47 protein-coding genes and 10 pseudogenes (1 of these 57 running past the window's edge) are annotated in these 57,671 nt (G+C 53.5%); 34 read left to right on the top strand and 23 right to left on the bottom strand.

All coding sequences use genetic code 11. From position 1 onward, the window contains the following. Window positions 1–1,028, bottom strand: the 5' portion of a protein-coding gene (locus HA45_RS17415) for a glycosyltransferase (protein WP_100702016.1). It extends 55 nt beyond the left edge of the window; only the first 1,028 of its 1,083 coding nucleotides appear in the window; its start codon is at window positions 1,026–1,028; its stop codon lies beyond the left edge, outside the window. Window positions 1,029–1,214: 186 nt separating this feature from the next. Here HA45_RS17415 and HA45_RS17410 point away from each other — a divergent pair, with 186 nt between their 5' ends. Then, window positions 1,215–2,186: a polysaccharide deacetylase family protein gene (locus tag HA45_RS17410; protein WP_100702017.1), complete on the top strand. Its 972-nt coding sequence runs from the start codon at window positions 1,215–1,217 to the stop codon at window positions 2,184–2,186. On the opposite strand, the pseudogene HA45_RS17405 reads toward HA45_RS17410, so the two are convergent. Beyond that, window positions 2,161–3,191 (bottom strand): annotated as a pseudogene (locus HA45_RS17405) (glycosyltransferase family 9 protein). The gene HA45_RS17410 and the pseudogene HA45_RS17405 sit on opposite strands and share 26 nt — an antisense overlap. 177 nt (window positions 3,192–3,368) lie before the next feature. Here HA45_RS17405 and HA45_RS17400 point away from each other — a divergent pair. The 6 genes and pseudogenes from HA45_RS17400 to coaD all read left to right on the top strand — a co-directional run bounded on the left by HA45_RS17400 (window position 3,369) and on the right by coaD (window position 9,255). Beyond that, window positions 3,369–4,358, top strand: coding sequence for a glycosyltransferase (locus HA45_RS17400; protein WP_100702019.1), 990 nt, complete (start codon window positions 3,369–3,371; stop codon window positions 4,356–4,358). A gap of 73 nt (window positions 4,359–4,431) precedes the next feature. Next, window positions 4,432–5,496, top strand: a pseudogene (rfaQ, locus tag HA45_RS17395) (putative lipopolysaccharide heptosyltransferase III); the annotation flags it as partial. 3 nt (window positions 5,497–5,499) lie between these two features. Next, complete coding sequence (locus tag HA45_RS17390) at window positions 5,500–6,633, top strand: glycosyltransferase family 4 protein (protein ID WP_100702021.1); 1,134 nt, start codon at window positions 5,500–5,502, stop codon at window positions 6,631–6,633. A gap of 85 nt (window positions 6,634–6,718) precedes the next feature. After that, a complete protein-coding gene (gene waaA, locus HA45_RS17385; RefSeq protein ID WP_100702022.1) occupies window positions 6,719–7,993 on the top strand; it encodes a lipid IV(A) 3-deoxy-D-manno-octulosonic acid transferase in 1,275 nt (424 codons plus the stop codon). A 3-nt stretch (window positions 7,994–7,996) separates the two neighbouring features. Next, window positions 7,997–8,773 (top strand): glycosyltransferase family 2 protein, encoded by a 777-nt coding sequence (locus HA45_RS17380; RefSeq protein ID WP_100702023.1) that lies wholly within the window; start codon window positions 7,997–7,999, stop codon window positions 8,771–8,773. Further along, window positions 8,770–9,255: a pantetheine-phosphate adenylyltransferase gene (gene coaD, locus HA45_RS17375; protein ID WP_100702024.1), complete on the top strand. Its 486-nt coding sequence runs from the start codon at window positions 8,770–8,772 to the stop codon at window positions 9,253–9,255. The genes HA45_RS17380 and coaD overlap by 4 nt, the downstream gene beginning before the upstream one ends. On the opposite strand, the gene mutM is transcribed toward coaD, so the two are convergent. The 4 genes and pseudogenes from mutM to radC all read right to left on the bottom strand — a co-directional run bounded on the left by mutM (window position 9,256) and on the right by radC (window position 11,450). Further along, entirely contained in the window at window positions 9,256–10,065 is an 810-nt protein-coding gene (mutM, locus tag HA45_RS17370) for a bifunctional DNA-formamidopyrimidine glycosylase/DNA-(apurinic or apyrimidinic site) lyase (protein ID WP_100702025.1), read from the bottom strand. Between the two features lie 70 nt (window positions 10,066–10,135). Then, complete coding sequence (gene rpmG, locus HA45_RS17365) at window positions 10,136–10,303, bottom strand: 50S ribosomal protein L33 (protein ID WP_001051798.1); 168 nt, start codon at window positions 10,301–10,303, stop codon at window positions 10,136–10,138. An 11-nt stretch (window positions 10,304–10,314) separates the two neighbouring features. Next, window positions 10,315–10,551, bottom strand: coding sequence for a 50S ribosomal protein L28 (rpmB, locus tag HA45_RS17360; protein ID WP_007885297.1), 237 nt, complete (start codon window positions 10,549–10,551; stop codon window positions 10,315–10,317). A gap of 243 nt (window positions 10,552–10,794) precedes the next feature. Beyond that, window positions 10,795–11,450: pseudogene (radC, locus tag HA45_RS17355) on the bottom strand (RadC family protein). Window positions 11,451–11,647: 197 nt separating this feature from the next. Between radC and coaBC the strand changes: the two are divergent. The 3 genes and pseudogenes from coaBC (at window position 11,648) to slmA (ending at window position 14,006) form a co-directional block, all read left to right on the top strand. Next, window positions 11,648–12,858: pseudogene (coaBC, locus tag HA45_RS17350) on the top strand (bifunctional phosphopantothenoylcysteine decarboxylase/phosphopantothenate--cysteine ligase CoaBC). Continuing rightward, the gene (gene dut / locus HA45_RS17345) at window positions 12,836–13,294 is read left to right on the top strand and encodes a dUTP diphosphatase (protein WP_162288453.1); all 459 of its coding nucleotides are present in this window, start codon (window positions 12,836–12,838) and stop codon (window positions 13,292–13,294) included. Before coaBC ends, dut begins: the two are co-directional and overlap by 23 nt. A gap of 115 nt (window positions 13,295–13,409) precedes the next feature. After that, the gene (slmA, locus tag HA45_RS17340) at window positions 13,410–14,006 is read left to right on the top strand and encodes a nucleoid occlusion factor SlmA (RefSeq protein ID WP_100702029.1); all 597 of its coding nucleotides are present in this window, start codon (window positions 13,410–13,412) and stop codon (window positions 14,004–14,006) included. Window positions 14,007–14,102: 96 nt separating this feature from the next. Here the strand turns inward: slmA and pyrE are convergent, their stop codons facing one another. Beyond that, window positions 14,103–14,744 (bottom strand): orotate phosphoribosyltransferase, encoded by a 642-nt coding sequence (pyrE, locus tag HA45_RS17335; RefSeq protein WP_100702030.1) that lies wholly within the window; start codon window positions 14,742–14,744, stop codon window positions 14,103–14,105. Window positions 14,745–14,793: 49 nt separating this feature from the next. Beyond that, window positions 14,794–15,510: a ribonuclease PH gene (rph, locus tag HA45_RS17330; RefSeq protein ID WP_100702031.1), complete on the bottom strand. Its 717-nt coding sequence runs from the start codon at window positions 15,508–15,510 to the stop codon at window positions 14,794–14,796. A gap of 147 nt (window positions 15,511–15,657) precedes the next feature. Between rph and HA45_RS17325 the strand changes: the two genes are divergently transcribed. Then, a complete protein-coding gene (locus tag HA45_RS17325) occupies window positions 15,658–16,842 on the top strand; it encodes a NupC/NupG family nucleoside CNT transporter (protein ID WP_100702032.1) in 1,185 nt (394 codons plus the stop codon). Window positions 16,843–16,897: 55 nt separating this feature from the next. Here HA45_RS17325 and HA45_RS17320 read toward each other — a convergent pair whose 3' ends face one another. After that, window positions 16,898–17,341: a DUF3574 domain-containing protein gene (locus HA45_RS17320; protein ID WP_100702033.1), complete on the bottom strand. Its 444-nt coding sequence runs from the start codon at window positions 17,339–17,341 to the stop codon at window positions 16,898–16,900. 174 nt (window positions 17,342–17,515) lie between these two features. On the opposite strand from HA45_RS17320, the gene HA45_RS17315 reads away from it, so the two are divergent. From HA45_RS17315 to HA45_RS17280, 8 genes are all read left to right on the top strand, one after another. Then, window positions 17,516–18,379, top strand: a complete 864-nt coding sequence (locus HA45_RS17315; RefSeq protein WP_100702034.1) for a YicC/YloC family endoribonuclease — start codon at window positions 17,516–17,518, stop codon at window positions 18,377–18,379. Window positions 18,380–18,803: 424 nt separating this feature from the next. Continuing rightward, window positions 18,804–19,727, top strand: a complete 924-nt coding sequence (gene lpxP / locus HA45_RS17310) for a kdo(2)-lipid IV(A) palmitoleoyltransferase (RefSeq protein ID WP_100702035.1) — start codon at window positions 18,804–18,806, stop codon at window positions 19,725–19,727. Window positions 19,728–19,865: 138 nt separating this feature from the next. Further along, window positions 19,866–21,308, top strand: a complete 1,443-nt coding sequence (locus HA45_RS17305; RefSeq protein WP_240629215.1) for an efflux transporter outer membrane subunit — start codon at window positions 19,866–19,868, stop codon at window positions 21,306–21,308. A 72-nt stretch (window positions 21,309–21,380) separates the two neighbouring features. Beyond that, on the top strand, window positions 21,381–22,523 hold the full coding sequence (locus HA45_RS17300; protein ID WP_205960950.1) for an alanine racemase: 1,143 nt from the start codon (window positions 21,381–21,383) through the stop codon (window positions 22,521–22,523). 216 nt (window positions 22,524–22,739) lie between these two features. Continuing rightward, complete coding sequence (locus HA45_RS17295; RefSeq protein ID WP_100702036.1) at window positions 22,740–23,135, top strand: polyketide cyclase; 396 nt, start codon at window positions 22,740–22,742, stop codon at window positions 23,133–23,135. A gap of 436 nt (window positions 23,136–23,571) precedes the next feature. Further along, window positions 23,572–23,838, top strand: coding sequence for a hypothetical protein (locus HA45_RS17290; RefSeq protein WP_100702037.1), 267 nt, complete (start codon window positions 23,572–23,574; stop codon window positions 23,836–23,838). A 74-nt stretch (window positions 23,839–23,912) separates the two neighbouring features. Further along, a complete protein-coding gene (locus HA45_RS17285) occupies window positions 23,913–24,557 on the top strand; it encodes an oligosaccharide flippase family protein (protein ID WP_100702068.1) in 645 nt (214 codons plus the stop codon). Window positions 24,558–24,879: 322 nt separating this feature from the next. Next, entirely contained in the window at window positions 24,880–25,497 is a 618-nt protein-coding gene (locus HA45_RS17280) for a trimeric intracellular cation channel family protein (RefSeq protein ID WP_034823853.1), read from the top strand. On the opposite strand, the gene ligB is transcribed toward HA45_RS17280, so the two are convergent. After that, window positions 25,435–27,180, bottom strand: a complete 1,746-nt coding sequence (ligB, locus tag HA45_RS17275; RefSeq protein WP_100702038.1) for an NAD-dependent DNA ligase LigB — start codon at window positions 27,178–27,180, stop codon at window positions 25,435–25,437. The two genes, HA45_RS17280 and ligB, sit on opposite strands and share 63 nt — an antisense overlap. Window positions 27,181–27,419: 239 nt before the next feature. Here ligB and gmk point away from each other — a divergent pair, with 239 nt between their 5' ends. The 6 genes and pseudogenes from gmk to recG all read left to right on the top strand — a co-directional run bounded on the left by gmk (window position 27,420) and on the right by recG (window position 33,277). After that, complete coding sequence (gene gmk / locus HA45_RS17270) at window positions 27,420–28,043, top strand: guanylate kinase (protein WP_100702039.1); 624 nt, start codon at window positions 27,420–27,422, stop codon at window positions 28,041–28,043. Window positions 28,044–28,100: 57 nt separating this feature from the next. Continuing rightward, window positions 28,101–28,376 carry a DNA-directed RNA polymerase subunit omega gene (gene rpoZ / locus HA45_RS17265; RefSeq protein ID WP_100702040.1) on the top strand — a complete coding sequence of 92 codons (276 nt, stop codon included), beginning with the start codon at window positions 28,101–28,103 and terminating at the stop codon, window positions 28,374–28,376. Window positions 28,377–28,396: 20 nt separating this feature from the next. Continuing rightward, a complete protein-coding gene (spoT, locus tag HA45_RS17260) occupies window positions 28,397–30,505 on the top strand; it encodes a bifunctional GTP diphosphokinase/guanosine-3',5'-bis pyrophosphate 3'-pyrophosphohydrolase (RefSeq protein WP_100702041.1) in 2,109 nt (702 codons plus the stop codon). A 3-nt stretch (window positions 30,506–30,508) separates the two neighbouring features. Further along, window positions 30,509–30,924, top strand: a pseudogene (gene trmH / locus HA45_RS29115) (tRNA (guanosine(18)-2'-O)-methyltransferase TrmH); the annotation flags it as partial. A 30-nt stretch (window positions 30,925–30,954) separates the two neighbouring features. Further along, on the top strand, window positions 30,955–31,203 hold the full coding sequence (locus HA45_RS29110; RefSeq protein ID WP_366557351.1) for an RNA methyltransferase: 249 nt from the start codon (window positions 30,955–30,957) through the stop codon (window positions 31,201–31,203). Beyond that, window positions 31,200–33,277 (top strand): annotated as a pseudogene (gene recG, locus HA45_RS17250) (ATP-dependent DNA helicase RecG). Before HA45_RS29110 ends, recG begins: the two are co-directional and overlap by 4 nt. A gap of 62 nt (window positions 33,278–33,339) precedes the next feature. Here the strand turns inward: recG and HA45_RS17245 are convergent. Next, complete coding sequence (locus HA45_RS17245; protein ID WP_100702044.1) at window positions 33,340–33,816, bottom strand: MarR family winged helix-turn-helix transcriptional regulator; 477 nt, start codon at window positions 33,814–33,816, stop codon at window positions 33,340–33,342. Window positions 33,817–33,886: 70 nt separating this feature from the next. Between HA45_RS17245 and HA45_RS17240 the strand changes: the two genes are divergently transcribed. From HA45_RS17240 to HA45_RS17230, 3 genes are all read left to right on the top strand, one after another. Beyond that, the gene (locus HA45_RS17240) at window positions 33,887–34,822 is read left to right on the top strand and encodes a quinone oxidoreductase family protein (protein WP_100702045.1); all 936 of its coding nucleotides are present in this window, start codon (window positions 33,887–33,889) and stop codon (window positions 34,820–34,822) included. A gap of 92 nt (window positions 34,823–34,914) precedes the next feature. Continuing rightward, the gene (locus HA45_RS17235; protein WP_100702046.1) at window positions 34,915–36,291 is read left to right on the top strand and encodes a nucleobase:cation symporter-2 family protein; all 1,377 of its coding nucleotides are present in this window, start codon (window positions 34,915–34,917) and stop codon (window positions 36,289–36,291) included. A 122-nt stretch (window positions 36,292–36,413) separates the two neighbouring features. Then, window positions 36,414–38,093 (top strand): AsmA family protein, encoded by a 1,680-nt coding sequence (locus HA45_RS17230; RefSeq protein WP_100702069.1) that lies wholly within the window; start codon window positions 36,414–36,416, stop codon window positions 38,091–38,093. An 87-nt stretch (window positions 38,094–38,180) separates the two neighbouring features. Here HA45_RS17230 and fabY read toward each other — a convergent pair whose 3' ends face one another. The 5 genes from fabY to typA all read right to left on the bottom strand — a co-directional run bounded on the left by fabY (window position 38,181) and on the right by typA (window position 43,095). After that, entirely contained in the window at window positions 38,181–39,128 is a 948-nt protein-coding gene (gene fabY, locus HA45_RS17225) for a fatty acid biosynthesis protein FabY (protein ID WP_100702047.1), read from the bottom strand. 59 nt (window positions 39,129–39,187) lie between these two features. Further along, complete coding sequence (gene dtd / locus HA45_RS17220) at window positions 39,188–39,625, bottom strand: D-aminoacyl-tRNA deacylase (protein WP_100702048.1); 438 nt, start codon at window positions 39,623–39,625, stop codon at window positions 39,188–39,190. After that, window positions 39,622–40,491, bottom strand: coding sequence for a virulence factor BrkB family protein (locus HA45_RS17215; RefSeq protein ID WP_420849060.1), 870 nt, complete (start codon window positions 40,489–40,491; stop codon window positions 39,622–39,624). Before HA45_RS17215 ends, dtd begins: the two co-directional genes overlap by 4 nt. 3 nt (window positions 40,492–40,494) lie before the next feature. Beyond that, on the bottom strand, window positions 40,495–41,091 hold the full coding sequence (yihX, locus tag HA45_RS17210; protein WP_100702050.1) for a glucose-1-phosphatase: 597 nt from the start codon (window positions 41,089–41,091) through the stop codon (window positions 40,495–40,497). Window positions 41,092–41,274: 183 nt separating this feature from the next. Next, window positions 41,275–43,095, bottom strand: a complete 1,821-nt coding sequence (gene typA / locus HA45_RS17205; RefSeq protein ID WP_100702051.1) for a ribosome-dependent GTPase TypA — start codon at window positions 43,093–43,095, stop codon at window positions 41,275–41,277. A 438-nt stretch (window positions 43,096–43,533) separates the two neighbouring features. Between typA and glnA the strand changes: the two are divergent. The 3 genes and pseudogenes from glnA to glnG all read left to right on the top strand — a co-directional run. Beyond that, a pseudogene (gene glnA, locus HA45_RS17200) lies at window positions 43,534–44,870 on the top strand (glutamate--ammonia ligase); the annotation flags it as partial. Window positions 44,871–45,128: 258 nt separating this feature from the next. Continuing rightward, window positions 45,129–46,178 (top strand): nitrogen regulation protein NR(II), encoded by a 1,050-nt coding sequence (glnL, locus tag HA45_RS17195; protein ID WP_100702054.1) that lies wholly within the window; start codon window positions 45,129–45,131, stop codon window positions 46,176–46,178. 7 nt (window positions 46,179–46,185) lie between these two features. After that, window positions 46,186–47,594: pseudogene (gene glnG / locus HA45_RS17190) on the top strand (nitrogen regulation protein NR(I)). Window positions 47,595–47,628: 34 nt separating this feature from the next. On the opposite strand, the gene hemN reads toward glnG, so the two are convergent. Further along, complete coding sequence (hemN, locus tag HA45_RS17185) at window positions 47,629–49,002, bottom strand: oxygen-independent coproporphyrinogen III oxidase (protein WP_100702056.1); 1,374 nt, start codon at window positions 49,000–49,002, stop codon at window positions 47,629–47,631. A gap of 236 nt (window positions 49,003–49,238) precedes the next feature. Then, the gene (gene yihI / locus HA45_RS17180; RefSeq protein ID WP_100702057.1) at window positions 49,239–49,757 is read right to left on the bottom strand and encodes a Der GTPase-activating protein YihI; all 519 of its coding nucleotides are present in this window, start codon (window positions 49,755–49,757) and stop codon (window positions 49,239–49,241) included. Between the two features lie 549 nt (window positions 49,758–50,306). Here yihI and yihA point away from each other — a divergent pair. After that, a complete protein-coding gene (yihA, locus tag HA45_RS17175) occupies window positions 50,307–50,948 on the top strand; it encodes a ribosome biogenesis GTP-binding protein YihA/YsxC (protein ID WP_100702059.1) in 642 nt (213 codons plus the stop codon). Window positions 50,949–51,033: 85 nt separating this feature from the next. Here the strand turns inward: yihA and spfP are convergent, their stop codons facing one another. From spfP to HA45_RS17155, 5 genes and pseudogenes are all read right to left on the bottom strand, one after another. Beyond that, window positions 51,034–51,081: a small protein SpfP gene (spfP, locus tag HA45_RS29430; protein ID WP_071892919.1), complete on the bottom strand. Its 48-nt coding sequence runs from the start codon at window positions 51,079–51,081 to the stop codon at window positions 51,034–51,036. Between the two features lie 275 nt (window positions 51,082–51,356). After that, window positions 51,357–54,146 (bottom strand): DNA polymerase I, encoded by a 2,790-nt coding sequence (gene polA / locus HA45_RS17170; protein WP_100702060.1) that lies wholly within the window; start codon window positions 54,144–54,146, stop codon window positions 51,357–51,359. A gap of 367 nt (window positions 54,147–54,513) precedes the next feature. Then, a complete protein-coding gene (gene dsbA, locus HA45_RS17165; RefSeq protein ID WP_100702061.1) occupies window positions 54,514–55,143 on the bottom strand; it encodes a thiol:disulfide interchange protein DsbA in 630 nt (209 codons plus the stop codon). Between the two features lie 26 nt (window positions 55,144–55,169). Further along, a pseudogene (locus tag HA45_RS17160) lies at window positions 55,170–56,157 on the bottom strand (serine/threonine protein kinase). Window positions 56,158–56,203: 46 nt separating this feature from the next. After that, complete coding sequence (locus tag HA45_RS17155) at window positions 56,204–56,479, bottom strand: YihD family protein (protein ID WP_100702063.1); 276 nt, start codon at window positions 56,477–56,479, stop codon at window positions 56,204–56,206. 70 nt (window positions 56,480–56,549) lie between these two features. On the opposite strand from HA45_RS17155, the gene mobA reads away from it, so the two are divergent. Continuing rightward, window positions 56,550–57,122, top strand: coding sequence for a molybdenum cofactor guanylyltransferase MobA (gene mobA / locus HA45_RS17150; RefSeq protein ID WP_100702064.1), 573 nt, complete (start codon window positions 56,550–56,552; stop codon window positions 57,120–57,122). Next, a pseudogene (mobB, locus tag HA45_RS17145) lies at window positions 57,122–57,621 on the top strand (molybdopterin-guanine dinucleotide biosynthesis protein MobB). The gene mobA and the pseudogene mobB overlap by 1 nt, the downstream one beginning before the upstream one ends. Window positions 57,622–57,671 lie beyond the last annotated feature (50 nt).

The raw sequence follows: 57,671 nt of genomic DNA, 5'->3' as shown, positions 1-57,671 counted from the left end.
AAGGCATCCGCGGCTAACAGCGGCGGGTGCTGATAGATGTCACACATTGTCTTTGCCAGCGATTCAGGATTGAGATCCGCCAGGCCGCGCGCTAAATCACCTTGCAACAGCCACTCCGGGCCTCCCGGACAACGCGTACTGACAACAGGCGTGCCACACAACACCGCTTCAATCAGCACATTACCAAAACCTTCGCTATCCGAACTAACGATCAGCATCGTTGCCCGGCTTATCCACGCATAGGGGTTAAGCGTAAAGCCCTGAAAAATCACCCGTTCGGCGATACCTAACGCTTGTGCCTGGGCTTCTAATGCGGCTTTCCGCTGTGCCGAACCCTGGCCCAATAACACCAGCGGCTGCTGAATATTGCTTAATGCGTAAGCCTTTAACAGGCGATCATGCCGTTTAGTTTCGTGGAAGCGCCCCACGTGCACCAAAAAGCCAGATTCCGGCACTTCGGCGGGTTCGGCTGCCAACTGCCGAATCAACGCAATATCGAACGGATTGCCAATCACCGCTTCGCGTGCGGGCTTCACAGCAAAGGCCACTTTCAAATCATCCAGCACAGCGGGTGAAACGCCGACCACGTTACGCCCCTGATAAACCTGCTGGATTTTACGCGCCTTTAACCAGCGTGATAATCCGGTGCGATGCCCAAGATAGGAGGCTGAAAAAACGCCATGCAGGCAAAACCAGGTTTTCTTCGCAGCCAGCGCACGGCTTCGACGCACAATACGGTCAGTTTTGTGCAGGTGAGACACAACAAGATCGAATTCACCCGCCGTTTTCTCCGCCTGCTGTACCGCAACGTCCAGCAAACGGGCTCGCCGACTCAGCTCAGTAATTTTGCGCCAGGGGCGACGATTGGTGTCTTCGATGACCTGATAATCCACCCCCTGCGGCAAGGGGTACTCACACACTTTTCGCAGGGAAAACAGCGACACGTGGTGCCCCTGGGCGAGCATACCGGTGACCAACGTCAGGACCACTTTTTCAGCGCCGCCGCCCGGCAAACCATCTATCACCATAAGTATGCGTTTTGACAAAATACCCTACCTGTCTGAATGAAATAACGTGTGAGTGACTGCAGTGCTGGCCTGGATATTAGCGCAGATCCGTCATGTTTTTCGCCTGTTTCATGCCCGGGCAAATAGTTTTGCGTCGCTGAATGGCTCAGCGTAACATTGCGATTTTATTGGCTTCAGGCGGCGAACATGACCCGGCACGCGTTCCTTATCACCATTGACACTGAAGGCGACAACCTTTGGCGCAATCATCGTTCAATCACCACCGAAAACACCGGCTATCTGCCACGTTTTCAGAACCTGTGCGAGCGTTATGGTTTTAAACCCACCTGGCTGACCAACTATGAAATGGCGATGGATCCTGCTTTTGTGGAATTCGGTAAAGATGTCATCGCACGCAAACAAGGTGAGATTGGCATGCATCTTCATGCATGGAACAGTCCGCCTGAAGCCCCGCTCACCGATGACGACTGGCGTTGGCAGCCTTTCCTGGTTGAATATCCAGATACCGTGCTGCGCGATAAAGTCGTTTATATGACTGATCTGCTGGAAGAAAAGTTCCAGACCAAAATGCTCAGCCATCGTGCAGGTCGTTGGGCATTTGATGAACGCTACGCCGCCGTTCTCACCGAATTGGGATATCAGGTGGATTGTTCCGTTACTCCACGCGTGAATTGGTCCTACACGCGCGGTGCACCGCAGGGAAAAGGCGGAACCAACTATACTGATTTCCCGTTCAAACCTTACTTCATCGATCCGCAGGATATCTCACGCAGCGGCGACTCTTCACTGCTCGAAATCCCTATGAGTATTCAATACAAATACTCGCCGTTGATGAATACCTTCAAACAGAGCATGTATCGACTGCGCGGCAAGCAAAAAAGCCCTGCAGTACATTGGTTGCGTCCGTCTGGCGGTAACCTTGCGGACATGCAGCGCGTGGTGGAGATGTCGCTGGCAGAAGGGAACAATTACACTGAGTTTATGCTGCACAGTTCTGAGTTCATGCCAGACGGCAGCCCAACCTTTAAAAACGAACGCGATATCGAACAGCTTTATGCGGATTTAGAGGCGCTCTTCAGTTGGTTAGCGCCCCGTTTCGTTGGTCAGACCCTTTCGGAATATCACGACAGTTTTAAGCTACAGCAGTCCGCACGTTAAGTTTCTGCCAGGCCTGCCAGACCGTTTCCAGTGCGATATCACTGCATTCACCGGAATCGGTCTGCATAATCTGATACTCACCCGACCATGGATGCCACACCGTGGCATTGGTATCGCCAAAGAACACCACCTGATTTTTATGCAGCCCGGCGGCAAGATGCATTTGCCCACCATCGCTACACAAAATTTGCTCGCAGCAATCAAAACCAGCAATGACTTCTCTCACCGATGCTGTTGGATAGCGCGCCACGCGCGATGAATTGACCAACTGCATTAATTCATCAGCACGGGCCGCATCGCCTTTATCATGCGGATCCAGCGTGCCCTGCGGTGACCAAAACACCAGAACACGCGCCTGCTCATCTTCAAGCAGCTTATTGATGAAAGCCGCATAACTGGCTATCGGCCAGCGACGTTTGGGGCTGCGGCTGCTGATGTGCACGCCATAGACTCGCCCCGGCGTGGCGAAGCTTTGTGCGACACGTGCTTTAGCCGCTTCACGCTCTGCATCTGCGAGATAAAGGTTCACGGACGGCACTGCAGGCAAGCTATCAGTCAATGCTGAGAGGTAAGAAAGGTGTGTTCGACCTGATGGCTGCCCTGAAAATCGTTTTTACTGAAGGGATGGTCGAGCTGAACATCGGGCAAAGCAGCACCAATAATATTGTGCGCGCCGGCCATTTTCGCCAACCGTAAACTGTATTTGCACGGCACCGGATTGGCCAAAATCGTGGCATCAAAGCGCGTTTTACGCAGTGCCAACATGATTTTTACGCGCTGCCAGTAAACACCGAGCGTGGTTTCGTTCTTACCGCGATGTTTGGCTTTTTTGTAAACATACAGACGGTCAACGTGAGGATTATGGCTCACCACATCCTGAGCGATCTTATTAACCAGCAGAGTAATTTTTGCGTCAGGAAACGTGCGTTTCAAACCTTCCAGCAGAGGAGTAGTACACACCATATCGCCAATGTTATCGCGTCGGATAACAAGGATGTTTTTCATACTGATGCCCAGAGTAAAAAGGATTGATGCCAAACATTCCGGCCAGAACCGTTCCTAAAAGCGCAAAAATGCTAGCGAGCTAACTAGTTTTGACCATTAATGTCCAAAAAGTTCTGAATTTCTTAGCAATAATTAACGTTAGAAAATCGTAAATAATTCATAAAATCATAAATAACAATGTCGCTTGATAATCCCGCACTCTCCATCATTACCCCCATGTTCAACGCTGGCGCGATGTTCGAGACGTTTATGCAGTCTCTTTTAGCGCAATCGCTGACAGACCTTGAAATCATCATTGTCGATGATGGTTCCACCGATGGTTCAGGCGAACGCGCTGAGGCTTATGCGCAGCAGCATCCGCACGTACAGGTTATTCACCAGGCTAACGGAGGCGTCTCACGTGCACGCAATGCAGGTTTAGCGGTAGCACGGGGAAAATACGTCACTTTCCCGGATGCGGACGACACCATGAGTCCAGCCATGTACCAAACGCTGGTTGAAATGGCTGAGCGTGACAATCTGGATGCCGCACAGTGCAATGCGGAATGGTTTTTCAAAGCCAGCCAGAAAACCAAACCGTTGATTCCCCTGGATCGCTTGACCAGCACTGGAATATTAAGCGGTCCAGAATGGCTGAACACCGCGCTGCAGACGCATCGATACATGCACGTGGTGTGGCTGGGTATTTATCGTCGTGAACTGATTGAGCAAAACAATCTCACTTTCGAGCCGGGACTGCATCATCAGGATATTCCGTGGACCACGGAGTTCATGTTCAACGCCAAACGCGTGCGCTACACCGATCAAATGCTTTATCGCTATTACCTGCACGATGCTTCCATCAGTAATCGCAAGCGCACCGGTCAGCGCAATGTGGAGTATCAGCGTCACTACCTGAAAATCGCTCAGATGCTGGAAGAGATCAATGCACGCTATCGCGATAAAGTTAGAATCTATCCCGCATTCCATTATCAAATCACGCGTGAAGCGCTCAGCGTCTGTCATTCCATTCGCCGTGAACCGGAAGAGATCGCGCGGCAGGCGATGATTGCGGATCTGTTTGCAACGCAAACCCCTAAGCGAATGCTGCGCAATGCACGTGGCGCGCGGCAGTGGTATCAACTGCTGCTGTGGCTAAGCCGGATTTATCGCTGGCGTAACAAATAAGCGCCGCGGCTGGCTTTCGCCCCTTAGGGGTTTGCCCTACAATCAGCTCACTGAAATTTGAGATCATTTGAGTATGGCAAGCCCGATTCCAGCCCAATTTGCACCGAAAAATATTATGCTGATCAAGCTGCGCCATCACGGCGATATGCTGCTGACCACGCCCGCCATCAATGCGCTCCGCCAGCGCTATCCGCAGGCCAACATTGACGTCCTGTTGTATAAAGAGACGCGGCCGATGCTGGAAGCACACCCCGCCATTCGCCAGTTGCACATCATTGACCGCAACTGGAAAAAAGAGGGCGGATGGGAGAAATTCCGTCACGAGATGGCCCTGCTTTCGGCTGTGCGCGCCTGTCATTATGACGTGGTGATTAACCTCGCCGACCAGTGGCGTAGTGCCATTATCACGCGTTTTTCAGCTGCTCCGGTGCGCATAGGTTTTGCCTTCGCTAAACGTGATCACGCCCTGTGGCGCTGGTGCCATAACCATCTGGTTTCGACTAAAAATCATAATCAGCTCCATACCGTCGAGCAGAATATGGCGGCGCTGGAACCGCTGGGTATCAGCGCGCAAGGTGCCAAAGCCTCGATGCACTTCAGTGCGGCAGATAAACAGAAAGTGCAGGATGCATTGGCTCAGCAAAAGGTAAGCGGGCCGTTTATCGTGCTGCAACCAACATCACGTTGGGTGTTCAAATGCTGGGACGATGAGAAAGTTGCGCAGCTGATTGATACGCTCGCCGCCGATGGCCACACCATCGTGCTGACCGCCGCGCCCGACCAGCATGAGCAAGCGATGATTGCCCACATTCAGTCGCTGTGCCGCAGCGCCAATGTGATTTCACTCGCCGGGCAGCTTTCATTGCCGCAGCTGGCGGCGCTTATCGATGCGGCGCAGCTGTTTATTGGCGTAGATTCTGCGCCTATGCACATGGCCGCCGCACTCGATACGCCCTGTCTGGCGCTGTTTGGCCCTACTAAACTGCAACACTGGCGTCCATGGGGCGAAAACAATCGCGTGATCTGGGCCGGTGATTATGCACCGCTGCCTTCGCCAGACGACATCGATACCAAAACAGAACAACGCTATCTCTCGGCCATTCCGGTGGATGATGTGGTGGCCGCCGCAAGGAGTTTTTGCATGACTAAGTTACGCCTGGCGATTGTCCGGCAGAAATATCGCCCGGATGGTGGCGCTGAGCGTTTCATCTCACGGGCGCTGGAAGCGCTCGACAGCGAGCAACTCGATCTGAATATCATCACGCGTAGCTGGCAGGGCACACCGAATCCAGCCTGGCATCTGCACATCTGTAATCCCACTAAATTTGGGCGCGTATCGCGTGAGCGCGGCTTTGCCCGTGCGGCTCGTGAATGCTGGGAGCGCGAAAAATTCGATATCGTGCAGAGTCATGAACGCATTGCAGGCTGCGATATTTTTCGCGCTGGCGATGGCGTCCATCGCGTGTGGCTGGAGCAACGTGCGCGTATCGTTTCACCCTGGCAGCGTTTGAGCGCCAGCCTGAGCCCCTACCATCGCTATGTTCTGAACGCTGAAGCAGAGATGTTTAATGCAGCATCATTGAAAGCGGTGATCTGTAACTCAGAGATGGTAAAGCAAGATATTTTGCGTCATTTCACGCTAGATGCCGGCAAGATCCACGTGATTCACAACGCCATCGACAGCCAGCGTTTCCAGCCAGCCACAGAAGCTCAGCGTCATACCATGCGCCAGCAATTAACGCTGCCGCAAGATGCCACGGTCATGATCTACGTGGGTTCTGGCTTTGAGCGTAAAGGATTAAAAGCCGCCATTGAAGCGCTCGCCAACAGCGATCGTTATCTGGTTGTGGTCGGCCAGGACAAGCAACTTTCACGCTATCAACAATTGGCCAATCAGCTAAACTGCCTCGATCGCCTGCGCTTTGTCGGTGTGCAGCAGGATGTGCAGCCCTATTATCACGCCGCTGACGCTTTGCTGCTGCCCACGCTTTATGATCCTTTTCCGAATGTGGTGCTGGAAGCGATGGCCTGCGGTTTGGCCGTGATCACCAGCACCGGCTGCGGCGGCGCAGAATTTATCCGTGCTGGTCAGGAAGGCTTCGTCTGTGATGCATTAGATATCAAGGCGTTAAATGACGCCATCATCGCCACACCTGCACTTTTGCAGAATTCTGCCATGGGTGAAGCCGCACGTCGCAGAATCGAACCTTTTGGTCCGCAGCGACTGGCGCAGTCGTTGACCTCACTCTATCAGCATGTGCTGAAGAGCGACTGACGAAGTGGTATGAGCAGGCGGCTAGTTTCTGATAACATGCCGCCTTTCATCTGTTTTTTGACGCGAATCTGTCGTAACGATAACTATGACAACTTTATACACAGCCCTGCTCTATTTGATACAGCCACTGATCTGGCTGCGCCTGTGGCTGCGCGGTCGAAAAGCACCGGCATACCGTAAACGCTGGGCGGAACGCTACGGATACTGCGCGGGCAAAGTTGAACCGCACGGCATTGTGCTGCATTCGGTTTCTGTGGGTGAAACACTGGCCGCCGTGCCGTTAGTGCGCGCGTTGCGCCATCGCTATCCGATGTTACCGATCACCGTCACGACCATGACGCCAACCGGTTCTGAACGCGCCCAGTCAGCATTTGGCAAAGATGTGCATCATGTGTATCTGCCCTATGACTTACCCGGCTCGATTAACCGTTTCCTCGATACCGTTGATCCTCGTCTGGTGATCATCATGGAAACCGAGTTGTGGCCGAACATCATCCGTATTCTGCACCAGCGCCAAATCCCACTGGTGATCGCCAATGCGCGTCTGTCAGAGCGTTCGGCAAAAGGTTATAAGAAGCTCGGTGGCTTTATGCGTGATTTGCTGCAACGCATTACGCTGATTGCCGCGCAGAACAACGAGGATGCCGAGCGTTTCCTGAGTCTCGGCCTCAAGCGTTCGCATCTCGCCGTTACCGGTAGCCTGAAGTTTGATATCTCGGTCACGCCGGAACTGGCGGCCAGGGCGATCACGTTGCGCAGACAGTGGGCATCGCGCCGCCCGGTGTGGATCGCCACCAGCACGCATGAAGGTGAAGAGACCATCATCCTCGATGCGCATCGTCGCCTGCTGCAACAGTTCCCCGATCTGTTGCTGATTCTGGTGCCACGCCATCCTGAACGTTTTAAAGATGCCTGCGAGCTGACTCAAAAGCGCGGCTTCAGTTTCACTCTGCGCAGTAGCGGTGAAATTCCGTCTGGCGCAACGCAGGTGGTGATTGGCGACACCATGGGTGAATTGATGCTGCTGTACGGTATTGCTGATATCGCCTTTGTCGGCGGAAGCCTGGTAGAACGCGGTGGCCATAATCCGCTGGAACCGGCTGCACACGCCATTCCGGTATTGATGGGACCGCATATCTGGAACTTCAAAGATATCTGCGCAAAATTACAGCAAGCCGAAGGTCTGATCACCGTTACCGACGTGATCTCGCTGGAGAAGCAGATCGCTAATCTGCTGCAAGATGATGATTATCGTCGCTACTATGGCCGCCATGCGGTTGAAGTGCTGCATCAAAATCAGGGCGCCTTGCAGCGTCTGCTACAGTTACTCGAACCGCATTTACCGCCACGAGCTCATTAACTCATGCCCCAACGCCAACGTCTCTCTGTGGTGATGATCGCCAAAAACGAAGCTGAACTGCTGCCGGAGGCGCTGGCCTCAGTGAGCTGGGCAGATGAGATTGTGCTGCTGGATTCCGGCAGCCAGGATAACACCACAGAAGTCGCCCGTACGCAGGGCGCACAGGTATATCCGTCTGAAGGCTGGGCGGGCTTTGGCAAGCAGCGTCAGCGTGCACAAGCCCATGCAAGTGGCGATATGATTTTGATGCTGGATGCCGATGAGCGTGTCACCCCAGAATTGCGTCGTGCAATTGAAAACGTGCTTGAGCAGCCGCCTTCCAACACCGTGTACAGCCTTGGCCGCAGTAATTTGTTTCTCGGCCGCTTTATGCGTCACAGTGGCTGGTATCCCGACCGCGTGATGCGGCTTTATCCGCGCGCACTCAATTACAACGACAACCTGGTTCATGAATCGCTGGAAACCCAGGGCGCACCGGTGATAACGCTACCGGGCGATTTACAGCACCTTACCTGCCGCGATCTGATCGCTTTTCAACGTAAGCAGATGAATTATGCCGAAGCCTGGGCGCAAGAGCGTTTTCAGCGTGGCAAACGTTGCGGCCTCTTTTCCATCTTCAGCCATACGCTGGGCGCGTTCCTCAAAACGCTACTGCTGCGTGCCGGATTCCTCGACGGTAAGCAGGGCTGGATTCTGGCGGTGGTGAACGCGCAATACACTTTCAACAAATACTCGGCGCTCTGGGCGCTGCATCACACCTCAACACAAGGCCGCGTATGAGCACTAAAGCGATTTATCCCGGCACGTTTGATCCCATTACGCTGGGCCATGTGGATATTGTGGCGCGAGCGGCGCAGATGTTTGACCACATCGTGGTTGCCATTGCAGCCAGCCCAGGCAAAAAGCCGCTTTTCACCCTCGATGAACGTGTCGATTTGGCGCGGCAGTCAACGGCGCATTTATCCAATGTGGAAGTGGTCGGCTTTAGCGATCTGATGGCGAACTTCGCCAAAGCGCAAAACGCGAATGTGCTGGTGCGGGGATTGCGAGCGGTATCTGACTTCGAATATGAACTGCAGCTGGCACAGATGAATCGCCACTTGCTGCCTACGCTGGAAAGCGTGTTTCTGATGCCGTCCGAGGGGTTCTCGTTCGTGTCATCGTCGCTGGTGAAGGAAGTTGCACGTCATCACGGTGATGTGCAGGCATTTCTGCCTGCCGTGGTGCACCGGGCTCTGCTGGCGAAGCTGGCGCAACCCTGATTAATGCTGGCAGCGTGGACACCAGAAGGTGCTGCGCTGGCCGTGTTTACCACTGACGATTGGCGTACCGCAAGCACGACAAGGTTCGCCCGTACGACCGTACACCTGCAATTCCTGAGCAAAGTAGCCGGGTTTTCCATCGGTTTGCAGGAAATCACGCAGCGTGGTGCCGCCCTGCTCAATCGAACGCAGCAACACGGCCTTGATAGTCGCGACCATCAACTCCGCCTCATCACGACTCAAACTCATCGCAGGTCGATCGGGTAAGATCCCGGCGGTAAACAGTGATTCACTGGCATAAATGTTGCCGACGCCGACCACCACTTTGTTATCCATCAGCCACTGCTTGATTACCGTGCGTTTGCCGCGCGACTTCTCAAACAGATAAGCACCATCGAATTCGTTGCTAAGCGGCTCTGGGCCGAGATGAGCCAGTACGCTGCTGCCTTCCAGGTCAGAGGTCCACAACCATGCGCCAAAGCGACGTGGATCGGTGTAACGCAGCACTTTGCCGTTGCTCATCACTAAATCGACGTGGTCGTGTTTCGCGGCGGGCTGTTCGCCCGGCAAGATACGTAAACTACCAGACATGCCGAGATGAATGATAATCCAGCCGTGTGGCAGCTCCAGCAGCAGGTATTTAGCGCGGCGTTGTACGCTCAACACCGGCTGATCGCTTAGCGCATGGATTTCGTGCGAGACCGGCCAGCGCAGGCGCGAGTTACGCACAATCGCATGCATGATGGTCGCGCCTACCATGTGCGGCTCAATGCCACGTCGGCTGGTTTCTACCTCAGGTAATTCAGGCATGTCATCTCCTCAACAAACCGCAGAAACAAAAAACCCGGCCGAAGCCGGGTTTTTCGCAAGAACACTAAAATTACTTAATTTTAGCTTCTTTGTAGATCACGTGCTGACGTACAACCGGATCGAACTTTTTCAGTTCCAGTTTCTCTGGTTTAGTACGTTTGTTCTTCGTGGTGGTATAGAAGTGACCTGTACCAGCAGAGGAAACCAGCTTGATCTTCTCACGAATACCTTTAGCCATGATTCAGTTCCTTAGTACTTCTCACCACGGGCGCGGATTTCGGTCAAAACCGTATCAATGCCCTTTTTATCAATAACACGCATACCTTTAGCAGATACACGAAGAGTAACGAAGCGCTTTTCGCTCTCAACCCAGAAACGGTGAGAGTGCAGGTTCGGCAGGAAACGGCGTTTCGTCGCGTTCATTGCGTGGGAACGGTTGTTACCCGTTACCGGACGCTTTCCAGTTACCTGGCAGACTCGTGACATTTCTATTCTCCAAAAATCAAATCAGCTCGAGCTTTAAAAACTAGGTTTTGGCCGCCTCGTCAGGCCTTAGCCCGCCCAAGCGAGTTCAATGTGAACCCGCTAAGCTGGCCCAAACGCCAAACCCGAGATTCTCAAAGGTGGCGTAGTATACGCCGCTCAGACCGAGTGCTCAAGTCCCGAACAGATAAAGATCCCTATGGATCGCGTAAAAATGCATCATTTCTGCGCAATCGGGTGGATGTTTTACAGCCATCCGCGCTCTGCGAAAGAGGTAAACTCGCCGTGACCGATCACCAAATGGTCAAGTAAGCGAATATTCAGCAGTGCACAAGCCTGACCGACTTTGCCGGTAATATCACGATCGGCACGGCTGGGTTCGGCTATGCCGGAGGGGTGATTATGCGCCAGAATCACGGCGGCGGCGTTAAGTTTTAACGCTTCACGCACAATTTCGCGTGGATGCACTTCAACACTGGCAATACTGCCAGTGAACATCTTTTGCGCCTGTAACACCCGATGCTGATTATCAAGAAACAGCGCCATAAAAACCTCGCGCTCCTGATGTGCCAGCACACTTTGCAGGTAATGCCGTGTCACCTGCGGATTTTCCATCACGTTTTCCCGCGCCAGCTGGCTGGCAAAAAACGTCGCCCCAGTTCAGCAATGGCGTGCAGTTGCGTAATTTTGGCGGTTCCTACGCCTTTAATCACACTCAGTTCTTCTTCACTCGCAGTCATAATGCGATAGAGCGAGCCAAACTCATTGAGCATCTGTCGTGCCAGCATCATCACGGTGGTGCCGTGGCTGCCGGTGCGCAGAAAAATCGCCAGAAGTTCGGCATCGCTCAATGATTCCGCGCCCATGATGGACAGTTTTTCCCTTGGAGCCAGTTCTGTCATAACATTTTTCTCCCTGCGTTGTGGCGATAGTGCGCGTTTGCCAGATTGCGCACCAGCAGGCCGATTGCGATTTCAGAGCCGGCTCGCAAAGGCCGCAGGCAGTGAAAAGGCGGTCTGTGGATTTTGTGATAAAGTTGCCTGCATCTGCCGCATCACAGCGGCAATCCGTTTTGAGTTGAGGCAAAGAACATGACGGGATTAGCCGGAAAAAAATACTGCTTGGCGTCAGCGGCGGCATTGCTGCTTATAAAACACCAGAGCTGGTCAGACGGCTGCGCGATCGCGGCGCAGACGTGCGTGTCATGATGACTGACGCGGCCAAAGCGTTTATCACCCCGCTCAGCTTACAAGCCGTTTCCGGCTATCCGGTGCTGGATGATTTGCTCGATCCCGCGGCCGAAGCGGCAATGGGTCATATCGAGCTGGCGAAGTGGGCTGACCTAATTGTGCTGGCCCCGGCCACCGCGGATCTGATTGCACGCATCACTGCTGGCATGGCAAACGATTTGGTCACCACCGCTTGTCTCGCCAGCGCAGCGCCTCTGGCCATCGTGCCGGCCATGAACCAGCAAATGTATCGCGCGGCAATCACCCAGGAGAATCTCCAGCGCCTTGATCAGCGTGGCGTCATGATTTGGGGACCGGATAGCGGCAGCCAGCCTGCGGCGATATTGGCCCCGGCCGCATGCTTGATCCGCTGGCGATTGTCGCGCATGCGCTGGAGTGGGCGGCGCCCGTCAACGATCTGCAACATCTCAACATTATGATCACCGCCGGTCCCACTCGTGAAGCTTTGGACCCGGTTCGCTACATCAGTAATCACAGCTCCGGAAAAATGGGATTTGCCATTGCGGCAGCGGCGGCAAAACGCGGTGCAAAGGTCACAGTGGTTGCTGGCCCGGTCACGCTAGCTACACCCGCTGGCGTGACGCGTGTCGATGTGAGTAGTGCCCTGGAAATGGAAGCGGCGGTGATGGCGCAAATCAACCAACAACATATTTTCATTGCCAGCGCTGCCGTGGCAGACTACCGGGCGGCAAACATTGCCGCAGAGAAAATCAAAAAACAGGGTGGCGATGATAACGTCACACTGCAGTTGGTGAAGAACCCGGATATTGTCGCAGGCGTAGCGGCATTGCAGAAACATCGCCCTTATGTGGTGGGATTTGCTGCCGAAACCCAGAATGTGGAAGAATACGCGCGGCAAAAACGGGTGCGAAAAAACCTCGACCTGATTTGCGCGAACGATGTGGCGCAGGCAGGACAGGGATTCAATAGCGACACCAATGCTCTTCACCTTTTTTGGCAGGAAGGAGAGAAAATCTTACCACTCAGTGATAAGACGCTCCTTGGCCAACAATTATTAGACGAGATTGTCAGCCGTTATGATGAAAAAAATCGACGTTAAAATTCTTGATGCGCGTGTGGGTAACGAATTCCCATTACCAACTTACGCAACCTCTGGTTCTGCGGGCCTCGATCTTCGCGCCTGCCTTGATGGCGCACTGGAGATTACCCCGGGCATGACCACGCTGGTGCCAACCGGTCTGGCGATTCACATTGCTGACCCTTCACTGGCCGCCGTGATTTTGCCGCGTTCAGGTCTCGGCCATAAGCACGGTATCGTGCTGGGCAACCTGGTGGGCTTAATCGATTCCGATTATCAGGGTCAACTGATGGTTTCCGTCTGGAACCGTGGTCAGGATAGCTTTACGCTGCAGCCTGGCGATCGTTTGGCACAATTGGTCTTTGTTCCGGTGGTACAAGCCGAATTCAACCTGGTGGAAGATTTTGACACCAGCGATCGCGGCGCGGGCGGCTTCGGCCACTCTGGTCGTCAGTAACACGCGACACCTTTCGCAAGCCATCTTTTTACATCTCGTCGCCACGGGACAAACCGCTTGTGGCTGACGAGGCAGTATTGCCTGTTTTTGGTGAATTTCAGGGGTCTTGAAGGTCATGGCAGAAAAAAAAGCCGCGAAACGGAACCGTCGCGAAGAAATTTTGCAGGCGCTAGCGCAAATGCTGGAGTCGGGCGATGGCAGTCAGCGTATCACCACCGCCAAGCTGGCAGCCAATGTAGGCGTTTCGGAAGCGGCACTCTATCGCCACTTTCCCAGCAAAACGCGGATGTTCGACAGCCTGATCGAGTTTATTGAAGACAGTCTGATTACCCGCATCAATCTAATCCTGAAAGACGAGAAAGAAACGCTCGCGCGACTGCGTTTAATCGTGCAGCTGATTCTGGGATTTGGTGAGCGTAATCCGGGGCTGACGCGTATTTTGACCGGCCACGCGCTGATGTTTGAACAGGATCGCCTGCAAGGGCGTATCAATCAGTTGTTCGAACGCATCGAAGTGCAGCTGCGTCAGGTGATGCGTGAGAAGAAAATGCGGGATGGTGAAGGCTTCCAGACCGATGAAACGCTGCTGGCGAGCCAGTTGCTGGCGTTCTGCGAAGGGCTACTTTCCCGCTATGTGCGCTCTGAATTTCGCTATCGTCCAACAGCTGATTTTGACATCCGCTGGCCGCTGATCGCCGCACAGCTGGTGTAGCGATTTATCAGGTGCGCGCATTCACGGGTGCCCGATAAAACGCAGTGGTTTATTACACGGTCGCCAGCGATGGCGACCGTCATAAAACCCGCGGTGTTAAATACCGTACTCTTTACGATACGCCCGCACTTTCGCCAGATGGTCAGCCATCTCTGGCTTCTCTTCCAGGTAATCAATCAGTTCCGCCAGCGTAATGATCGCCGTGACCTTACACTGGTAATCACGCTCCACTTCCTGAATCGCGGAGATATCACTGCGGCCGCGCTCCTGGCGATCCAGCGAAATCATCACACCCGCCAGCGTGGCATTGTGCGCGCTGATAATGTCCATGGATTCACGAATGGCGGTACCGGCGGTGATCACATCATCCACTAGCATCACTTTGCCCTGCAGCGGGCTACCCACCAACAAGCCGCCTTCACCGTGGTCTTTGGCTTCTTTACGATTGAAGCAATAAGGCACATCGCGGTCATGATGATCGGCCAGCGCGACGGCTGTGGTGGTCGCAATCGGAATGCCTTTATAAGCCGGGCCAAACAGCAGATCGAAATCAACGCCGCCATCCACCAGCGCCTGTGCATAGAAACGTCCCAGTAGCGCTAAATCACGTCCGGTGTTGAACAAACCAGCATTAAAGAAGTACGGGCTTTTACGACCCGATTTCAGGGTGAACTCACCAAACTTCAGCACCCCTTTGTTCAGGGCGAATTCAATAAACTGACGCTGCCAGGCTTTCATTTCTCACTCCTCAAATAAAGAAAAGGCGACTCTATGGTCGCCTGTTATATCAATTTGTTAGCGCTGCTTTTTGCGCCTGAATCAACTGCTCAATGCCGCCTCGCGCTATCGCCAGCAGCTGCAGCAATTCCTCGTGGCTGAACGGTTCACCTTCAGCGGTGCCCTGCACTTCAATCATGCGGCCATCTTCGGTCATCACCACGTTCATATCGGTATCCGCGGCGGAATCTTCCACGTATTCCAGATCGCACAGTGCTTCACCGCCCACGATGCCGACCGAAATCGCCGCCACCATGCCTTTTAACGGGCTGGCTTTTAATTTACCCGCAGCAACCAGCGCATTCAGCGCATCAGCTAACGCGACGCAAGCACCGGTAATCGACGCGGTACGCGTGCCACCATCGGCCTGAATCACGTCGCAGTCCAGCGTAATGGTGAACTCGCCCAGCGCGTCTAAATCGACGGCTGCACGCAGCGAGCGAGCAATCAGACGTTGAATCTCCAGCGTACGACCACCTTGTTTGCCTTTGGCCGCTTCACGCGCCATACGACTATGGGTGGAACGAGGCAGCATGCCATATTCAGCGGTGATCCAGCCCTGGCCTTTACCTTTGAGGAAACGAGGCACACCTTCTTCAACGGTGGCGGTGCACAGCACTTTGGTTTCACCGAACTCAACCAGCACAGAACCTTCTGCATGTTTGGTGTAGTGACGAGTGAGGGTGACGGGACGCACTTCAGATGCGTTACGGCCTGCTGGACGCATGGTTTCTCTCCGGCTTGCTTAGGTTTGGCTGCGCATTATACGGACTTCGTGCGCGGCTGTCCTGCCTACATGCGGCACTTTTCCCGGATGAAATTTAGCCTCAGCTGTGGCTAAATGCGCCCTTTCCTCCAAATAAAAAGACAAATGATGACAGCGATACTCCATTTCCTGCTGGCGCTGGTGGTGATCTTCGCCCTTGCGCTGTTGGTCAGCCATGACCGCAAACTGATTCGTCCGCGTTTTATTATTCAAATGTTGGTTGTCGAGGCTGCTCTGGGTTGGTTCTTCCTGCATTCAGCGGGCGGCCAATCAGTCGTGACCGCTGTCGGCGGCTTTTTTGAGACCTTATTGACCTTCGCTGCCCAGGGCACCGATTTTGTGTTCGGCAATATGGCGAAACAGGGACTGGCGTTTATTTTCCTCGGCGTGCTCTGTCCGATTGTGTTCATTTCCGCCCTGATCGGCATCTTGCAGCACTGGCGTATTCTGCCGCTGTTGATTCGTCTGGTGGGCACCTTGCTGTCGAAGGTGAACGGGATGGGCAAACTTGAATCGTTCAACGCCGTCAGCACGCTGATTCTGGGTCAGTCGGAGAACTTCATCGCCTATAAAGGCATCCTCGGCGAGATCTCTGCACCGCGCATGTACACCATGGCCGCGACCGCGATGTCGACGGTGTCACTGTCGATTGTCGGTGCCTATATGTCGATGATTGATGCGAAGTATGTGGTTGCCGCGCTGCTGCTGAATATGTTCAGTACCTTCATCATCCTGTCGATCATCAATCCGACACGCCCGGAAAATGAAGAACACATCGCACTGGATAAGCTGCACGAAGATCAAAGCTTCTTTGAGATGTTAGGCGAATACATCCTTGCCGGTTTTAAGGTGGCGATGATTATTCTGGCGATGCTGATTGGTTTTATCGCCCTGATTGCTGCCATCAATGCCCTGTTCGCCGCGGTGTTTGGCTATAGCTTCCAACAGCTTCTCGGCTATGTGTTCTATCCGTTTGCGTGGCTGATTGGCATTCCAACTGCAGATGCCCTGCAGGCGGCAAGCATTATGGCCACTAAGCTGGTCGCGAATGAGTTTGTCGCCATGATTGAACTGAAGAAAGTCGCTGCCGAAATGTCGCCGCGCGGTCTTGGTATTCTGTCGGTATTCCTGGTGTCGTTTGCTAACTTTGCTTCAATTGGCATCGTGGCGGGTGCCATCAAAGGGCTGAATGAGCGCCAGGGTAATGTGGTTTCGCGCTTTGGCTGGAAGTTAGTTTACGGCTCGACGCTGGTCAGCCTGCTGTCTGCCGCGTTTGCGGGGTTATTTATTTAGCATCCACAAGGGCGGCCTCAACTCGGCCGCCCCCACACTGAGGCTGTTTTCGCGCTTAAAACGACACGCACACCAGCGCATCAACGCGCATCACCGACTCCTGATCGAAGCGCTTTTTATAAACATCGCGCAGCGCATTGATGCTGTCAGAACTGCTTCGGTCCGGCTGGTGAATGAGCATCAGCGCTTTACTGTTTTCCCGCGCCAGCTTGCCCCCCTCTCCCAGCCATTGTCCTTTACCGTCATACACTGAGAGGCCATCTTTAAATCGCGGTGTGACATCATTATCAACGAATTGCTGCCACTCGCTGCTGCTCACCGTGCCGCCTTTCGGCTTGTTCATCCCAAACCACAGTGTGGTTTGCATCATAATGTCTCCCGCGCCGCAGACTGCAACGGGAGCGGTATTGGGTGGGATCTGTTCTCGAGGGGCAGCAGGTGTCTGGCATCCGGCCAGAAAGAAGACGAGCACTAACGGCATCGCCAATTTATTCAGCATCATAGCCTCAGATTGTTTAGGTATCACACAGGACATCATAGGGGGTGAATGGCGGAAACGTCACCCTTTTCACTGAAAGTTGCGCGCTGCGTTAGCTCATTGCGCTTATGCCTATCATGGTTTGGCTGCCGTCACTATAATGCGAGGAACATTCCTGAAAATGAGTACAAGCTTATGATCCGCAGCATGACCGCTTACGCCCGCCGCGAAGCAAAAGGCCACTGGGGCAGCGCCGCCTGGGAACTTCGCTCGGTAAACCAGCGCTATCTGGAAACCTACATCCGTCTGCCGGAACAATTTCGTAGCCTGGAACCGATGATTCGCGAGCGCATCCGCAATCGCCTGACGCGCGGTAAAATAGAGTGCAACCTGCGCTTTGATGCCGATCCCAGCGCGCAAGGTGAGCTGCAACTGAATGAAGCCCTGGCGAAACAGCTGGTGCGATCCGCCAACTGGGTGAAAATGCAGACCGATGAAGGTGCAATCAACCCACTGGATATTCTGCGCTGGCCGGGCGTGATGTCGGCACAAGAACAAGATCTTGATGCGATTAACACTGAGTTAATGGCCGCTTTGGATGGCGCGCTTGATGACTTCATCATTGCACGTGAAAGCGAAGGTACTGCGCTCAAGTCTCTGATTGAGCAACGCCTGGAAGGCGTGTCGCTCGAAGTGAGCAAAGTCCGTGCGCAAATGCCGGAAGTGGTGAAATGGCAGCGTGAGCGTTTAGTCAGCAAGCTGGAAGAAGCCGAAGTGCAGCTGGAAAACACGCGCCTTGAGCAGGAATTGGTGATGATGGCGCAGCGTATTGATGTGGCGGAAGAGCTGGACCGCCTGGATGCGCACGTTAAAGAAACCTACAACATCCTGAAGAAGAAAGAAGCGGTCGGCCGCCGTCTCGACTTTATGATGCAAGAGTTCAATCGTGAGTCGAACACGCTGGCCTCTAAGTCGATAAACGCCGATATCACTGCATCAGCCATTGAGCTGAAGGTGCTGATTGAGCAGATGCGCGAGCAGATTCAGAACATCGAGTAAATCTTCAATTTTGCCTTTCATGATAAGGTCCGATAACTCGGGCCTTATAGTCTGCACTGGCGTGACATAGCGTTTCGCTTATGCACTAGCCCAATTCACTGCCTTTTCAATGTAAAGATTGTGAAAGCTTTGATGATTATGCGTGTCAATTACTGACCAAACCTGACTCTGCATAAACCGTATGGCCTTTCACTATTGGCAAGTAGTTCATTGTTTATAAAGTATAATTTTCAACGAAGTCGGTATGTTTTTTCGGGAAATAACTGCTTTTAATGAAACCTCTCAATCTCAAGGATTGCAGAGATTACGTTTCTTTGAGGGCACTATTTGCTAATCTACTGGTCGTAATTAACACAGTCGTACCGCCAGGAATTCATGGACACCCTTCTTTGCGCGATACATTTATTCTCTCCCTGAAGGCGTTATGAAGAAAAACGGGCAGTTCAATTCCAAACTTTTACACCCCCGCTACTGGTTCACCTGGTTTGGACTCGGTGTGCTGTGGCTGCTGGTGCAACTCCCTTATCCTATCTTGATCCGGCTGGGCGCATCTGCTGGCAAGCTGTCACGTCACTTCCTGAAGCGTCGTGAGCGTATCACCCGCCGCAATATCGAACTCTGCTTCCCGAATATTAAAGAGGAAGAAACAGAGGTGTTGATCGCCGGTAACTTTGAATCACTGGGCATGGCGCTGGCGGAAACCGGCATTGCCTGGTTCTGGTCTGATGCACGCGTGCGTCGTTATTTCCAGGTTGAAGGCCTGCACAATCTGCAAAATGCACAAAAAAACCATCGCGGCGTGATGGCGATTGGTGTGCACTTTATGTCACTGGAACTCGGTGGCCGCATTACCGGGCTGTGTCAGCCAATGATGGCGATGTATCGCCCGCATAATAATCAGGCAATGGAATGGGCGCAGACGAAAGGTCGTATGCGATCGAACAAGGCAATGATTGATCGTCGCGATCTGCGCGGTATGGTGCAGGCGCTGAAACAGGGCGAAGCAGTATGGTTCGCACCGGATCAGGATTACGGCCCGAAAGGCAGCGTGTTCGCACCGCTGTTTGCCGTAGAAAAAGCCGCCACCACCAACGGCACCTTTGTGTTATCACGTCTGGCTAAGCCGGCCATGCTGACCATTGTGCTGATTCGTAATGCCGATAAAAGCGGCTATCAGCTGATCATCCAGCCGGAGTTAGAAAACTATCCGTATGAAGATGAGGCAGCTGCTGCGGCTTATATGAATAAAGTGATTGAGAAAGAGATCCTGCGCGCGCCAGAGCAGTACCTTTGGCTGCATCGCCGCTTTAAAACCCGTCCACCGGGTGAAGCCTCGCTTTACATTTAATCTGATCATGCAGCAGGTGCTCGCCTGCTGCTCCTCTCTGCCGCTCACATTTACCAACCATTCTTAACGAAAAACAGGTTTGTCAAAATTTGCACAGACTCATGTAATGGTCGGCTCTCTCCTCTTCTGACCGAAAACATGACTTTGCTATTTACGACCAAACCGCGCGCCATGCTCGCGCTTGCTGTTGCCAGCGCCCTGCTGGCCGGGTGTGCCAATCCGCACGGCTTACATCCTCATAACTCACTGCTCGATGCTAACTCTCTTCAAGCCAATGAATCGCTGAAAGGCGCGCACTTCAGCGCAGCGAACTGGCCAAAAACAGAATGGTGGCAGAGTTTTAATGATGCACAGCTCAACCGGCTGATTGCCGATGCCATGACATCCAGTCCGGATTTACAGGTGGTGAACGCGCAGGCGGACAAAGCTAACGCACAAGCCATCGCCGCCGATGCTGAACGCTATCCCGATGTGGATCTCAATGCCGGCATCACGCGTTCGCGAGTGGCAAAAGTCGACGACCCACTTCTGCAAGGTAAAACTTACAGCACGCTGCGCACTGCCAATATCGGTATGAGCTACACCTTTGATTTATGGGGCGGTAAGAAAGATGCGGCTGAAGCGGCGCTGGGCCAGGCACGCGCCAGTGAGTTAGACCGCCAGGCCAGCCAACTGACGCTGGCCGTCAACGTGACACGTGCGTGGAACAGCCTGAATCTGGCCTGGTCGAACGCTGAACTGGCAAAACAGAATGCCGATCGTTCCAATGGCATCGCCAAAATTCAGCAGCAGTATGTTAGCGCCGGACTGACGTCAGACTATCAATATAAGCAGGCGCTGTCACAGCAGAAAACTGCTGAAGCGACCCTGACCGAAGCCAAACAGAATGTCACCGATGCGGGCATTCAACTCTCCACGCTGATTGGTAAAGGGCCGGATTACTGGCGCCAACTGAAGCCGGCGAAAATGGATGTCCCGATTGCCGCCACACTGCCAGGTAACATTCCGGCAGAACTGCTGGGCCGCCGTCCGGATGTGGTGGCGGCGCGCTGGCGCGTGGAAGCGGCATCAAAACAAATTGCCGCAACCAAAACCGAGTTCTACCCCAACATCAACCTGGTGGCGGAAGCCGGTACGCGCTCGCTGCTCGGCGATGCGTTCTTTGGCGCACCCAGCCAGTTCTTTAACGTTGGCCCAAGCCTGTCCCTGCCGATCTTTGATGCCGGTAAACGCCGCGCTGATTTAGCAGAAAGTGACGCTAACTATGATTTGGCCGTGGCGCAGTACAACAAGCTGCTGATTGGTTCGCTGGGCAATATCAGCGACACCATCACCCAGCTGCAGTCGATTCAAAATCAGCTGGCGCAGCAGCAGAGCGCAAATCAGTTAATTCACAGCGCGTGGGATGATTTAAACCGCGAATACACCGCAGGATTGCGTCCGTATCTTGATGTACTCACCATTCAGAATCAGCTCATCGAGTCCGATCAAAAACTGGTGGCGTTGCAAGCACAGCAAATCAATCTGGCAGTGGTGCTGATTGAAGATTTGGGCGGCGGATTCCAAAACGCCAAGGGATAAGCTTACGGCTGGCATTCTGCCACTCATTGATGAATGATGGTCCGCACCTTGAATAACCTGCGGACTATCATGATGGAACACAATGCCAAAGCAGGCTGGTTACGGCCTCTCATCGCTGACCGACTGACCCCTTATCTCGAAATTGATGCGGCGCGCCTGCAACGCAATCTGCAACACATGCAGCAAAAAGCCGATACCGCTGGCGTCACACTGCGTCCGCACATCAAAACCCATAAAAGCGTCTGGATTGCACAGCAGCAACGCCAGTTAGGTGCGCGCGGTATCACCGTCTCCAAACCCAGTGAGGGCGTGGCTTTCGTGCTGGGCGGCGAGCGTGACTTGCTGCTGGCTTATCCGGTTGTGCACGCCGATACGCTGACGGAATTACTGACCGTAGCGCAGCAATATCAGGCGCGTATAACCTGCATTGCCGACTGCGATCTCGGTGTTGCGGCCATTGCTCAAGCCCATCAACAGCACTCTGGCTGTGCATTGTCGATCGCCATTAAAGTGGATGTGGGATTGCATCGGGTGGGTATCGATCCACACAGCGACGCCGCCGTGGCATTGGCACAGCAGATTAAACAGGCGGGATTACCTTTTGCCGGTCTGGTCTCTCATGCCGGCCATGCTTATGGCGCGGGCAATGCAGCCGCCATCGCTGATGTTGCGCAGCAAGAAATCATCTTAATGCGCGAAGTTCAGCAGCGGCTGCTTGCGGCGGGCTTTACGCCTTGCCCGATTTCCGTGGGGTCAACGCCTACCGCATTAGCCGCGCCCGTGGCTGAGGGCAGTGAAGAAATTCGTCCGGGGAACTATGCGCTGCTGGATCTCACTGCATGGCGTCTGGGTTTATGCACGCCTGATGCGCTGGCACTTAGCGTGGTCACACGTGTGGTGGCGGTGAATCCACATTTCGCGATTATTGATGCCGGCTCCAAGATGCTCAGTTCTGATAAAGGTCCACACGGCACTAACGCCAGCGGCTTTGGTATTGCCGTTGATGAACAGGGCAACCATTACGATGTGCTGAAGCTATCGGAGGAGCATGGTTTCCTTCAATACGGTGAACATACGCCAGCGCTGGGTGCTCTGCTGCGCATCTTCCCGAATCACAGCTGTGCGGTAGTGGCGCAATCTGATCACTTTGTTTTACGTCATCAGGACGGGACTGCAGAAAACATGGATGTTCAGGGGCGCGGCAAGTTTATCTGATAGCAGGTTTTCACGGGAAACCTCTGTTGCTGCACACTTCCGCGACCGTGACGTTTGCAGCAGAATGCCCATCAGTTAAGGTATTCTTTGCTGTAGGCAGTCTTATTATTCTGTAGGGTGCGGCCTTCAGGCCGCCCGTATTTGATCGCGGCCATCATGTATCTTTGAATCCACCGCTACAGATTTCCTGCCATTCATTCGCTTAACGGAGGTTCCATGCTGCCATCTCAGACAGTTACGCTGACCATTCCTCGCAACTGGTTAGATTTATATGAAACCATCTGGAAACCTGAATGCTTCGCCAAGTGGGCAAGTGGACTGAGCGCCAGCACCCTCACGCAGGAGGGCAACTATTGGAAAGCCAAGGGGCCAGAAGGATCGGTAAAAATCCGCTTCACGCCGCACAACCCTTTTGGCGTGATGGATCACTGGATTGATACTGGCACCGGCAAAGAGATTTATATGCCGATGCGCGTGATCGCCAATGAGCAGGGAGCGGAGGTTGTCATGGTGGTTTATCGCCAACCCCTGATGTCTGATGAGAAATTTGCGCAGGATGTTGCATGGGTAAAACGCGACCTCGATCAACTCCTTCACCTGTTAACCCATTAGAATCAATGCATTATAAATATGTTATTGCTTTAACTTGCGTTGGAAGTAATCGATAAAAAAGTCATCTTTTTCCACGTAATAGCGTTTAACTGTTTCACGATAACCGTTAGCGATTTTCGTGTTAATCACCAGTCTGGCTAAAGTCTCTTCACCAGGAAAATTCCTGGTGAAGATGCAGCCGAGCAAGCTTAGTCCCTCTGATTTATCGGTGTTTTTTTGTTCTTATTCTCACATCGCGTTTACGCTGCGCTCAAAATGTCGAACAGCACTTATAAATAGTCAATCAGCTGCCTTATCTATTCTGATGCATAGTCTGAAACCATTTATTCCTGAAGTTAATTTATAGGAGTTTTCTTATGGTGTTAATTTAATTAAAACACGGTATAACTCATTCACACACAGCAATACCCGATAATAACAACAGCAGGGAAATAACATGGATCGCTCAACCTATCCTTTGTTGTCTGAAAAAGAATTTGTTGAGATTGCCAGGAGGATACTGGCCGGGGAATATAATAACTCAAAGGGATTTTATAATGATCTTGCGGATTTCCTCCTAACAGGAGGAGATACCGCGAAGACAACCAAAACATTATGCGCCAGGGGCATCTTTATACATTCAGAACATCATTTAATTGAATGCATCTTTACGTGGAAAACCCTGAAAGGTATTTCAGGGTTGCGCCAGGAAACGTTGCATTGATGTGCTCTGTACTCTGGGCTTGCGCCCGGGTGAACCCTTAATTGCATTGGTACATGTACCATAACGAGCAGAACATGGCGATAAGAGAAAAAAATTTGGCCAGCGCCAAATGGTCAATTTTGTCATCTATAAAAATCGTCGGCATTGGTGTTTTACAGCTTTCACTTCTGGCACAAATACTTCAGGCAAACGAGTTAGATCTTCTCGCCATTGCTATCGTGATATTATTGATTATTGACACCCTGGCCGATCGTGGATTTGGCAATGCCGTTATTAGAAATAAAAATCTCAATAACAGCGAACTCTCCATTTTATACTGGGGAAATGTACTTAGCGGCATGATGATATTTGCCGTGCTATTTATCGGCAGCGATGTTTACAGCCGTATAATGAATCAGCCTGAAATGGCGATTATGATGGAAATGATCTCGGTGATATTCATTATTATCCCGCAGGGACAACATTATCGCGCCATATTACAGCGTGAGAAACAATTCTCGCGCATCGCCTTCACAGAAACCTCATCGGTGCTGGTTGGCCTGGGTGTCACACTGTTTACGGTATGGCTGACCCCTTCAGTGCTTTGCGCTATCTGGGGCTACCTTGCCATGGTATCCATCAGAATGCTGGTCTACTGCTACTACGGTCGTTCCTGGTTCCAGCCAGAATACCGTTTTAGCCTGAAAAGTTTCGCTAACGTGCGAGCAAGAAACGGATAATAAAAACAAGTCTGTATGGTGGGCTCTGGGCATCTGTAAAGATGCGTTCGCGTGCTGGTCGCCAGCACGCTTTTTTCTTTTGTGTTTTGTCCTACCCTCATCTCTTCCCGCTTCCATAATCTTTCAAGCAAGAACTCTGGATATCGTCACATCACATTTTTTTATGCGAATCCCTAACGCACTCCCGATTTATCAAGCGGATTAAGCCTGTTAGCATGTTCGGCATCAAAACGGCTAATCCGATGGCGCCTGTCATAGAAAATCTCAGTGGTGATCAATCTGGGAAATCTCTAGGCTGCCCGCCAATCTTTTGGAGTGCTCTATGTTATTAACCGTTCTCTACATTATTGGTATTACCGCCGAAGCCATGACCGGTGCGCTGGCTGCGGGTCGTCGCAAGATGGACCTGTTTGGCGTGATCATTATCGCTTCTGTTACCGCGATTGGCGGCGGTTCGGTGCGCGACATCCTGCTGGGGCATTATCCGTTGAGTTGGGTAAAGAACCCGGAATACATCATGATCGTGGCTGCCGCTGCAGTGGTAACGACTTTTGTTGCTCCGCTGATGAATCATTTGCGCAAAGTATTTCTGGTGCTCGATGCGCTCGGCCTGGTGGTGTTCTCAATCATTGGCGCACAGGTCGCACTGGATTCAGGCCATGCGTCAATTATCGCCGCGATTGCCGCCGTGATCACCGGCGTATTTGGTGGCGTGCTGCGTGATATGTTCTGCAACCGCATCCCGCTGGTGTTTCAAAAAGAACTTTACGCCGGTATCGCGTTTGCTGCGGGTTGGCTCTACATCCTGTTGCTTAAGACGCCGCTTCCACATGAAGCCGTGGTGATCATTACGCTGCTGGCCGGTTTCTTTGGCCGTTTATTGGCGCTGCGCTTCCGCCTTGGCCTGCCGATCTTCAATTATCCCCACCCCGAGCATTGAAGATGCAGCAGGGATCTCCTGCTGCTGCAAATAGCGGATAAGCTCAAGCAATTCATCATCCTGCAGCATGTTGACAATCCGCTCAGCCAGCGTACGCCCGACACCGGGCAACTGCTGCCACTCCTCTGCTGAGCGAGCCAGCAACGTTGCCCAGTCATTATCCGGCAAGGCTTGTAATGCGGCTCGGGGTAACGGCAAACCTAATGCGCTCACCCAACGCCGAAAGGGTTGCTGGCGTGTCAGATGGAAGCGCTGCCAGATTTCCTGCGCCCGCGCGGATGACATCCCGCTGGTCTGTGCGATCTCTTCAGGTGTCAACGTCAGCCAGGAGAACAGATGGGTGATCGCGCCACGGTTAACTAGCCGCTGCCAGCCGCTACGCTGCACGCCAGGAATATCCAATACCGCTTTCTGACTGAGCCAGCTTAAGCGTGATAAAAATTGCAGTCGGCAATCATGGCTGAAGTGTAAACAAGACAGCGGGTTAAATTCGCCCTGCTGCGGTGCGGCTGGATAATCACGCCCTGTCACTCGCCAGAGCACGCGTTCTAAGCGGGGAATTCCCTGACCGGCTAACGCCACTATCACCTGATCGCCTGCGATGACATCCAGCTCCCGCCAACGCCTTAGCGAACCGAGATTCACTCTGCGCACGGTTTTATCATCCAGCTGAACGGGAATGAGGTTCAGTACCACAGCAATTTTTCCGGTGCGCCCGATGTTAAAATCCACAGACAACACTTCACTGCTAACCTCAACCGGCTGATATTTCCACGCGGCCGACCAATGTCCCTGGCCAGGCTGCCAGTCTCGCCCGGCGCTGACGGGTGATTGATGGATGACCACACCATCGGTGACGAAAGGCAACGTTTCACGGAACCAGCGATCGCGCCACACTTCGGCCTCCTCTTCATTGTCGATCTGGCGACTCCAGTCCTGTGCCAGACCAAATCCCCATCGCGATAGCTGCGCCAGTCGCGCGGGCATCTGCGTTGGGCCATCTGGCCATGCCCAGATAAAAATGCCGATTTCGGCCAGCAGTGGGGAAGCTTCATGCCGCCTCATTGCGCCCGCAACCTGCGCCCTGGCGTTCCGTCCCCCGTCACGTGCTTGTTGATGATCGGTCATAAGCAGGAACAACTCCCCCTGCAATACCACCTCTTCACGATCGGTATTAATACGCGATGGGATCGCCGAAATATGCCCGGCTTTCGCCAGCCACTCTTCCCCACGCAGACCATCACCGCGACTCACCAGTGAAACCAATTGTCCGCGCCGATACAGCAGCGTCACCGCCACGCCATCCACTTTCGGTTGTATCCACAGTGAGGATTTATCTTGCATCCAGTAAGCCACTGCCAGCTTATCGCGCAGTTTCCGCACTCCGGTGTGTGCCACCGGATGGCGAGTGCTGCCGTCCGTGGTGAGCTGTGATTCATCCCGCTGGCGAGAGGGCGTAAAGCAGCGCTGCCACTGACCCAAGCGATGTTGCAGGCTGTCATAATCCGCATCGCTGATCAGGCTTGTACCCTGCCGATAGTAAGCATCGTCCCAGTGGCGCAACTGGCTTTGCAGTTGCAGGATCTCTTGTTCAGCGCGGTTCGGTGACCAGTTGGGACATAGCGCCTCAGCCCCGCAAGCCGCCGTCATTAGCCAGCAGCAGAGAAACGACCATCCTTTCATTGTTGCTCTCCTTTTTGTCTATTGGAGAGTACGGCAGAGAAGATGACCAGTGTTGCAGGTGAAAAAGCGCAAGCGGATTCCAGACTTTTGATGGCGTTTGCAGCGGCTTACTGCGATGTCTGGCGCGGGTTCACGGAAAAAGAATTACCTTAGCCCAACGGCAAACGCTGCGTGGCGCCGCTAAGCCGTGTATACTGTGCAGGAAATCGACTCCGCTCTTTACTCAATTCAAGATAACCATGGCTCAAGGCACGCTTTATATTGTTTCCGCCCCCAGCGGCGCGGGTAAATCCAGTCTGATTCAGGCTTTATTGAAGACACAGCCACTGTACGATACGCAGGTGTCTGTTTCCCATACCACCCGCGGCGTGCGTCCCGGTGAAGTCCATGGTGAACACTACTTTTTTGTCTCTAAACCTGATTTCGAGACCATGATTGCCGCTGACGACTTCCTCGAACATGCGGAAGTGTTTGGCAATTACTACGGTACCTCGCGCGCCGCGATTGAGCGCGTGCTGGCCACCGGCGTCGATGTATTTCTGGATATCGACTGGCAAGGTGCACAGCAAATTCGTCAGAAAATGCCCGCAGCACGCAGCATTTTTGTGTTGCCGCCGTCGACTGAAGAGTTAGATCGTCGCCTGCGTGGCCGTGGTCAGGATAGCGAAGAGGTTATCGCCCGCCGTATGGCTCAGGCCGTGGCGGAAATGAGTCACTACGCTGAATACGATTATCTGATCGTGAATGATGATTTCGACCTGGCTTTGACCGACCTGAAACACATTATTCGCGCAGAACGTCTGCGTATGAGTCGCCAAAAATCGCGACATGATGCTTTAATCAGCAAACTATTGGCAGTCTGAAGTCACTTTCAGTATTATGCCCAGTCATTTCTTCATCATCTGTGGAGTAGCACACCTATGGCACGCGTAACCGTTCAGGACGCAGTAGAGAAAATTGGTAACCGTTTTGACCTGGTGTTGGTCGCTGCACGTCGTGCACGTCAGATGCAGGTAGGCGGCAAAGATCCGCTGGTTCCAGAAGAGAACGATAAAGCCACCGTTATCGCCCTGCGCGAAATCGAAGAAGGCCTGATCACTAACAAGATTCTGGATGTTCGTGATCGTCAGGAGCAGCAAGAGCAGGAAGCCGCTGAGTTACAAGCCGTTACCGCTATCGCTGAAGGTCGTCGTTAACAGCACTTCGCAGGTCAACCTTGTATCTGTTTGAAAGCCTCAATCAACTGATTGAAAAATACTTGCCTGAGGAGCAGATTAAGCGCCTCAAGCAAGCTTATCTAGTCGCGCGTGATGCCCACGAGGGTCAAACACGCTCCAGCGGTGAACCTTACATCACCCATCCTGTTGCCGTTGCCTGCATTCTGGCCGAGATGAAACTCGACCATGAAACGCTGATGGCGGCGCTGCTGCATGACGTGATCGAAGATACACCCGCCACCTACCAGGATATGGAACAGCTGTTTGGCAAAAGCGTGGCCGAACTGGTGGAAGGCGTGTCGAAACTCGACAAGCTGAAGTTCCGCGACAAGAAAGAAGCCCAGGCTGAAAACTTCCGCAAAATGATCATGGCGATGGTGCAGGATATCCGCGTCATTCTGATCAAACTGGCTGACCGCACGCATAATATGCGCACGCTCGGTGCCTTACGACCGGATAAGAAGCGTCGTATCGCACTGGAAACGCTGGAGATTTACAGTCCTCTGGCGCACCGCCTCGGTATTCATCACCTGAAAACAGAGTTGGAAGAACTCGGCTTTGAAGCCCTGTATCCAAATCGTTTCCGCGTGATTAAAGAGGTGGTGAAAGCGGCGCGCGGTAACCGTAAAGAGATGATTCAGAAGATTCTTTCTGAAATCGATGGGCGCTTACAGGAAGCAGGCATTCCCTGCCGTGTCAGTGGCCGTGAGAAGCATCTCTATTCGATCTACCGCAAAATGCACCTGAAAGAGCAGCGATTCCACTCGATCATGGATATTTATGCCTTTCGCGTTATCGTGAAAGACCTGGATACCTGTTATCGCGTGCTCGGTCAGATGCATAGCCTGTACAAACCGCGTCCCGGACGCGTTAAAGATTACATCGCTATTCCCAAGGCCAACGGCTATCAATCCCTGCACACTTCGATGATTGGCCCGCACGGCGTGCCGGTAGAAGTGCAGATCCGTACCGAAGATATGGATCAGATGGCGGAAATGGGGGTCGCGGCACACTGGGCTTATAAAGAAGCCGGTGAAAACGGTACGACCGCACAGATTCGCGCCCAGCGCTGGCTGCAAAGCCTGCTGGAGTTGCAGCAAAGCGCCGGTAGTTCGTTTGAATTTATTGAAAGCGTGAAATCCGATCTCTTCCCGGATGAGATCTACGTGTTTACGCCTGAAGGCCGCATCGTCGAACTGCCTGCTGGCGCCACGCCAGTGGACTTCGCTTACGCTGTGCATACCGATATCGGCCATGCCTGCGTGGGTGCCCGCGTCGATCGTCAGCCTTATCCGCTGTCACAATCATTGACCAGCGGTCAAACCATCGAAATCATCACTGCGCCAGGCGCACGTCCTAATGCGGCGTGGCTTAACTTTGTCGTCAGCTCAAAAGCACGCGCCAAGATTCGCCAACTGCTGAAAAATCTGAAGCGCGAAGACTCCGTCAACCTTGGCCGTCGCCTGTTGAGCCATGCGCTCGGCGGCAGCAAGAAGCTGGCAGAGATCCCGCCGGAAAATATTCAGCACGAGCTGGAGCGCATGAAGCTGGCCGGCATCGAAGATTTGCTGGCGGAAATCGGACTTGGCAATGCCATGAGCGTGGTGGTGGCGAAGAACCTGCTGCAAGCCGGCAACGAAGAGCCGCAAAGTAACAGCAAACGTAAGAAGCTGCCGATTAAAGGCGCTGATGGCGTGCTGATTACCTTTGCCAAGTGCTGCCGCCCGATTCCTGGCGATCCGATTGTCGCGCACGTCAGCCCTGGTAAAGGGCTGGTGGTGCATCACGAATCCTGTCGAAACATCCGCGGCTATCAGAAAGAGCCAGAGAAGTTCATGCCGGTTGAGTGGGATAAGGTTATCGACCAGGAGTTCGTCGCGGAAATTAAGGTGGATATGTTCAACCATCAGGGCGCGCTGGCGAACCTGACGGCGGCGATCAACACGGCGGGCTCCAATATTCAAAGTCTTAACACGGAAGAGCGCGATGGTCGTGTTTACAGCGCCTTTATCCGCCTCACCGCGAACGATCGCGTCCATCTGGCCAACATTATGCGTAAAATCCGCGTAATGCCGGATGTGATTAAAGTTCACCGTAACCGTAATTAGTGCATGAACGCTCAACGTTTTGCTCGTATCCAGGAAATGCTGGCCATGCGCCAGCACGATCTCACCGTCTGCATGGAGCAGGTCCATAAACCGCATAATGTCTCGGCGGTGATTCGTACCGCTGACGCAGTCGGTATTCACGAAGTTCACGCCGTCTGGCCTAGCGTGCGCATGCGCACCATGGTGTCCGCTTCGGCGGGCAGCAACAGCTGGGTGAAAGTGCAGACGCATCGTCATATCGCCGAAGCCGTACGCCATCTGAAAGATCAAGGGATGCAGGTGCTGGCCACCAACCTGTCGGCGAACGCGGTGGATTTTCGCGAGATCGATTACACCAAACCGACCTGCATTCTGATGGGTCAGGAAAAACCGGGATTACCGCAGAAGCGCTGGCGCTCGCCGATCGGGACATCATTGTGCCGATGGTCGGCATGGTGCAGTCGCTCAACGTGTCCGTCGCCTCCGCACTGATTCTGTATGAAGCGCAGCGCCAACGGCAAAATGCCGGCATGTACAAACGTCAGCACAGCTTGCTGGATGCTGATGAACAGCAGCGTTTACTGTTTGAAGGTGGTTATCCGGTGCTTGCGCGCGTGGCGAAGCAAAAAGGTCTGCCTTATCCGCATATCAACGCCCAGGGCGAGGTGGAAGCCGATGCCAATTGGTGGGCCACCATGCAATCCACAGGTAAAAAATGAAAGGCCGTCTGCTGGATGCCATACCGCTCAGTACCCTGACCGGCGTCGGCGCCAGTCAGGCGGGCAAACTGGCTAAACTTAGCCTGTTCACCATTCAGGATTTGCTGCTGCATCTGCCGCTGCGCTACGAAGATCGCACCCAACTTTACAAGATTAATGACCTGCTGCCGGGCGTCTGGTCCACGGTGGAAGGTGAAGTGCTGCACAGTGAGATCACGTTTGGCCGCCGCCGCATGCTGGTGTGCCAGATCAGCGATGGCAGCGGTGTGCTGACCATGCGCTTCTTCAATTTCAATGCCGGGATGAAAAACAGTCTGGCGCCTGGTCGTCGCGTTACCGCCTATGGCGAAATCAAACGCGGCCAGCGCGGCGCTGAAATCATCCATCCCGAGTATCGCGTGCAGGGCGAACAGGGCGGCGTCGAGCTGCAGGAAACCCTGACACCGGTCTATCCCACTACCGAAGGTATTCGTCAGGCAACGCTGCGCAATCTTACCGATCAAGCGCTGACATTGCTGGAGAGCTGCCCGATTGCCGAGCTGCTGCCGTCAGAACTGAGCGGCGGTTGATGAGTTTGCCGGATGCATTGCGCACGCTGCATCGCCCGCCGCCCGATTTACGTCTCAGCGAGCTGGAAACCGGTCGCCATCCCGCTCAAAAGCGTTTAATTCTCGAAGAGCTGCTGGCACACAATCTCAGTATGTTGGCCGTTCGCGCTGGTGCACAGCGTCATCATGCGTTGCCGATGTCTGCAAAGCATAATCTGGTGGATCAATTGCTGGCCGCGCTCCCCTTCTCGCCTACCGGCGCGCAAAAGCGTGTGGTTGAGGAGATTGAGCGCGACTTAGCCAATGACTTCCCGATGATGCGTCTGGTGCAGGGTGATGTTGGATCGGGCAAAACGTTGGTCGCGGCGCTCGCGGCGTTGAACGTCATTGCGCATGGCAAACAGGTGGCGCTGATGGCACCGACCGAACTGCTGGCCGAGCAGCATGCCAACAATTTCCGCCAGTGGTTTGCGCCACTGGGCATTGAAGTGGGTTGGCTGGCTGGCAAGCAGAAAGGCAAAGCGCGTGAAGCCCAGCAGGAAGCGATTGCCAGCGGACAGGTGGCGATGGTGGTCGGCACTCATGCCCTGTTCCAGGAGCAGGTTAAATTCAACGGCATGGCGCTGGTGATCATCGATGAACAGCATCGTTTTGGCGTGCATCAACGACTCGCGCTGTGGGAAAAAGGCGAAGAGCAGGGTTTCCATCCGCATCAGCTGATCATGACCGCCACACCGATTCCGCGCACGCTGGCGATGACCGCCTATGCCGATCTCGATACCTCCACCATCGATGAATTACCGCCCGGCCGCACACCGGTCACCACGGTGGCCATTCCTGATACCCGCCGTGGCGATATCATTGAGCGGGTGAAAAATGCCTGCCACGAAGGCCGCCAGGCTTACTGGGTCTGCACGCTGATTGAAGAGTCCGACGTATTGGAAGCGCAGGCGGCGGAAGCCACCTGGGAAGAGCTAAAAGTGGCGCTACCCGGCTTGCAGGTTGGACTGGTACACGGCCGCATGAAGCCAGCAGAAAAACAGGCGGTGATGGCGGCATTCAAAGCCAATGAAATCCAGCTGCTGATCGCCACCACCGTGATTGAAGTCGGAGTTGATGTGCCCAACGCCAGCCTGATGATCATCGAAAACCCGGAACGATTGGGTTTAGCACAGCTGCATCAGCTACGTGGCCGCGTCGGGCGTGGCGCAGTGGCCTCACATTGCGTGTTGCTGTACAAAGCGCCGCTCAGCAAAACCGCGCAGAAGCGCTTGCAGGTGCTGCGTGACAGCAATGATGGTTTTGTCATCGCTCAGCACGATCTGGAAATTCGTGGTCCGGGTGAAATGCTCGGTACGCGCCAGACCGGTAATGCCGAGTTTAAGGTCGCAGACTTATTACGCGATCAGGGCATGATTCCGGAAGTGCAACGCGTGGCGCGCCATATCCACCAGCACTATCCGGAACAAGCGCAGGCGTTAATTGAACGCTGGCTGCCGGAGACTGAGCGTTACAGCAACGCTTAAAGGTGGGCTCCGCTAACCGTGTTCAGGCGTGAGAAATAACGCGCGCCCTCCCGCGTTTAGCCTTACTCGTTACGATCTATCGCCATAAAGTCCCCAACAAACTTCTGCAACAGGCGCGCCAACTCGGTGCGCTCGCTATCCTGCCAGTTCTCAAACAGATGCTGATAAATCTGCGCCCGTGCGGCATCGATTTTATCGGTCATCGCCTTGCCAGTGGCGGTAATGACCGCTTCATTTACGCGTTTGTCTTTGGCATTTTTCTGCCGTTGCGCCAGCCCCAGATCTTCCAGCTTCGCCACCTGACGACTCACCGTGGTGTAATCGCGCCCGGCACGCTCTGCCAGTTCTACCACGCCAATCGGTCCAAAGCGGCCAATCTGGATCAGCAGCGGAAACAACGCGCGATCGAGCTGAATGTTGGATTCTTTTATTAATAATTCATCACGTTGCGGGCGATTGAAGGTACCCACAATCATCAGCAGCGCGTTGTGCAAGTCATCAAACTTCGCACTATTATGTGTATTTTGCACACTTTTCATTGACGTTATCCCGAGGCAGAACTAATGTGTGCATATTACACATAGTTTCCGATTATCTGAAGGAGAAAGCATGAAAGCAGCTATCGTTTCCGCAGCAGGCGAACAGCCAGTGTACGGTGATTTCCCCGAACCGCACGCTGATGAACAGCATGTGATCGTCAGCGTTAAAGCGGCTGCCGTCAGTCAACTGGCGAAGGCTCGCGCTTCCGGCAAGCACTACAGCGCCACCACTCAGTATCCTTTTATCACCGGGATTGATGGCACCGGCACGCTCAGCAACGGCGATCCGGTCTATTTCGTCGCCTTTGATGCGCCCTGGGGCAGCATGGCGGAGAGAACCGTGGTGCCCGCGGTTGCTGTCGTGCCTCTGCCCGCTTCGCTCGATCCGGTGCTGGCCGCCGCCATTGCCAATCCGGGTATGTCGTCCTGGGCAGCGTTGACGCGCCGGGCGCAGTTGCAGCCCGGTGAAACCGTGTTGATCAATGGTGCCACCGGCACTTCCGGTGGATTAGCGGTGCGTATTGCACAGCACCTCGGCGCGGGCAAAATCATCGCCACCGGTCGCAATCGTGATGTGCTAGACCAGCTGCGCGCGCAAGGTGCAGATATCACCCTGACGCTGGATGAATTGCCGGGTGCACTGCCCGCACTGATGAGAGAAGGCATTGATATCGTGCTGGATTACCTGTGGGGCCAGAGTGCACTCGATATCATGCAGGCAGCCGTCGCGGGCGAGGAGAAAGTGGTGCGCTTCGTACAAATCGGCTCGCTGAGTGGCCAGGAAATTACGCTGCACAGCAAGCTGCTGCGCTCATCCGGCCTGACATTAATGGGCAGCGGATTAGGCAGCGTGTCCAATGCGGATTTAATCGCCTGCATCAGCGAAATGCTGAACGCTGCAGCGGAGAGTGATTTTTCCATCGCTTTCCAGATGCGCCCGTTGAGTGAAGTAGCGCAGGCCTGGCAGGAAGATGATAGCCGCAGCCGTACCGTGTTTACGCTTTAAATCAATGCATGTGAAAAGGGGCATTGCAAACGATTGCTTTCACAACGCAACCGTTTAAAATCGCCCCTTTGTTGTCATTGAGAACGCGCACCATGTCCGTCAATACCGCTGAATCTCATCAGTCAGCCCGTCCAAAGAGTGAACTGATTTACCGCCTCGAAGACCGTCCACCGTTGCCACAAACGCTGTTTGCTGCCTGTCAGCACCTGCTGGCCATGTTTGTTGCCGTGATTACCCCTGCGCTGCTGATCTGCCAGGCGCTGGGCTTACCGGCGCAGGACACCCAGCACATCATCAGCATGTCGCTGTTTGCTTCGGGCGTTGCCTCGATCCTGCAAATCAAAACCTGGGGACCGGTCGGCTCGGGCCTGTTGTCGATTCAGGGCACCAGCTTTAACTTTGTGACACCGCTGATTATGGGCGGTATGGCGCTGAAAAATGGCGGTGCCGATGTGCCGACCATGATGGCCGCGCTGTTTGGCACGCTGATGGTGGCGTCCTGTACCGAAATGGTGCTGTCACGCGTCCTGCATCTGGCGCGTCGCATTATTACCCCGCTGGTATCCGGCATTGTGGTGATGATTATTGGCCTGTCACTGATTCAGGTTGGCCTGACCTCGATTGGCGGCGGCTTCGCGGCGATGAGCGATCATACCTTCGGCGCGCCAAAGAACCTGCTGCTGGCCGGCGCGGTATTGGTGGTGATTATTCTGCTTAATCGCCAGCGTAATGCCTATCTGCGCGTTGCCTCACTGGTGATTGCCATGGCAGTAGGTTATGCACTGGCCTGGGCGCTGGATATGTTACCTGCCACCAGCGCTCCGCTTGATCAACCGCTGGTCGCAGTGCCGACACCGCTGTATTACGGCCTCGGTTTTGACTGGAACCTGCTGATCCCGCTGATGCTGGTGTTTATGGTGACCTCACTGGAAACCATTGGCGATATCACCGCCACCTCGGATGTATCAGAGCAACCGGTCAGTGGCCCGCTGTACATGAAGCGCCTTAAAGGCGGCGTACTGGCGAATGGACTGAACTCATTTGTATCCGCATTGTTCAATACGTTTCCGAACTCCTGCTTTGGGCAGAACAATGGCGTGATTCAACTGACCGGCGTCGCCAGCCGTTACGTCGGTTTTGTGGTGGCCCTGCTGTTGATCGTGCTTGGCCTGTTCCCGGCGGTAAGCGGTTTTGTACAGCATATTCCTGAGCCGGTGCTGGGTGGTGCGACAATTGTGATGTTTGGCACCATCGCAGCTTCCGGTGTACGTATCGTTTCGCGTGAGCCGCTGAACCGTCGCGCCATCATGATTATCGCGCTGTCGCTGGCGGTGGGCTTGGGTGTTTCGCAGCAACCGCTGATTCTGCAATTTGCCCCTGACTGGCTGAAAACCCTGCTGTCGTCAGGCATTGCAGCCGGTGGTATCACTGCAATCGTGCTTAACCTCGTCTTTCCACAGGAAAAGTAACCCATACGGCAGGCTACGGCCTGCCTGTTATTTATCCGCTTTTACATCCAGGCTGTTGAGCTGTAACGGTAATTCAGGCATAACAACCTCTTACCGGATAAATATCGGGATGGATGGATGTGATGAAATTTTTAGGCAAGTTTTTCCTTACCTTACTGCTGCTGATTCTGCTGGGGCTGGTTGTCCTGTATGTCTTGCTGCAGACACAGTGGGGCGCGGGTTGGTTTAGCCGTTGGGTGAGCGATAAGACTGCCTGGCATCTTTCCCTCAGCAAGATTGAGCACAACTTCACCTCCCCCTCACATATCATCCTGGATGATTTCAGCTTCGGCCATGATGGTCAGCCCGCGGTGTTGGTGGCCAAACGCGTCGACCTTGGACTGGCACTGGTGCAATTCAGTGACTGGCTGCATTTCGATAGCATTGAGGTGCGCGATGGCGAGATTAATCTCGCGAATCAGACGCCCGATACCACGCTGCCGATTCAGGCCAATCGCCTGCAACTGAATAACGTGCGCATTGATAGCCCGCACAGCACGTTACCGATGGCAGCTCAGCGCGTTAACGGTGGCATTATCCCGTGGAAACCGACGCCGACAGATATGCTGGGCAGCGATGCACAGTTTCAGATGAGCGCCGGTGCGTTAACGCTGAATGGCGTGCCGGGCAATAATGTGCTGCTGCAGGGTAGCGTTAAACAGCGTCGGCTGGTGCTGACGAACATCGGGGCCGATTTGGCGCGCGGTTCCATGACCGGCAACGCCGAGCGCGATGCGCAAGGCAACTGGATGATTGATCAATTACGTCTTAACGACATTCGCCTGCAGACTCATCAAAACCTAAGTGATTTCCTCAACCCACTGCGGAATGTGCCGTCGGTGAGCATTAATCGTCTGGATATGACCGATGCGCGCCTGCAAGGGCCGGATTGGGCCGTAACCGACCTCGATTTAACCCTGAAGAACATTACGCTGCGTGGTGATGACTGGCAGAGCGATGATGGCTCACTGTCGATGAATGCCGGCAACTTCATCAATGGCGGCTTTGAGCTTAACGATCCGATCGTGAATGCCAACTTCTCGGCGCAGGGAGTTGAGCTAGCCCAGTTCAGTTCACGCTGGGCCAATGGCGTGATCCGTGCCAGCGGTAACTGGACGCGCAGTGATAAACGCCTGACGCTTGATGACTTGGCGATTGCCGGTCTGGAATATACTCTGCCGCAAAACTGGCGCGACCGCTGGCAGCAGGCGCTGCCGGAGTGGCTGGACAGTGTGATGCTCAAACACGGGACGGCAAATCGCAATCTGGTGATCGACATCAATCCTGCCTTCCCATTCCAGATGACCGCGCTGGATGGCAGTGCCGATAACCTGCTGCTGGCGCGTCAGCATCAGTGGGGAGTTTGGGCGGGTAAAGCGAGTTTTAACGCGGCGGAAGCGACGTTTAATCGCACCGATTTACGTCATCCATCGATCGCCTTTAACGCTAACGATCAGCAAGTTCAGATAACAGAGCTGAGCGCCTTTAACGGCAACGGTTTGCTGGAAGGCACCGCGAGTGTAGGACAGGATGCGCAGCGCCCATTGACGCTCAGTCTTAAAGGGCAGGCTGTGCCGGCCAATGTGTTACAAAACTGGGGTTGGCCCGCCTTGCCACTCAGCGGTAACAGCAATCTGCTGCTGCAATTGAAAGGCTCATTACGTGCTGATGCGCCGCTGCGCCCGAGTGCCGAAGGGAATTTATCAGTAACCACCGATGCGCAATCAGTGCAGCAGACAATGCATGCGGGGCAGGTTCAGTAGGTTTTCAGCAACCGGTAGCGGTGCGTAGCAATACAACGCGCCGCTACCGCTTGAGGTTCAACAGGTATACAACGTTGTCTACCAGAACTAATTAATACGTGCGCCGGAACCGCCCTCTTCCAGCGGACCTTCTGAATCCGCGGGCAGTACGATGTATACGCCCTCAAACACCGCGCCCAACTCATCATCACCAAACAGTTCGACTTCCATCTGCACTCGCGCCTTACGCCCTCGCGCCAGACGATCAAGATCGCCGCTCAGTGAGCCGAGATCGGCAATCGCGCCAGGACGCCCGCTGATTGGCTTGCTGTAACGAATATGCGCATCGGCAAGGATGATGGTGCCACCCAGATGCCGCTCGCGCAGTAACAGCCAAATCAGCCCCCAGCCGGTGAGCGTGGCCAGTGAGAACAGGCTGCCAGCAAAGAGGGTGTGATGCGGGTTCTGGTTGCCGGTTTCAGGCATGGTGGTGACGAACTTTTGCCCAGTATATTGCAGAATACGCACGCCCATTTTCTCGCTCAGCGGAATATGTTCGTACCAGGCTTGCTGCAGCTGACCACACCAGTCAGCACGATGCAGGATGTCATCCAGCGTCACTACCGGTTTGATCATCAGGAAATGGCGTACCGGCGTGGTTTGTGGCGCGGTGATTTCACCCTGGTTGACGTAACCCAGCTTGGCGAAGAACTCCACGGCATCTTCACGGGCGCTACAGGTGACGCGTTTCGCCCCTTCCTGACGCGCGACGGATTCCAGCGTCATCGCCACCAGCGTGCCGAGGCCTTTACCCTGCACCGAAGGGTGCACGGCGAGGAAGCGGATGGCGGCTTCGTTTTCCGCATTGATATACAGGCGACCTATCGCAACAGGATCGCCCTGCTCATCGACCACCATCTGATGATGCGCCAAAGCGTCCCAGGCGTCTCGCTCGGAGCCCTGCGGCTGGCGCAGCGGTTTACGTAACATTTCCCAGCGAAACTGGTAATAGGTATCCAGTTCTTCCGCTGTTTGCGGCACACGAAGATGATACATAAAGTGATTCTCTCGTTCGGAGCTTGCGTGGCTGATCCCTTGCCGCTCGGCTAAAGACCTCACACCTGCAACCAAAAGGTTACCGGGCCATCGTTAACCAGCGAGACTTGCATATCGGCGGCAAAACGCCCGTTTGCCGTGGTTACGCCCTGCGCCTGGCAGCATTCGCTGAAATAGTGGTAGAGGCGTTCGGCCTCCGCCGGTTGCGCGCCACCGGAGAAGGAAGGTCGCATGCCTTTATTGGTATCAGCGGCGAGCGTGAACTGTGACACCACCAGCACGCTGCCGCCCGCCTGCTGTACGTTCAGGTTCATTTTGTCGTTCTCATCACCGAAGATGCGGTAACCCAGCACGCGCTCGGATAAGCGCTGTGCTTTTTGCTCGTCATCGCCCTTCTCCACCCCTAATAACACCAGCAAACCGGCACCAATTTCGCCCACTGTCGCGTCATCGACCACGACACTGGCGCGACTGACGCGCTGAATCAAAGCAATCATGTTTCCTCTCGTTCTTTTTCGCGTTCCTGCTGTTTTAGCTGGCGATAGTCATCAAGGGTGACGGTGATTTCCGCGCCTAACAACACAATACACCAGGTCCAGTAAACCCATAAAAACAGGATCGGGATGACTGCCAGTACGCCGTAAATTAATTGATACGAAGGGAACATCGTAACATAGAGCGCAAACCCCTTTTTGCCCAACTCGAACAGTAATCCCGCAACGATCGCCCCAATCAGCGCATCCCGCGTCGGCACTCGGCGTGTCGGGACGATGCTGTAGAGCAACCAGAAGGCGAGGATGGCGAGCACCAAAGGGAAGATACGTAACACCTGATCGACAAGGCTGGTTACGCCGGTGACATTCACCCAGCGCAGCGATAACAAGTAAGAGCTGATGGCCAGACTGGCACCGGCAAGTATCGGGCCCAGCGTCAGGATCATCCAGTAGACGGCAAAGGAGTACACCATCGGCCGTGGTTTATCACTGCGCCAGATCGCGTTGAGCGCACTGTCCACCGAGTGCATCAGCAGCAGCGCGGTAACGATCAATCCGACGATACCCACCGCCGTCATCTTATTCACGTTGGCCACAAACTGGTCGAGATAACGCTGAATGATGTCACCGGCTGCCGGCATAAAGTTGCTGAAGATGAAGTGCTTAAGCTGGACGCTGATGTCAGAAAACATCGGAAAAGCGGCGAAAAGGGCAAATACCACGGCAATCAGCGGAACCAAAGCCAGCAATGAGACGTAGGCCAGATTCCCGGCCTGCGTCGTCATGTTGTCTTCATCAACGCGGCGCCACAGCAGTTTGACCCACAGGAAAAACGCGTGCGCCGAATGGCGCAAATGGTTACGTGTCACCACTCAGCGACGGCTCGCAAACCAGTCCGGCACGGTTTTCGCGTCTTCCACCAGCACGCTCTCAATCCCTAAAGCGCGGGCCGCGTCGATGTTGGCGCGATTATCATCAAAAAACACGGCCTGATCGGCGGTATAGCCTTCGTGCTCAAGCACATATTGATAGATGCGGGCTTCCGGTTTGCGCATGCCAATGTCTTGCGACATGTAGACGTGGTCAGCCGCTTGCTGTACGTCAGGATATTGTGTCGGCCAAAATTCAAAATGCAGCTGGTTGGTGTTAGAGAGGATAACCACCCGTTCACCTTTCGCGCGTAGAGCGTTCATGATGGCCAGCGTTTCCGGACGAACATCCACGAACACCGCTTGCCAGCCCGCCGTGAATTGCGGATAGCTCAGTGCGATATCCAGTTGATCACAAATGCGCGCCGCAAATTCAGGATCGCTGATTTCACCGCGTTCATGTTTCTCGAACGCCTCATCCATCTGGAAGCGACTTTGTAAGGTCGCCAGCGGCACACGTCCCAGGTCACTCCAGACGCCGAGCACTCGATTAAAATCGATATCAACAATCACATTGCCTAAATCAAAGATGTACAGCATGACGCCTCTCCTTCTATTCCCTGGATCATTCACTCTAGCGGCAAAAAGCGGTGCTGAACAGGTACGAGGGGGTGTAAATCAGGATTTTGGAAGCGAGGGCAATATTCAGAAAGCGAGTGTTTCAGCGGGTTTCAGGCGTAAAAAAGCCCCGCAGTGCGGGGCTTAAATATCAGACTGTTTCGCTTAGTCTTTGCTGCCGCGAGAAGAACGCTTACGGTCGTTCTCGGTCAGGTGACGTTTACGAATACGGACTGACTGCGGAGTCACTTCTACCAGTTCGTCATCATCGATGAACTCGATAGCCTGCTCCAGCGTCATTTTCTGCGGTGGAACCAGAGTGGTCGCTTCGTCAGTACCTGATGCACGCATGTTGGTCAGTTTCTTACCGGTCAGGCAGTTAACTGTCAGGTCGTTAGAACGGCTGTGAATACCGATGATCTGGCCTTCATACACTTCCGCACCGTGACCCAGGAACAACTTGCCGCGATCCTGCAGGCTGAACAGGGCGAACGCTACCGCTTTACCCTGGCCGTTAGAGATCAGCACGCCGTTCTGACGCTGGCCCACTTCGCCCGGACGAACGTCGTCGTAATGGCTAAAGGTGGAGTACAGCAGACCCGTACCAGAAGTCATGGTCATGAATTCGTTACGGAAACCGATCAGACCACGGCTTGGGATCATGTAGTCGAGACGTACACGGCCTTTGCCATCTGGATCCATGTTTTTCAGGTCGCCTTTACGCTCGCCCATCGCTTGCATCACAGAACCCTGATGGGTTTCTTCGATGTCGAGGGTCACGTTTTCGAATGGCTCTTGCTTACGGCCTTCGAATTCACGGAAGATAACTTTCGGACGGGATACCGCCAGTTCGAAACCTTCACGACGCATGTTTTCGATCAACACTGACAAGTGCAGCTCGCCACGGCCAGACACGCGGAATGCATCCGAGTCTTCTGTTTCTTCAACGCGCAGAGCCACGTTGTGAACCAGTTCTTTGTTCAGACGCTCCAGGATCTGGCGCGAGGTCACGAACTTACCTTCTTTACCGCAGAAAGGTGAAGTGTTGACGTTGAAGAACATGGTTACGGTTGGTTCATCGACGCTCAGGGCTGGCAGCGCTTCCACTTTCTGCGTGTCGCAGATGGTGTCAGAGATGTTCAGCTCGCCCAGACCGGTGATAGCAATGATATCGCCTGCTTCCGCCAGGGTGCTTTCGATACGCTCCAGACCGAGGTGGCCCAGTACTTTACCGACTTTACCGTTACGGGTTTTGCCTTCGCTATCAATGATAGTGACCTGCTGGTTCGGCTTAACCGTACCGCGCTTGATGCGGCCGATACCGATAACACCCAGGTAGTTGTTGTAGTCCAGCTGCGAGATCTGCATCTGCAGTGGTGCTTCAACTTCAACCTGTGGTGGAGACACATGATCAACAATCGCCTGGTACAGCGGGGTCATGTCGTCAGCCATGTCGGTATGTTCCAGACCGGCGATACCATTCAACGCTGAAGCGAAGATGATAGGGAAGTCCAGCTGCTCGTCAGTCGCGTCCAGGTTAACGAACAGGTCGAATACCTGATCAACAACCCAATCAGGGCGCGCGCCCGGACGGTCAACTTTGTTGATAACTACAATCGGCTTCAAACCATGAGCAAACGCTTTCTTGGTTACGAAGCGGGTTTGCGGCATAGGGCCATCCATCGCATCTACAACCAGCAGCACCGAGTCCACCATGGACATAACACGTTCCACTTCACCACCGAAGTCGGCGTGTCCTGGGGTATCAACGATGTTGATACGGTAGTCGTTCCATTTGATGGCGGTGTTTTTTGCGAGGATGGTAATCCCACGCTCTTTCTCCAAATCGTTGGAGTCCATTACGCGCTCAGTCGCTTCGGTACGAGCATCAAAAGTACCGGACTGTTGCAGCAGCTTGTCAACCAGGGTGGTCTTACCATGGTCAACGTGCGCGATGATGGCGATGTTACGCAAATTTTCGATCACAGCTTTGCCTCAGGCATTATAGAAATAACGCGGTATTGTACACGGATTAAGCGAAAGACTGAACATGATCACAGTATTCCCTTAAAGTTTCTCGTAGTGCTGTTTTTTAACACCAATAACGGTGCATTAATCTGCACTGAGATGGTGTTTTGCACCTTTTTAGGGCGCAATTTCATCGATGAAGCACCAAACTGGTGCGCGTCATCCATACTGGTGCAGTGGCCGACTCACTTAAGAGCGCGCCACAGCGCCATTTTCACCATTGTAATAAAGTTGGCACAGAATTCGCTTTAACTATTTTAAGCGAAAACGACAGTTATGAAACGGTTGAAAGAGCTTGCCGAGATCTTGGTTAGGGGTGGTCAGTAGGCGTGACACATTCCAGGCAACGAAGTTCTCTCACCATGACGATTATGACCATTCCAGGAGAGTTTAAGTATGTCCGCTGAACACGTCCTCTCGATGATGAACGAGCACGAAGTTAAGTTTGTTGACCTGCGTTTTACCGATACCAAAGGTAAAGAACAGCACGTTACTATTCCTGCTCACCAGGTTAACGCTGACTTCTTCGAAGAAGGCAAAATGTTCGATGGCTCTTCCATCGGTGGCTGGAAAGGCATTAACGAATCAGACATGGTGCTGATGCCGGATGCTACCACTGCGGTTATGGATCCGTTCTTCGAAGATTCTACGCTGATCATCCGCTGTGACATCCTCGAGCCAGGTACACTGCAAGGTTACGATCGTGACCCACGCTCCATTGCTAAGCGTGCAGAAGAGTTCCTGCGTTCTTCCGGCATCGCGGATACCGTGCTGTTTGGACCAGAGCCAGAGTTCTTCCTGTTCGATGACATCCGTTTCGGTTCTTCTACCTCAGGTTCACACGTTGCTATCGACGATATCGAAGCAGCATGGAACACCGGTAAAGCGTACGAAGGCGGTAACAAAGGTCACCGTCCAGGTCTGAAAGGCGGTTACTTCCCAGTGCCACCGGTTGATTCAGGACAGGACATCCGTTCTGCCATGTGTCTGACCATGGAGCAGATGGGTCTGGTGGTTGAAGCCCATCACCACGAAGTCGCAACTGCTGGTCAGAACGAAGTGGCAACCCGCTTCAATACCATGACCAAAAAAGCTGACGAAATTCAGATCTACAAATACGTGGTGCACAACGTTGCTCACGCGTACAACAAAACCGCGACCTTCATGCCTAAGCCAATGTTCGGCGATAACGGTTCTGGTATGCACTGCCACATGTCCCTGTCAAAAGGCGGCGTGAACCTGTTCTCTGGCGACAAATACGGCGGCCTGTCTGAAGCTGCGCTGTTCTACATTGGTGGTGTTATCAAGCACGCTAAAGCGATCAACGCCCTGGCGAACCCAACCACCAACTCTTACAAGCGTCTGGTCCCAGGCTACGAAGCACCGGTCATGCTGGCTTACTCAGCACGTAACCGTTCAGCGTCTATTCGTATCCCAGTGGTTGCGAGCCCGAAAGCACGTCGTATCGAAGCGCGCTTCCCGGATCCAGCGGCTAACCCATACCTGGCATTCACCGCGCTGCTGATGGCCGGTCTTGATGGCATCATCAACAAGATCCACCCTGGCGATGCGATGGACAAAACCTGTATGACCTGCCACCGGAAGAAGAAGCTGAGATTCCAAAAGTTGCAGGCTCTCTGGAAGAAGCCCTGAACGCACTGAACGAAGACCGCGAGTTCCTGACCCGTGGCGGCGTGTTCACTGATGACGCTATCGACGCGTACATCGAGCTGCTTAAGCCAGATGTTGACCGCGTGCGCATGACTCCGCACCCAGTTGAGTTTGAACTGTACTACAGCGTTTAATTTAAAAAATTTCAGCGCATTTCACGCTGCTGATTGGCGGCGTGAATAACCTGAACGTTTTTTTGTTGCCGTGGAAACTTTAGCCCATCTCCGGATGGGCTTTTTTCACCGCGAATTCATCGTTCGAATGATAGTTTTCAGTCCCAAAAGGCTATAATGCACTAACTTAGTGCAGAGGAACGCTGTATGGCAACTGGCACACTGCCCGACGCGGGGCAGATTCTTAACTCTCTAATCAACAGTATTTTGCTGGTCGATAACGATCTGGTTATCCATTACGCCAACCCGGCGGCACAGCAATTACTGGCGCAAAGCTCACGCAAATTGTTCGGCACGCCATTACCGGAATTAACCGGCTATTTTTCGCTGAATATTGAGGTGATGAGCGAGAGTCTTGGAGCGGGCCAGGGCTTTACCGACAGCGAAGTCACCTTAGTGGTCGACGGCCGCGCGCACATTATGTCGCTGACCGCGCAGCGCTTACCCGAAGGCCTTATTCTGCTGGAAATGGCGCCGATGGATAATCAACGTCGCCTGAGCCAGGAACAGTTGCAACATGCACAGCAGGTTGCCGCCCGTGATTTAGTGCGCGGACTGGCACATGAAATTAAAAACCCGTTAGGGGGATTACGTGGCGCAGCGCAGTTATTAACGCGTGCCCTGCCCGATCCGTCGCTGCATGAATACACCCGAATTATTATCGAACAGGCAGACCGCCTGCGTAATCTGGTTGATCGCTTACTTGGGCCACAACAGCCGGGTATGCACGTGACACAAAGCATTCATCAGGTGGCTGAACGCGTGGTGAATCTGGTCTCGATGGAGTTGCCGGACAATGTCTCGCTAGTGCGTGATTACGACCCAAGCCTGCCCGAGCTGCCACACGATCCCGATCAGATAGAACAGGTGCTGCTTAACGTGGTGCGTAATGCGTTGCAGGCGCTGGGTGACGAGGGCGGCACTATCGTGATCCGCACGCGCACCGCGTTTCAGCTGACGCTGCACGGCACGCGTTATCGCCTGGTAGCACGTATTGATATTGAAGATGATGGCCCTGGCATTCCTGCTCAGCTACAGGACACGCTGTTCTATCCGATGGTCAGCGGACGCGAAGGAGGCACCGGTTTAGGTCTCTCCATCGCCCGCAGTCTGATCGATCAGCATTCAGGAAAAATAGAATTTAACAGTTGGCCAGGACACACCGAATTCTCGGTCTACCTGCCTATTCGCCAGTGAGGTTTCTATGCAACGAGGGATAGTCTGGATCGTCGATGACGATAGCTCCATCCGCTGGGTGCTCGAACGTGCGCTCACTGGAGCCGGTTTAAGCTGCGCCACCTTTGACAGCGCCAGCGAGGTGCTGGATGCGCTCTCGACCAAAACCCCAGATGTATTGTTATCGGATATTCGCATGCCGGGCATGGATGGACTGGCGCTGCTGAAACAGATTAAACAGCGCCATCCGATGTTGCCGGTGATCATTATGACCGCGCATTCGGATCTGGATGCTGCGGTGAGCGCTTACCAGCAAGGTGCGTTCGATTACCTGCCCAAGCCGTTTGATATTGACGAAGCCGTCGCGCTGGTTGAGCGTGCGATCAGCCACTATCAGGAACAGCAGCAGCCGCGTAATCAGCCGGTCAGCGGCCCGACAACCGACATCATTGGCGAAGCGCCAGCGATGCAGGATGTGTTTCGTATTATTGGCCGTTTGTCGCGCTCATCCATTAGCGTATTGATTAACGGCGAATCCGGTACCGGTAAAGAGTTGGTGGCGCACGCGCTGCATCGTCATAGCCCGCGCGCCAAATCACCGTTTATCGCGCTGAATATGGCAGCAATCCCGAAAGACCTGATCGAATCCGAACTGTTCGGTCACGAGAAAGGGGCGTTTACCGGAGCGAACCAGATTCGTCAGGGCCGTTTTGAGCAGGCTGATGGTGGCACGCTGTTCCTCGATGAGATCGGTGATATGCCGCTCGATGTGCAAACCCGCTTGCTGCGCGTGTTGGCCGATGGCCAGTTCTATCGCGTGGGCGGCTATGCACCGGTGAAAGTGGATGTGCGTATTATCGCGGCAACCCACCAAAACCTTGAGCTGCGCGTGCAGGAAGGCAAGTTCCGTGAGGATCTGTTCCATCGCCTGAACGTGATTCGCGTGCACTTACCGCCGCTGCGCGAGCGTCGCGAAGATATTCCACGTTTGGCGCGCTACTTCCTGCAAGTCGCCGCGCGTGAGCTGGGCGTCGAAGCGAAGATTCTGCATCCGGAAACTGAAACCGCGCTGACGCGTCTGCATTGGTCCGGTAACGTGCGCCAGCTGGAAAACACCTGCCGCTGGTTAACCGTGATGGCAGCGGGCCAGGAAGTGTTGATTCAGGATCTGCCGCCGGAACTGTTTGAGTCGAGCACGCCGGATAACCCGGTGCAGTCTCTGCCGGACAGCTGGGCCACCCTGCTGGCACAATGGGCGGACCGCGCGCTGCGTTCCGGTCATCAAACCTGCTCTCTGAAGCGCAGCCGGAGATGGAGCGCACCCTGCTCACCACCGCCCTGCGTCACACTCAGGGACATAAGCAGGAAGCCGCACGTTTGCTCGGTTGGGGTCGTAATACTCTGACGCGTAAACTGAAAGAGCTGGGAATGGAATAGGTGGGAATCAGGGGAGCGACATGCTCCCCTGTTTTTATATCACCCGCGAGAATTGCTGCATCCGTGCCTTTTGGCGCAGATAGCGGTCAAAGCACATACAGATATTACGAATCAATAAACGTCCAATCCCCGTGACCTGCAGACTGCGCCCGCGCCGTTCCAGCAAACCATCCGCCATCAAAGGCGCCAGTAACGCTAAATCGTCCGCAAAATACGTTTCGAAGGTGATCGGCCACTGCGCTTCTATCGCCGCAAAATCTATTGAGAAATTACAGATCAGCGTTTTGATGACATCACGGCGTAGGCCGTCATCATCGCTCAAGGTCAAACCACGCCACAGCGCGTTCCCGCTGTGCTCCACGCTGGCGTAGTAAGCCTTCAGCTCTTTTTGGTTCTGCGCGTAACTGTCTCCCAGCATACTGATCGCCGAGACACCAAATCCAACCAGCTCGGTCTCGCCTTGCGTGGTGTAACCCTGAAAATTGCGGTGCAGTTCACCCGCACGCTGCGCGATCGCCAGCTCGTCATCAGGTTTGGCAAAGTGATCCATACCGATGAACTGATAACCCGCTTCAGTTAAGGCAGTAATGGTTTGCTGCAGAATTTGCAGTTTTTGTTCCGCGCCAGGTAACTCATCATCTTTGATTTTGCGTTGTGCAGCGAACAAGGCAGGCATGTGCGCGTAGTTGAATACGCTGAGACGGTCGGGATTCAGCGCAATCACCCGCTGTAAAGTGAAGGCAAAACTTTCTGGGGTTTGCAGAGGCAGGCCGTAAATCAGATCCAGGCTCACTGAGCGGAATCCTCGCGCACGTGCACGCTCGACCAGCCCAAAGATAGTCTCTTCATCCTGCACGCGATTGACGCGCGCCTGCACCGCTTTATTGAAGTCCTGCACACCCATACTCAGGCGGTTAAAACCTTCGGCGCGCAGATGATCGATCATCTCCAGCTCAATTTCGCGTGGATCGACCTCAATCGACATCTCAACGTCATCTGCGAGAGCAAAATGACCACGCAGCAGTGCCACCAGCCGGCTGACCTGAGCCTGATTGAGGAAGGTTGGCGTGCCGCCGCCCCAGTGCAACTGCGTGACGCGGCGTCCGGCAAACAGCGGCGCACGCTGGCGGATCTCCTGTTCAAGCACATCAAGATAACGGTCAGCCTTGTGCAGCTGGCGCGTCACAATCTTATTACAGCCGCAGAAGTAGCAAAGGCGATGGCAGAACGGGATATGGACATACAGCGACAGAGAGCGTTCAGGGTAACGTTCAACCGCAGACTGGAAGTTTGCTTCGCCAAAGTGCTCATTGAACTCCAGCGCAGTGGGATAGGAGGTGTAACGCGGACCCGCGTAATTGTATTTTTCAATCAGCCGCTGGTCCCATTCAATCTGCTGCGATGACATGCTCACTCCTTACGGTGACGTCGTCTGAGAGAGGGTCGCGTGGCAGAAGAGGAGAGATAGCGGTGAGCCGAACGCCGGCGTAAACGCGACTTCAGACGCGACAGGCGACGAAGTTTAAACAATAACCACAGGAGATAACATGTCAGTAGCAGCGCTAAAATTGATCCAGGCCAAAGCATCAGCGAATACCTGTTTAGCGCGGCATGCGCAAAAGCACATGCCGATCAAAATATGCCTTAGTTGCCCTTCAGCAAGCGCATCATATCCACTTCGGCCTGCTCATCTTCAGCGCCGTCATCCAGGGCGATGCCAAGGGCTTCCATCAGCTCGTCAATGCGATCCAGCGTCTGATCGAGCCATGCCTGATCTTCAGCGCTGAGTGTCTCACCACTTTCCAGACGATCCAGCAAGGTGTCCAGACGCTCGTCATTTTCCAGTTTTGCTAATTCTTCTTCTGGTGTCAGACGGACCTTTTCGGCTTTTGGCTTCACTGTAGCCGCAGGTTTTTTCTCCGGCTGCGTTTTTCCATCGGCCACCAGCGCAACCGGTTTTTTACTGCCGGTACGTGGGTCCGCATTTTTCTGGCCCTGGCCTTTGCCAGCACCTTTCGTTTCCGGGTTAGCACGGTTGCCCGCTTTGAGGCCGCTGTGCTTTTTATCGCGTTTGCGATCGCGCGCTTCCTGGTTCAGTTCTTCACGCGATTTGCGTTTAGCTTTAGCAGGTTTGCCACGCTGGGCTGGTGCAGGTTGCTTCATGATGTCCGGTCTCGGTGATTTTTCTTCAGTATAGAATTGCGGCGAAATCTAGCAGAAAGAAGACAAAGAAAAAAGGCGATAGCCTATGCTATCGCCTTATTTCGCACCTTCTACCGAAGGAATAACGGTATAAATCCTTTACGGCTCACAACGTCCCGGTTGTTCCCTCGCCACATCGCTCCTGCGAGTAATCCTTTTCCCTGTTCGACTCTTGCCTGAATCACGTCCTGCCAAGCTCCTGGTCATCCCCGACACTCCTGAGCGCATCTTCCTGATGGGTGCTGCCGTGCACTGACACCAAATGTAGACCAATCAGTAAAATGAACAAGTGAGGTGTGAGGGTAATTTGAAGACATAATTCATGTCGCAAATATAACCAATTGAAAATAATCAACTTAATAACTTATGAAGATTCTATTAAACGGTAATGGCTGGCAGTAACAATCCTATATCTCTTACAAAATGGCGCGTTAAGACGCCATCGGGCACTTTTGCGCCATAACAGGTATAATCAGCCCAATTGCCGAATCACTCTGCTGGAGTTTTACTTTGTCTGCTTTGAATTATCACATGACCCATTTCGTGCTTAGCGCCCCGGATATTCGCCATTTACCGGCGGATGTGGGCATTGAGGTCGCCTTTGCCGGACGCTCTAATGCAGGCAAATCCAGCGCGTTAAATACCATCACCAACCAGAAAGGCCTGGCGCGAACCAGTAAAACGCCGGGGCGTACTCAGCTCATTAACCTGTTTCAGGTGGTCGAGGGGAAAACCCTGGTCGATTTACCGGGCTATGGCTACGCCGAAGTTCCGGAAGAGATGAAGCGCAAATGGCAGCGCGCGCTGTCTGAATATTTGCAGAAGCGTCAGGCTCTGAAAGGCCTGGTGGTCCTGATGGATATCCGCCATCCCCTTAAAGACCTCGATCAAAACATGATTGAGTGGGCACTGCAGAGCGGCATTCCCGTACTGGTGCTGTTAACTAAAGCGGATAAACTGGCATCAGGTGCACGCAAAGCGCAACTCAAACTGGTGCGCGAAGCGGCATTGGGCTTTGTGGGTGATGTGCAGGTAGAAATGTTCTCATCACTCAAGAAAATCGGCGTGGATATTGTTCGTCAGAAACTGGATAGCTGGTTCAGTGAATTGGAACCGGCGCAGGAAGGTGATGGCGAAGCGTTATCTGAATAAGGTCTAAAGCGGGTTTTCAGCCCGTTTTTTCAGATAAAGCCCAATAAAAACGCCCCAGTCATAAATGACTGGGGCGGCTAAATATTCAGCCAAATCCGATTACGTGAAGTAAAAGGTCTGAAAGATAGAACATCTTACCTCTGTACCCTACGCGATGAACTTTACCTGATTTTCCCCGACCTACAAAGGGTTTTTTGTGGTTAAGTTTCAGGATTCGACATCTTTTTTACCGTATTCGTCACACTTTGGCTTAAGGCATGTAGTTTAATTACTAAAAAAATGCTTAGCCGATAGGCAGTTACAAAACGCGCATTTAACAAGCGGCTTTACCCCGTTGCTGAACCGATTAAGTAAACTTTTTTCTTATGACGTTGCCAGCGGTTTGGATAAACCGCTGACATCATTTTATCAGTGTGCCTGATCCCAGTTATCACCCGTGCCGACTTCAACCTGCAACGGGACATCCAGTTTCATGCTGCTCTCCATCAGCTCACGGATCTTCGCGCTGGCACTCTCCACAGCATCCTTGTGGATCTCAAACACCAGTTCATCGTGCACCTGCATGATCATCTTCACATCGTCACCCTGCTGTTGCAGCAGCCAGCCATCCACAGCAATCATTGCGCGTTTGATAATGTCTGCTGCAGTGCCTTGCATCGGTGCGTTAATCGCCGCACGCTCGGCCGCTTTACGACGAATGGCATTACTGGCGTTGATATCGGGCAACCACAGACGACGGCCATCCAGGGTCTCAACGTAACCCTTCTCCGCGGCCTGCGCGCGCGTTTCCTCCATATAGCGCAATACGCCCGGGTAACGCTCAAAGTAGAGATCCATATACTTTTTCGCTTCGCCGGCGCCAATATTGAGCTGACGTGACAACCCGAATGCGCTCATGCCGTAAATCAGGCCAAAGTTAATCGCCTTGGCACTGCGGCGCTGCTCGCCAGATACCTTGCCAAACGCGACACCAAATACCTCTGACGCCGTCGCGCGGTGGATATCTTCACCCTGCGCAAACGCATCCAGCAGGCCTTTATCCTGCGACAGATGCGCCATGATGCGCAGCTCAATTTGCGAGTAGTCGGCAGCCACAATGCGCTTATCCGCACCGGCGATAAATGCCTGACGAATACGGCGACCTTCATCATTACGTACCGGGATGTTTTGCAGGTTCGGATCGGTAGATGAGAGACGTCCGGTCGCCGTGACCGCCTGATGATAGGAAGTGTGCACACGGCCGGTAATCGGGTTAATCATCAAAGGCAGTTTGTCGGTATAGGTCGACTTCAGCTTAGACAGGCCACGATGTTCCAGAATCACTTTGGGCAGCGGATAGTCCAGCGCCAGTTCAGCCAGCACTTCTTCGCTGGTTGATGGTGCGCCGCCCGGCGTTTTCTTGGTGGGCTTGATGCCCTGCTTTTCAAACAGAATGGTTTGCAGCTGTTTAGTGGAGGAAAGATTAAACGGCTCGCCCGCCAGTTCGTGGGCTTTCAGCTCGAGTTCAGCCAGACGCGTGGTCAGCTCCTGCGAGTGTTTTGCCAGGATATTCTGATCGATTAATACGCCGTTACGCTCAATGCGTGAAATCACTGTCACCAGCGGCATTTCGATATCGGTAAACACCTGCTTTGGACCGGCTTCCTGCTCCAGCTTTGGCCACATCTGTAAATGCAGCTGCAAAGTAACATCAGCATCCTCTGCGGCATAATGGGCGGCCTGCTCAACGGCAATCTGGTTGAAGGTCAGCTGGTTTTTTCCTTTACCGGCAATCTCTTCAAAGGTAACCGTTTTATGGTTAAGCCAGCGCGCTGACAGGCTGTCCATATCATGCTTACCGCCCACGCTGCTGAGGCAGTAGGATTCCAGCATGGTGTCGAATTTGATGCCCTGAAGCTCGATGTCGTAATTCTTCAACACGCCACGATCGTATTTGAGGTTTTGCCCCACCTTCGACGCTTTGGCATCTTCCAGTAACGGTTTCAGCTGTTTCAGTACTTCGTCGCGGTTAAGTTGATCGGGTGCATCAAGATAGTCATGCCCCACCGGCAGATAAGCCGCCTCGCCCGGAGCGACAGCAAATGACAGGCCGACAATTTGGGCACTCCAGCTATCCAGTGAATCCGTTTCCAGATCGAAGGCAAAAAGTTCCGCCTCTTTCAGCTTGCTCAGCCATTGCTTGAAGGTCGCCTCATCAAGAATGGTGACATAGCCATCAGCGGATAACACACTGGTGGTTTCTGCCGCCGCTTCTGCAGGCTCAGAGGTAAGCGATTTCTGCGCCTTCACATTGCTCTTTTTCCCCTGCAGCCATGTGCCATCCTGTAAATCAGTGATCCAGCGCTTAAACTCATAGCGACCAAACAGGCTTTGCAGTGCTTCCACATCAGGCTCGTTAACGATCAGCTGATCGCAGCCCAGTTCCAGTTCAACGTCGGTTTTAATCGTTGCCAGTTGATAGGAAAGGAATGCTACGTCACGGTTCTGTTCCAGCTTCGCCGCCATGGTTTTTGCGCCACGGAACGAGAGATCGGCGACCTTTTCAAGGTTGTCGTAAATGGACTGCATACCACCCAATCCCTGCAACAGGGCCTGTGCGGTTTTCTCACCCACGCCCGGCACGCCAGGAATGTTATCTGAGCTGTCACCCATCATGGCGAGGAAATCGATAATCAATGAAGGCGGCACACCGTATTTCTGCTCAACCTCTTCCGGGCCAAGCACGGTATTCGTCATGGTATTGATTAGCGTAATGCCCGGCGTCACCAGCTGCGCCATGTCTTTATCACCGGTGCTGATCAGCACCGCACGGCCCTGCTTCTCGGCTTCCAGCGCCAGCGTTCCAATAACATCGTCAGCCTCAACGCCGGAGACCGCCAGCAGCGGCAATCCCATCGCTTTAACCATCTCGTGCAACGGTTCAATCTGTGCACGCAGATCGTCAGGCATTGGCGGGCGATGCGATTTGTAGTGCTCAAATAACTCATCACGGAAAGTTTTACCTTTCGCATCGAAGACCACGGCCACATGGCTCGGCTGATACTGCATCAGCAAACTTTTCAGCATGTTGAGCACACCGTACATGGCGCCCGTGGGCTCGCCTGCACTGTTGGTCAGCGGCGGAAAGGCATGATACGCCCGGTAGAGATAAGAGGAGCCGTCTACCAGAATCAGGGGGTTTTCTGCAATTTGCGCCATAGGTTCGTATTTTCTTCGTTGCGATAATGAGGCTATAAGGATGCCACAACCAGAGAAGAATGTTGAATTTGCGCGGGGATGGCGGGATCTTTTTTCGTCGTAACGCGGCACGGATCGCAAGGATCTGTCTGTGGATAACTTTGTGCGTAAAAATCATAACGTATTGTTATTTACGTAAATTACAATCACATTACGAATAAAATCACTTAATATTCATATTGTTATGAACTTACTGTGACGTATTACGCCTTTTTAAAAGTGGGAGTGTCCATGTGGATATTAAGCGGAGGGTTAACAAAGAGATCGTTATTGCAGCGTTAAAATTGGGGTGAAAACGCCGACGGTGTCGGCGCTTTTTGCAGCCTAATTACTTCTTATCAACCAGGAACTTCACTACGTTGGCATAATCGGCAACGAAGTTATCCATAGAGCTGGTATCGAGACCACCGTTGTTAACCATGTATTTACCGTTAACAAAGATAGCAGGTACACCCTGCAGATTAAGATCTGCGGCAGCTTTCTGCTGCTGTGCAACCAATGCTTTTACCGCGAAGCTGTTCCACGCCGCATCATAATCTTCTGACGAGATACCCGCCGCCTCGATGAAGGTGGCTTTCAGGCTGGCCGCATCGGTAACCGTTTGGGTTTTCTGAATGCCGTCGAAGATCGGTGCAGTGACTTTGCTTTCCACACCCAGCGCCATTGCCACAGCCCATGCCTGCGTTACCACTGGACCGAAGTCTCCGCCGAGGAAATCAACGTGATATTTAGTCACTTTGGTGTCCGCTGGCAGGTTCTTTTTCACGGCATCACTTACGTGATAGACGCGTTCAAACTGGTAGCAGTGCGGGCAGAAGAAGGAGAAAAACTCCAGAACTTGTGGCTCGCCAGCAACCGGCTTTGGCAGCGTGACGAATTGTTTACCGTCATTAAACTGTGCCGCTGAGGCGCCAAATGCCAGCATTAAACCTACCAGCGCAAACATAATCTTTTTCATCGTGAAAAAATCTCCTGAGTACTTCATTAAAATTGCGGGCTAAGCTGCAACGGGGGGTAGATGTAACAGCTTCTCCTGCTCGATAAATAGTGCAATCTGTCGGCGCCAGAAATCCTCATCGGTCATCCAGGGAAAGGCGCGCGGAAAAGCGGGATCTTGCCAGCGGCGTACCACCCAGGCCAAATAATAAACCATGCGCATAGCGCGTAAAGGCTCAATCAGTGACAATTCATGTAAATCGAAGTCACTGAATTCATTATAAGCTTCCAGCAGAATATCCCACTGGATCAGCTGCTCCTGACGATCGCCGTTTACCAGCATCCACAGATCCTGCACTGCAGGGCCGTTGCGCGCATCATCAAGATCGACAAACATCGGGCCATCACGCCACAGGATATTGCCTGGATGGCAATCGCCGTGCAGCCTGAGCGGTTGCCAGTTGTTGTGCCAGCACTGCTGCAACGTGCCGCTCAGTTTATCAACGGCGTTCAGCAGCGCATCCTTCAAGGCAGCCGGCACCAGCGTGCTTTGCTCCAGCTCCTGACGGGGTTGGAAGACATACTCTTCCAGACCGAAAGTGGGGCGCTGTTGAAACAGGCTTTGGCGACCCGTTTGATGGATACGGCCGAGAAAACGGCCCACCCATTCCATCTGTTCTTCATTATCGGTTTCATATTGTCGCCCACCCAGGCTAGGGAAAACGGCAAACATAAAACCGGCATGATGATTCAGCGTGCTGCTCTGTAATGTCATAGGTGCCGCCACGGGCACTTCATCTGCGAGCAGGTCGTGCGTGAACTGGTGTTCTTCCTGGATTTGTTGCGCACTCCAGCGCTGTGGGCGATAGAACTTGGCCACATAGCGACGTTTATCGTCATCGCTGAACTGATAGACACGGTTTTCGTAGCTATTGAGGGCGGTTAAGCCGGATTCGACACGCAGACCGGTATCCCAGAGTGCATCAAGGATGACATCGGGGTTCAGCGTCTGGAAATTAAAGGCGGCTTCGCTCATCATTTTGCCTGTATGTTACCGTTGCAAGGAATGCGCAAGGATAACACTACTCATCATCCTTAATCACACCGCGTGCACGTAATAGCGCGGTTTTGAAGTCCACTTCATAGTCCTTTTTCAGCCCGGGAATTTCAGCACTGCTGCTGGCATCACGCATTTTGAGATGGTAAATCAATACATCATCCGTTAATTCACTTAATGGGCCACTGAAGCCGGATTCCAGCGCCAATTTTTGTAAAAATGCCAGCAGGTTAAGGTCGGACTCCTTTTGCCAGGCGGGTTGCAGGAGCTCGAACAGTTCATTAAGGCGATGATATTTCATTATTGATTCCTCTATGCAGTGGTACGCTGCCGTTATGCAAGTATCGTCCAGAATGGTTAAGGAGACGAAAATGACCGCATTTACCGGCGTGATCCTCGCGGGTGGGCAAGGCAGTCGTATGGGAGGTCAGGATAAAGGGCTGCTGGAGCTTCAGGGCCAGCCGCTTTATCAGCACGTTCTGCAGCGATTGGTGCCGCAGGTCAATATTGTGTTGATAAGCGCCAACCGCAACATTGATCGTTATCAGGCTAGCGGCTGTCTGGTTGTGACGGATTCAATGCCTGATTATCCAGGACCGCTGGCGGGCATATTGAGTGGTTTGCAGAACAGTAAGACCGAGTGGGTCGCCTTTTGTGCCTGTGATACGCCTTGGTTGCCAGAGGATTTCGTTGCACGTTTATGGCAGCAGCGCGGCGATGCGCCTGCAGTGTGGGTACGATCCACACTGCGCGATCATCCTGCATTGGCACTGATTAATCGATCCTTGGCCAACGATCTGGAAGCCTGGCTGCTCCGGGGTGAGCGGCGTTTGATGCAGTTTTTACGTGAGCATGGTGGGCATGCGGTGACGTTTGCGGATCCAGAGTCTGCGTTTCGCAACATCAATACACCTGAAGATTTAGTGAATGAGGAAGATCATTGATGGGCGTGCCTTTACTGGCGATTGTGGCATGGAGCGGCACCGGGAAAACTACCTTGTTGCAGCAGGTGATTCCGCTGCTTAAGGCACGCGGTATTCGTTCAGGGTTAATTAAACATACTCATCATCAAATGGATATCGATACGCCGGGAAAAGACAGCTATTTGCTGCGAAAAGCAGGTGCCGATCAAGTGATCGTCGCCAGCATTGGGCATTGATGTGCGAAACCCCTGATCAGCCGTTGGATTTAGCGGAACTAGCCGCACGTATGGACAGTTCAGTGCTAGATCTGGTACTGGTTGAAGGATTTAAAGATGAGCCTGTACCCAAAATCGCGCTGTGGCGGCATGGTGTAAAAGGTGAAGTTGCTGATTTACTGGATGAATACGTGATTGCGCTGGCAAGCGATGCGGAATTAGCGATTAACATCCCTCTTCTCGATATTAATCAGCCGGTTAACGTGGCTGACTTTATCGAAAACTGGCTGAAAACGCGTCAGTAAGGGGAAGATTTTTGCCTGACTGGATGAATTTCACACTTAAAGAGCCCTGA

Source organism: Pantoea rodasii (genome assembly GCF_002095465.1).
Lineage (GTDB): Bacteria > Pseudomonadota > Gammaproteobacteria > Enterobacterales > Enterobacteriaceae > Pantoea > Pantoea rodasii.
Note: the sequence above shows the minus strand (reverse complement) of the source record. Positions and strands in the feature narration are given on the sequence as shown.

Coding starts and splice junctions, on each gene's coding strand:
- HA45_RS17410 (WP_100702017.1), top strand. CDS start 1,215: ATGACCCGGCACGCGTTCCTTATCACCATTGACACTGAAGGCGACAAC.
- HA45_RS17400 (WP_100702019.1), top strand. CDS start 3,369: ATGTCGCTTGATAATCCCGCACTCTCCATCATTACCCCCATGTTCAAC.
- HA45_RS17390 (WP_100702021.1), top strand. CDS start 5,500: ATGACTAAGTTACGCCTGGCGATTGTCCGGCAGAAATATCGCCCGGAT.
- waaA (WP_100702022.1), top strand. CDS start 6,719: ATGACAACTTTATACACAGCCCTGCTCTATTTGATACAGCCACTGATC.
- HA45_RS17380 (WP_100702023.1), top strand. CDS start 7,997: ATGCCCCAACGCCAACGTCTCTCTGTGGTGATGATCGCCAAAAACGAA.
- coaD (WP_100702024.1), top strand. CDS start 8,770: ATGAGCACTAAAGCGATTTATCCCGGCACGTTTGATCCCATTACGCTG.
- mutM (WP_100702025.1), bottom strand. CDS start 10,065: ATGCCTGAATTACCTGAGGTAGAAACCAGCCGACGTGGCATTGAGCCG.
- rpmG (WP_001051798.1), bottom strand. CDS start 10,303: ATGGCTAAAGGTATTCGTGAGAAGATCAAGCTGGTTTCCTCTGCTGGT.
- rpmB (WP_007885297.1), bottom strand. CDS start 10,551: ATGTCACGAGTCTGCCAGGTAACTGGAAAGCGTCCGGTAACGGGTAAC.
- dut (WP_162288453.1), top strand. CDS start 12,836: ATGATGAAAAAAATCGACGTTAAAATTCTTGATGCGCGTGTGGGTAAC.
- slmA (WP_100702029.1), top strand. CDS start 13,410: ATGGCAGAAAAAAAAGCCGCGAAACGGAACCGTCGCGAAGAAATTTTG.
- pyrE (WP_100702030.1), bottom strand. CDS start 14,744: ATGAAAGCCTGGCAGCGTCAGTTTATTGAATTCGCCCTGAACAAAGGG.
- rph (WP_100702031.1), bottom strand. CDS start 15,510: ATGCGTCCAGCAGGCCGTAACGCATCTGAAGTGCGTCCCGTCACCCTC.
- HA45_RS17325 (WP_100702032.1), top strand. CDS start 15,658: ATGACAGCGATACTCCATTTCCTGCTGGCGCTGGTGGTGATCTTCGCC.
- HA45_RS17320 (WP_100702033.1), bottom strand. CDS start 17,341: ATGCTGAATAAATTGGCGATGCCGTTAGTGCTCGTCTTCTTTCTGGCC.
- HA45_RS17315 (WP_100702034.1), top strand. CDS start 17,516: ATGATCCGCAGCATGACCGCTTACGCCCGCCGCGAAGCAAAAGGCCAC.
- lpxP (WP_100702035.1), top strand. CDS start 18,804: ATGAAGAAAAACGGGCAGTTCAATTCCAAACTTTTACACCCCCGCTAC.
- HA45_RS17305 (WP_240629215.1), top strand. CDS start 19,866: ATGACTTTGCTATTTACGACCAAACCGCGCGCCATGCTCGCGCTTGCT.
- HA45_RS17300 (WP_205960950.1), top strand. CDS start 21,381: ATGGAACACAATGCCAAAGCAGGCTGGTTACGGCCTCTCATCGCTGAC.
- HA45_RS17295 (WP_100702036.1), top strand. CDS start 22,740: ATGCTGCCATCTCAGACAGTTACGCTGACCATTCCTCGCAACTGGTTA.
- HA45_RS17290 (WP_100702037.1), top strand. CDS start 23,572: ATGGATCGCTCAACCTATCCTTTGTTGTCTGAAAAAGAATTTGTTGAG.
- HA45_RS17285 (WP_100702068.1), top strand. CDS start 23,913: ATGGCGATAAGAGAAAAAAATTTGGCCAGCGCCAAATGGTCAATTTTG.
- HA45_RS17280 (WP_034823853.1), top strand. CDS start 24,880: ATGTTATTAACCGTTCTCTACATTATTGGTATTACCGCCGAAGCCATG.
- ligB (WP_100702038.1), bottom strand. CDS start 27,180: ATGAAAGGATGGTCGTTTCTCTGCTGCTGGCTAATGACGGCGGCTTGC.
- gmk (WP_100702039.1), top strand. CDS start 27,420: ATGGCTCAAGGCACGCTTTATATTGTTTCCGCCCCCAGCGGCGCGGGT.
- rpoZ (WP_100702040.1), top strand. CDS start 28,101: ATGGCACGCGTAACCGTTCAGGACGCAGTAGAGAAAATTGGTAACCGT.
- HA45_RS17245 (WP_100702044.1), bottom strand. CDS start 33,816: ATGAAAAGTGTGCAAAATACACATAATAGTGCGAAGTTTGATGACTTG.
- HA45_RS17240 (WP_100702045.1), top strand. CDS start 33,887: ATGAAAGCAGCTATCGTTTCCGCAGCAGGCGAACAGCCAGTGTACGGT.
- HA45_RS17235 (WP_100702046.1), top strand. CDS start 34,915: ATGTCCGTCAATACCGCTGAATCTCATCAGTCAGCCCGTCCAAAGAGT.
- HA45_RS17230 (WP_100702069.1), top strand. CDS start 36,414: ATGAAATTTTTAGGCAAGTTTTTCCTTACCTTACTGCTGCTGATTCTG.
- fabY (WP_100702047.1), bottom strand. CDS start 39,128: ATGTATCATCTTCGTGTGCCGCAAACAGCGGAAGAACTGGATACCTAT.
- dtd (WP_100702048.1), bottom strand. CDS start 39,625: ATGATTGCTTTGATTCAGCGCGTCAGTCGCGCCAGTGTCGTGGTCGAT.
- yihX (WP_100702050.1), bottom strand. CDS start 41,091: ATGCTGTACATCTTTGATTTAGGCAATGTGATTGTTGATATCGATTTT.
- glnL (WP_100702054.1), top strand. CDS start 45,129: ATGGCAACTGGCACACTGCCCGACGCGGGGCAGATTCTTAACTCTCTA.
- hemN (WP_100702056.1), bottom strand. CDS start 49,002: ATGTCATCGCAGCAGATTGAATGGGACCAGCGGCTGATTGAAAAATAC.
- yihI (WP_100702057.1), bottom strand. CDS start 49,757: ATGAAGCAACCTGCACCAGCCCAGCGTGGCAAACCTGCTAAAGCTAAA.
- polA (WP_100702060.1), bottom strand. CDS start 54,146: ATGGCGCAAATTGCAGAAAACCCCCTGATTCTGGTAGACGGCTCCTCT.
- dsbA (WP_100702061.1), bottom strand. CDS start 55,143: ATGAAAAAGATTATGTTTGCGCTGGTAGGTTTAATGCTGGCATTTGGC.
- HA45_RS17155 (WP_100702063.1), bottom strand. CDS start 56,479: ATGAAATATCATCGCCTTAATGAACTGTTCGAGCTCCTGCAACCCGCC.
- mobA (WP_100702064.1), top strand. CDS start 56,550: ATGACCGCATTTACCGGCGTGATCCTCGCGGGTGGGCAAGGCAGTCGT.